This window comes from Rhizobium sp. PK7-22, assembly GCF_056530405.1.
Genome location: NZ_CP096514.1, coordinates 170,467 through 227,032, shown reverse-complemented (window position 1 = coordinate 227,032; position 56,566 = coordinate 170,467). Strand labels below are relative to the sequence as shown.

The 56,566-nt window shown below is 63.7% G+C and carries 52 protein-coding genes (1 of these 52 cut by a window edge); 34 read left to right on the top strand and 18 right to left on the bottom strand.

Annotated features, from left to right (window positions below):
- Positions 1–26 precede the first annotated feature (26 nt).
- From M1E10_RS05920 to M1E10_RS05880, 9 genes are all read left to right on the top strand, one after another.
- Complete coding sequence (locus tag M1E10_RS05920) at positions 27–1,007, top strand: TRAP transporter substrate-binding protein (RefSeq protein WP_499177096.1); 981 nt, start codon at positions 27–29, stop codon at positions 1,005–1,007.
- Positions 1,008–1,060: 53 nt separating this feature from the next.
- Complete coding sequence (locus M1E10_RS05915) at positions 1,061–1,585, top strand: winged helix DNA-binding protein (RefSeq protein ID WP_499175462.1); 525 nt, start codon at positions 1,061–1,063, stop codon at positions 1,583–1,585.
- A gap of 351 nt (positions 1,586–1,936) precedes the next feature.
- The gene (locus M1E10_RS05910) at positions 1,937–3,463 is read left to right on the top strand and encodes an ABC transporter substrate-binding protein (protein ID WP_499175461.1); all 1,527 of its coding nucleotides are present in this window, start codon (positions 1,937–1,939) and stop codon (positions 3,461–3,463) included.
- 59 nt (positions 3,464–3,522) lie between these two features.
- Entirely contained in the window at positions 3,523–4,851 is a 1,329-nt protein-coding gene (locus tag M1E10_RS05905) for a glycoside hydrolase family 1 protein (RefSeq protein ID WP_499175460.1), read from the top strand.
- 99 nt (positions 4,852–4,950) lie between these two features.
- A complete protein-coding gene (locus tag M1E10_RS05900) occupies positions 4,951–6,477 on the top strand; it encodes an ABC transporter substrate-binding protein (protein WP_499175459.1) in 1,527 nt (508 codons plus the stop codon).
- 86 nt (positions 6,478–6,563) lie between these two features.
- Positions 6,564–7,505 carry an ABC transporter permease gene (locus tag M1E10_RS05895; protein ID WP_499175458.1) on the top strand — a complete coding sequence of 314 codons (942 nt, stop codon included), beginning with the start codon at positions 6,564–6,566 and terminating at the stop codon, positions 7,503–7,505.
- Positions 7,505–8,377, top strand: coding sequence for an ABC transporter permease (locus M1E10_RS05890; protein WP_499175457.1), 873 nt, complete (start codon positions 7,505–7,507; stop codon positions 8,375–8,377). Before M1E10_RS05895 ends, M1E10_RS05890 begins: the two co-directional genes overlap by 1 nt.
- 1 nt (position 8,378) lies before the next feature.
- Positions 8,379–9,587: an amidohydrolase/deacetylase family metallohydrolase gene (locus M1E10_RS05885; RefSeq protein WP_499175456.1), complete on the top strand. Its 1,209-nt coding sequence runs from the start codon at positions 8,379–8,381 to the stop codon at positions 9,585–9,587.
- 61 nt (positions 9,588–9,648) lie between these two features.
- Positions 9,649–10,116 carry a RidA family protein gene (locus M1E10_RS05880; RefSeq protein ID WP_499177095.1) on the top strand — a complete coding sequence of 156 codons (468 nt, stop codon included), beginning with the start codon at positions 9,649–9,651 and terminating at the stop codon, positions 10,114–10,116.
- 9 nt (positions 10,117–10,125) lie between these two features.
- Here M1E10_RS05880 and M1E10_RS05875 read toward each other — a convergent pair whose 3' ends face one another.
- The gene (locus tag M1E10_RS05875; RefSeq protein WP_499175455.1) at positions 10,126–10,977 is read right to left on the bottom strand and encodes an IclR family transcriptional regulator; all 852 of its coding nucleotides are present in this window, start codon (positions 10,975–10,977) and stop codon (positions 10,126–10,128) included.
- An 81-nt stretch (positions 10,978–11,058) separates the two neighbouring features.
- Between M1E10_RS05875 and M1E10_RS05870 the strand changes: the two genes are divergently transcribed.
- The 4 genes from M1E10_RS05870 to M1E10_RS05855 all read left to right on the top strand — a co-directional run bounded on the left by M1E10_RS05870 (position 11,059) and on the right by M1E10_RS05855 (position 15,599).
- Positions 11,059–12,255, top strand: coding sequence for an aminotransferase class V-fold PLP-dependent enzyme (locus M1E10_RS05870; RefSeq protein WP_499175454.1), 1,197 nt, complete (start codon positions 11,059–11,061; stop codon positions 12,253–12,255).
- A 42-nt stretch (positions 12,256–12,297) separates the two neighbouring features.
- Positions 12,298–14,130, top strand: a complete 1,833-nt coding sequence (locus M1E10_RS05865) for an ABC transporter ATP-binding protein (RefSeq protein WP_499175453.1) — start codon at positions 12,298–12,300, stop codon at positions 14,128–14,130.
- Positions 14,131–14,205: 75 nt separating this feature from the next.
- A complete protein-coding gene (locus M1E10_RS05860) occupies positions 14,206–15,048 on the top strand; it encodes a GNAT family N-acetyltransferase (RefSeq protein ID WP_499175452.1) in 843 nt (280 codons plus the stop codon).
- A 146-nt stretch (positions 15,049–15,194) separates the two neighbouring features.
- Positions 15,195–15,599 (top strand): host attachment family protein, encoded by a 405-nt coding sequence (locus tag M1E10_RS05855; RefSeq protein ID WP_499175451.1) that lies wholly within the window; start codon positions 15,195–15,197, stop codon positions 15,597–15,599.
- A 343-nt stretch (positions 15,600–15,942) separates the two neighbouring features.
- Here M1E10_RS05855 and M1E10_RS05850 read toward each other — a convergent pair whose 3' ends face one another.
- Positions 15,943–16,152 (bottom strand): cold-shock protein, encoded by a 210-nt coding sequence (locus M1E10_RS05850; protein WP_499177094.1) that lies wholly within the window; start codon positions 16,150–16,152, stop codon positions 15,943–15,945.
- 326 nt (positions 16,153–16,478) lie between these two features.
- On the opposite strand from M1E10_RS05850, the gene M1E10_RS05845 reads away from it, so the two are divergent.
- From M1E10_RS05845 to arsB, 4 genes are read left to right on the top strand one after another with little or no spacing between them, the layout of a single operon-like run.
- Positions 16,479–16,832 carry an ArsR/SmtB family transcription factor gene (locus M1E10_RS05845; protein WP_499175450.1) on the top strand — a complete coding sequence of 118 codons (354 nt, stop codon included), beginning with the start codon at positions 16,479–16,481 and terminating at the stop codon, positions 16,830–16,832.
- The gene (locus M1E10_RS05840) at positions 16,829–17,356 is read left to right on the top strand and encodes an arsenate reductase ArsC (protein WP_499175449.1); all 528 of its coding nucleotides are present in this window, start codon (positions 16,829–16,831) and stop codon (positions 17,354–17,356) included. The genes M1E10_RS05845 and M1E10_RS05840 overlap by 4 nt, the downstream gene beginning before the upstream one ends.
- Positions 17,353–17,787, top strand: a complete 435-nt coding sequence (gene arsC, locus M1E10_RS05835) for a thioredoxin domain-containing protein (RefSeq protein WP_499175448.1) — start codon at positions 17,353–17,355, stop codon at positions 17,785–17,787. Before M1E10_RS05840 ends, arsC begins: the two co-directional genes overlap by 4 nt.
- A 48-nt stretch (positions 17,788–17,835) precedes the next feature.
- Positions 17,836–18,909: an arsenic resistance protein gene (arsB, locus tag M1E10_RS05830; protein ID WP_499175447.1), complete on the top strand. Its 1,074-nt coding sequence runs from the start codon at positions 17,836–17,838 to the stop codon at positions 18,907–18,909.
- 54 nt (positions 18,910–18,963) lie between these two features.
- On the opposite strand, the gene arsH is transcribed toward arsB, so the two are convergent.
- Both arsH and M1E10_RS05820 read right to left on the bottom strand, forming a co-directional pair.
- Positions 18,964–19,680: an arsenical resistance protein ArsH gene (gene arsH / locus M1E10_RS05825; protein ID WP_499175446.1), complete on the bottom strand. Its 717-nt coding sequence runs from the start codon at positions 19,678–19,680 to the stop codon at positions 18,964–18,966.
- A gap of 228 nt (positions 19,681–19,908) precedes the next feature.
- Positions 19,909–20,775: an aminotransferase class IV gene (locus M1E10_RS05820; protein WP_499177093.1), complete on the bottom strand. Its 867-nt coding sequence runs from the start codon at positions 20,773–20,775 to the stop codon at positions 19,909–19,911.
- Between the two features lie 321 nt (positions 20,776–21,096).
- On the opposite strand from M1E10_RS05820, the gene M1E10_RS05815 reads away from it, so the two are divergent.
- From M1E10_RS05815 to M1E10_RS05770, 10 genes are all read left to right on the top strand, one after another.
- Positions 21,097–21,942 carry a type 2 periplasmic-binding domain-containing protein gene (locus M1E10_RS05815; protein WP_499175445.1) on the top strand — a complete coding sequence of 282 codons (846 nt, stop codon included), beginning with the start codon at positions 21,097–21,099 and terminating at the stop codon, positions 21,940–21,942.
- Positions 21,943–22,001: 59 nt separating this feature from the next.
- Complete coding sequence (locus M1E10_RS05810; protein ID WP_499175444.1) at positions 22,002–22,745, top strand: amino acid ABC transporter ATP-binding protein; 744 nt, start codon at positions 22,002–22,004, stop codon at positions 22,743–22,745.
- Between the two features lie 6 nt (positions 22,746–22,751).
- Positions 22,752–23,429, top strand: a complete 678-nt coding sequence (locus M1E10_RS05805) for an amino acid ABC transporter permease (RefSeq protein ID WP_499175443.1) — start codon at positions 22,752–22,754, stop codon at positions 23,427–23,429.
- Between the two features lie 2 nt (positions 23,430–23,431).
- Positions 23,432–24,097, top strand: a complete 666-nt coding sequence (locus M1E10_RS05800) for an amino acid ABC transporter permease (protein WP_499175442.1) — start codon at positions 23,432–23,434, stop codon at positions 24,095–24,097.
- Between the two features lie 25 nt (positions 24,098–24,122).
- Positions 24,123–25,049 carry an N-carbamoyl-D-amino-acid hydrolase gene (locus M1E10_RS05795; protein WP_499175441.1) on the top strand — a complete coding sequence of 309 codons (927 nt, stop codon included), beginning with the start codon at positions 24,123–24,125 and terminating at the stop codon, positions 25,047–25,049.
- 17 nt (positions 25,050–25,066) lie between these two features.
- Positions 25,067–26,524: an amidohydrolase family protein gene (gene hydA, locus M1E10_RS05790; protein WP_499175440.1), complete on the top strand. Its 1,458-nt coding sequence runs from the start codon at positions 25,067–25,069 to the stop codon at positions 26,522–26,524.
- On the top strand, positions 26,521–27,195 hold the full coding sequence (locus tag M1E10_RS05785) for an aspartate/glutamate racemase family protein (RefSeq protein WP_499175439.1): 675 nt from the start codon (positions 26,521–26,523) through the stop codon (positions 27,193–27,195). The genes hydA and M1E10_RS05785 overlap by 4 nt, the downstream gene beginning before the upstream one ends.
- Positions 27,192–28,151: a LysR family transcriptional regulator gene (locus M1E10_RS05780; protein ID WP_499175438.1), complete on the top strand. Its 960-nt coding sequence runs from the start codon at positions 27,192–27,194 to the stop codon at positions 28,149–28,151. The genes M1E10_RS05785 and M1E10_RS05780 overlap by 4 nt, the downstream gene beginning before the upstream one ends.
- The gene (locus tag M1E10_RS05775; RefSeq protein WP_499175437.1) at positions 28,141–28,803 is read left to right on the top strand and encodes a flavin reductase family protein; all 663 of its coding nucleotides are present in this window, start codon (positions 28,141–28,143) and stop codon (positions 28,801–28,803) included. Before M1E10_RS05780 ends, M1E10_RS05775 begins: the two co-directional genes overlap by 11 nt.
- A gap of 84 nt (positions 28,804–28,887) precedes the next feature.
- Positions 28,888–29,814: a dihydrodipicolinate synthase family protein gene (locus tag M1E10_RS05770; RefSeq protein ID WP_499175436.1), complete on the top strand. Its 927-nt coding sequence runs from the start codon at positions 28,888–28,890 to the stop codon at positions 29,812–29,814.
- A gap of 60 nt (positions 29,815–29,874) precedes the next feature.
- Here the strand turns inward: M1E10_RS05770 and M1E10_RS05765 are convergent, their stop codons facing one another.
- The 13 genes from M1E10_RS05765 to M1E10_RS05705 all read right to left on the bottom strand — a co-directional run bounded on the left by M1E10_RS05765 (position 29,875) and on the right by M1E10_RS05705 (position 43,967).
- Complete coding sequence (locus M1E10_RS05765; RefSeq protein WP_499175435.1) at positions 29,875–30,681, bottom strand: transglutaminase-like domain-containing protein; 807 nt, start codon at positions 30,679–30,681, stop codon at positions 29,875–29,877.
- A 59-nt stretch (positions 30,682–30,740) separates the two neighbouring features.
- Positions 30,741–31,652: a transglutaminase family protein gene (locus M1E10_RS05760; protein WP_499175434.1), complete on the bottom strand. Its 912-nt coding sequence runs from the start codon at positions 31,650–31,652 to the stop codon at positions 30,741–30,743.
- A gap of 156 nt (positions 31,653–31,808) precedes the next feature.
- Positions 31,809–32,501, bottom strand: coding sequence for a type I phosphoribosyltransferase (locus M1E10_RS05755; RefSeq protein ID WP_499175433.1), 693 nt, complete (start codon positions 32,499–32,501; stop codon positions 31,809–31,811).
- 20 nt (positions 32,502–32,521) lie between these two features.
- Positions 32,522–34,297 (bottom strand): adenine deaminase, encoded by a 1,776-nt coding sequence (locus M1E10_RS05750; protein WP_499175432.1) that lies wholly within the window; start codon positions 34,295–34,297, stop codon positions 32,522–32,524.
- Positions 34,294–35,217 carry a nucleoside hydrolase gene (locus M1E10_RS05745; protein ID WP_499175431.1) on the bottom strand — a complete coding sequence of 308 codons (924 nt, stop codon included), beginning with the start codon at positions 35,215–35,217 and terminating at the stop codon, positions 34,294–34,296. Before M1E10_RS05745 ends, M1E10_RS05750 begins: the two co-directional genes overlap by 4 nt.
- Positions 35,218–35,222: 5 nt before the next feature.
- A complete protein-coding gene (locus tag M1E10_RS05740) occupies positions 35,223–36,251 on the bottom strand; it encodes an ABC transporter ATP-binding protein (RefSeq protein WP_499175430.1) in 1,029 nt (342 codons plus the stop codon).
- The gene (locus M1E10_RS05735) at positions 36,244–37,023 is read right to left on the bottom strand and encodes an ABC transporter permease (protein ID WP_499175429.1); all 780 of its coding nucleotides are present in this window, start codon (positions 37,021–37,023) and stop codon (positions 36,244–36,246) included. Before M1E10_RS05735 ends, M1E10_RS05740 begins: the two co-directional genes overlap by 8 nt.
- Positions 37,020–37,847: an ABC transporter permease gene (locus tag M1E10_RS05730; protein ID WP_499175428.1), complete on the bottom strand. Its 828-nt coding sequence runs from the start codon at positions 37,845–37,847 to the stop codon at positions 37,020–37,022. The genes M1E10_RS05735 and M1E10_RS05730 overlap by 4 nt, the downstream gene beginning before the upstream one ends.
- A gap of 112 nt (positions 37,848–37,959) precedes the next feature.
- Positions 37,960–38,982: an ABC transporter substrate-binding protein gene (locus M1E10_RS05725; RefSeq protein WP_499175427.1), complete on the bottom strand. Its 1,023-nt coding sequence runs from the start codon at positions 38,980–38,982 to the stop codon at positions 37,960–37,962.
- Positions 38,979–40,004: a LacI family DNA-binding transcriptional regulator gene (locus M1E10_RS05720; RefSeq protein ID WP_499175426.1), complete on the bottom strand. Its 1,026-nt coding sequence runs from the start codon at positions 40,002–40,004 to the stop codon at positions 38,979–38,981. Before M1E10_RS05720 ends, M1E10_RS05725 begins: the two co-directional genes overlap by 4 nt.
- A 174-nt stretch (positions 40,005–40,178) precedes the next feature.
- On the bottom strand, positions 40,179–42,425 hold the full coding sequence (locus M1E10_RS05715) for a xanthine dehydrogenase family protein molybdopterin-binding subunit (protein ID WP_499175425.1): 2,247 nt from the start codon (positions 42,423–42,425) through the stop codon (positions 40,179–40,181).
- Positions 42,415–43,473, bottom strand: coding sequence for an FAD binding domain-containing protein (locus tag M1E10_RS05710; RefSeq protein ID WP_499175424.1), 1,059 nt, complete (start codon positions 43,471–43,473; stop codon positions 42,415–42,417). The genes M1E10_RS05715 and M1E10_RS05710 overlap by 11 nt, the downstream gene beginning before the upstream one ends.
- A complete protein-coding gene (locus M1E10_RS05705; protein ID WP_499175423.1) occupies positions 43,470–43,967 on the bottom strand; it encodes a (2Fe-2S)-binding protein in 498 nt (165 codons plus the stop codon). The genes M1E10_RS05710 and M1E10_RS05705 overlap by 4 nt, the downstream gene beginning before the upstream one ends.
- Positions 43,968–44,149: 182 nt before the next feature.
- Between M1E10_RS05705 and M1E10_RS05700 the strand changes: the two genes are divergently transcribed.
- Positions 44,150–44,728 (top strand): TetR/AcrR family transcriptional regulator, encoded by a 579-nt coding sequence (locus M1E10_RS05700; RefSeq protein WP_499175422.1) that lies wholly within the window; start codon positions 44,150–44,152, stop codon positions 44,726–44,728.
- 21 nt (positions 44,729–44,749) lie between these two features.
- On the opposite strand, the gene M1E10_RS05695 is transcribed toward M1E10_RS05700, so the two are convergent.
- A complete protein-coding gene (locus tag M1E10_RS05695) occupies positions 44,750–50,053 on the bottom strand; it encodes a beta strand repeat-containing protein (protein ID WP_499175421.1) in 5,304 nt (1,767 codons plus the stop codon).
- A gap of 570 nt (positions 50,054–50,623) precedes the next feature.
- Between M1E10_RS05695 and M1E10_RS05690 the strand changes: the two genes are divergently transcribed.
- The 6 genes from M1E10_RS05690 to scpC form a co-directional block, all read left to right on the top strand.
- Positions 50,624–51,796: an ABC transporter substrate-binding protein gene (locus tag M1E10_RS05690; protein WP_499175420.1), complete on the top strand. Its 1,173-nt coding sequence runs from the start codon at positions 50,624–50,626 to the stop codon at positions 51,794–51,796.
- A gap of 52 nt (positions 51,797–51,848) precedes the next feature.
- Positions 51,849–52,706 carry a branched-chain amino acid ABC transporter permease gene (locus M1E10_RS05685; protein ID WP_499175419.1) on the top strand — a complete coding sequence of 286 codons (858 nt, stop codon included), beginning with the start codon at positions 51,849–51,851 and terminating at the stop codon, positions 52,704–52,706.
- A 62-nt stretch (positions 52,707–52,768) separates the two neighbouring features.
- Positions 52,769–53,743 (top strand): branched-chain amino acid ABC transporter permease, encoded by a 975-nt coding sequence (locus M1E10_RS05680; RefSeq protein WP_499177092.1) that lies wholly within the window; start codon positions 52,769–52,771, stop codon positions 53,741–53,743.
- Positions 53,740–54,486: an ABC transporter ATP-binding protein gene (locus M1E10_RS05675; protein ID WP_499175418.1), complete on the top strand. Its 747-nt coding sequence runs from the start codon at positions 53,740–53,742 to the stop codon at positions 54,484–54,486. The genes M1E10_RS05680 and M1E10_RS05675 overlap by 4 nt, the downstream gene beginning before the upstream one ends.
- Positions 54,483–55,205: an ABC transporter ATP-binding protein gene (locus M1E10_RS05670; protein WP_499175417.1), complete on the top strand. Its 723-nt coding sequence runs from the start codon at positions 54,483–54,485 to the stop codon at positions 55,203–55,205. Before M1E10_RS05675 ends, M1E10_RS05670 begins: the two co-directional genes overlap by 4 nt.
- A 175-nt stretch (positions 55,206–55,380) precedes the next feature.
- On the top strand, positions 55,381–56,566 hold the 5' portion of the coding sequence (gene scpC, locus M1E10_RS05665; protein ID WP_499175416.1) for an acetyl-CoA hydrolase/transferase family protein. It continues 311 nt past the right edge of the window; only the first 1,186 of its 1,497 coding nucleotides appear in the window; the start codon lies at positions 55,381–55,383; its stop codon lies off the right edge, out of view.

Sequence of the window (56,566 nt, the reverse complement as noted above, 5' to 3'; positions counted from 1 at the left end):
AGAAAAGGGGAATGCAAATGCAATCGCTGAAGACAAGCCTTATCCAAGCGGGGATCGCCTCCGCGGCCATTCTCGCCGCCGCCGGCTCGGCTCTCGCACAAACCGCCTGGGTCCTTCCGTCGGCCTATCCTCCGGCAAACTACCACGTGGAGAACCTCAACCAGTTCGCATCCGATGTGGATACGGCAACCAATGGCCAGCTGAAGATCACCGTTCATCCGAACGCCTCGCTCTTCAAGGCGCCGGAAATCAAGCGGGCGGTGCAGACGGGCCAGGCGCAGGCCGGCGAAGTGCTGATGTCGCTGCATGAGAATGAGAACCCGATCTTCGGCATCGACGTCATTCCGTTCCTGGCCACCAGCTTCGAGCAGTCGAAGAAGCTGTGGGAGGTTTCCAAGCCCGCAGTCGAGAAGGCGCTCGACGAGCAGGGGCTGAAGCTTCTCTACACCACGCCCTGGCCGCCGCAGGGCATCTACACGAAGAAGGACGTCAACAGCGTCGCCGATCTGGCCGGGCTCAAATGGCGCGCCTACAACGTCGGCACCTCGCGCATCGCCGAACTCGTCGGTGCCCAGCCCGTCACCGTGCAGGCCGCCGAACTGCCGCAGGCACTGGCCACCGGTGTGGTCGACGGCCTGATGACCTCCAGCGCCACGGGCGTGGATTCCAAGATCTGGGAATCGCTCACCCACTACTACGACACCCAGGCCTGGATCCCGAAGAACGTCATCTTCGTCAACAAGGAAGCTTTCGACGCGCTTGATCCGGCCGTGCAGACGGCGGTGACGGAAGCCGCATCCGCCGCCGAAGCCCGCGGCTGGAACCTCGCTGCCGAAAAGACCGCTGCCTACATGGAGACGCTGAAGTCGAACGGAATGCAGGTCGTGACGCCGAGCGAGGAACTGAAGACCGGTCTCAGCGAAGTCGGTGCCAAGCTGACGGAAGACTGGCTGGCCAAGGCCGGTGACGAAGGCAAGGCTATCGTCGACGCCTACAAAAAGATGTAATCCACCAAAGACGCCGCCAGCCCTGCTGGCGGCGTCTTTCGAGGAGGAGCGGCATGCCCATCAAGAAACAGGACCTCCTGGGTCCGATCGTCTCGTCCGGTCATCTGGCCACCGGTGCGCTTCCGGCGTTGTCGGAGATCGAGTTCGGGCTGATCATGCTCAATCACGCCTTCCACCGCTGGATGGTCCGTTGCATGTCGGCTGCAGGCGTCCCGGATTTGTCCGCCGTCGACATCCTCGTGCTGCACAACATCAACAGCCGCGACAAGCCCAAGACGCTCGCCGATATCTGCCTCGTGCTCAACATCGAGGACACGCATGTGGTCACCTATGCACTGAAGAAGCTGGAGCGACTCAAATTGATCAGGTCGGGACGGCGCGGCAAGGAAAAGCTGGTCATGGTCACCGACGCAGGGGCCGATGCCTGCGAACGCTACAAGGCGATGCGGGAAAGCCTGCTGGTGCGCTCGGTCCTTGCCACTGAAGTTTCTGCCGAAGCGCTCTCCGACATGGCGTCCCGCCTGCGGGCGTTGTCGGGGCACTACGATCATGCGGCGCGCGCCGCCGCCTCGCTTTAGTCAAGTCCAGGGATACGGGCGTGCCGCGCATCGAGGCACGCAACGGCCAACACAAGATCCTCTTGCTCTTGCCATTGCTGTCATCAGTGACGTCGGGTGGCGGCGCAACGGCAGCGGTTCCGATTGCCTTTCCCCACCGGCGTGGTCCGGGGCGCGACGTGGCGAACCGGGGTCACAGCTGTTGCCAATCTGCCTGCCACCTGCGCCGCTCCGTCCTACCCTCCTTCATCATTATCAACGCCCGCTGATACGCGCGACCGCTCTTCGTTCTGCTTGACAGTCTCCGGAAACTGTATTCTTCTATATTGGTTGATGTATCATAATAATGGAACAATTAACTGGGAGTATCCTATGCGAAAGAAGCTGGCATTCCTGATGGCCACGGCACTGATCGCTGCGCCCTCGTGGGCGATCGGTCAGGAAAAGGGCGGCGTGATCGATGTTGCGACGATCGGCGAGCCGCCGACGCTCGATCCGATGGCCTCCACGGCCGACCTCGTCGGCATCGTCACGCAGCACATCTTCGAAACGCTGTTCACCTTCGACGCCGAGTGGAAGGTCATTCCGCTTTTGGCCGAAACGATGCCCAGCATCTCCGACGACGGCAAGACCTATGACATCACGCTGCGCAAGGAGATCAAGTTCCACGACGGCAGCACGATGACCTCTGCCGATGCCGTTGCCTCCATCCAGCGCTGGATGTCGGTCGCATCCCGCGGCAAGCAGGCCGCACCCTACATCGCCACGGTCGAGGCGACCGGCGATACATCGCTGCGGATCACGCTGAAGACGCCATATGCGCCGCTGCTGTCGCTCCTTGCCTTCAACAACTCGGCCGCCATCATCCTGCCGAAGGGAAATCTGGCCGATCCCCTCACCGAGATAATCGGCACCGGGCCCTACATGCTGAAGGAGCGCAAGGCAGACCAGTATATCCAGCTTGTCCGCTTCGATGGCTACACGCCGCGCAGCGAAGAGGCGGACGGTTTCGGCGGCGCCCGCGAGGCGATCCTCGACGAGATCCGCTTCGTCCCGGTACCGGATTCCAACACCCGCCTGCAGGGCGCGATCTCCGGGCAGTTCGACTACACCGACTCCATCGCCCCGGAGAATTTCGACCAGCTGAAGGCTTCGACCGAATCGCAGCCCGTGGTGCTGAAGCCCTTCGGTGCGCCGGTCTTTGTCATGAACATGAAGGAGGGCATGATGACCAGCAAGGCGCTGCGTCATGCGGTGCAGGTGGCGCTCAATCCGGAAGACATGCTTCTTGCCGCCTTCGGCAATCCGGAATTCTTCGCGGTCGATGGCGCCCTCTATCCCGAGGGCTACGTCTGGCACACGAAAGAGGGTATCGAGCGCTATGGGTCCGGCGATCCGGAAGCCGCGGGCGAACTGATGCAGGAGGCCGGCTATGACGGCAAGCCCGTCCGTATCCTCACCAGCCGGCAGTATGAATTCCACTACAAGATGGCGCAGGTTGCCGCCGAATACCTGAAGGCCGCGGGCTTCCAGGTCGATCTCCAGGTGTTTGACTGGGCGACGCTGACGCAGCGCCGTGCCGATCCCGCGCAATGGGACATCTTCATCACCCACGGACCTTTCCCGGCCGATCCGGCGCTGAACGGCTGGATGTCCGACAGCTATCCCGGCTGGTGGGACAATGATGCCAAGCATGCGGCCGTCGAGCCCTTCCTGGCCGAGCCGGACCTGCAGAAGCGCATCGAACTGTTCAGCACGGTGCAGAAGACCTTCTACGAGGAGGCGCCGGTCTTCAAGGTCGGCGATTTCAACGCCCTCAGCGCGGAGGCGAAGACCTTGCACAACCTCAAGCCATCGCCGTGGCCGTACTTCTGGAATGTCTCGACCGACAAGAAGTAAACGCTCCCGTCGGCGCGCCATCGCGCGCCGACCCTTCCTTCAATTGTTGAGCCATTGCCATGACAAGAGCCTTCCCAAGCGACTTCCTCTGGGGCGTTGCCGCCTCCGCCTATCAGACCGAAGGCGCCGTCCATGCGGATGGTCGCGGTCAAAGTGTCTGGGATGTCTATGCCCATACGCCCGGCCGCACGACGAACGGCGACACCGCCGACGTCGCCTGCGATCATTACCACCGCTATCCGGAGGACATTGCGCTGATGAGCGGGCTGGGTGTGAAAGCCTATCGCCTCTCCACCGCCTGGCCGCGCATCTTTCCGGAGGGCGACGGGCAGGTGAACACCCGTGGACTGGATTTCTACGATCGGGTGATCGACCTTCTCCTGCACGAGGGCATCGAGCCGTGGATCTGCCTGCATCACTGGGACATGCCGGTGTCGGTGGAAGAGCGGGGCGGCTGGCGCAACCGCGACACGGCCCAGATGTTCGCCGATTACAGCGCCACCGTGATCCGGCATTTCGGCGACCGCGTGAAGCGCTTCGCGCCGATCAACGAGCCCAACGTGATTCCGTGGGTCGCCTACAATGTCGGCCGCCATGCACCGGGCAAGCAGGATTACCAGTCCAGCCTGAAAGCGATCCACAACCTCAACCGCGCCCATGGGCTGACGGTGAAGGCGGTGCGCGCCGAAGCCGGAGACGCCGAGGTCGGCAACATCGTCTCGCTCGGTCCCGTGCGTCCGCATTACGACGATGCCGCCCACGAGGAGGCGCGTGTTCTCGGTGACTGCCTCTGGCGCCGGGTGATGGTTGATCCGCTCTGGCTCGGGACCTATCCGGAGCCGTTGGCGGAGGCGATGGAGCCGCTGATCCAGCAGAACGACATGAAGGACATCAGCCAGAAGATGGATTTCTTCGGTCTCAATCACTACAATCCGGTATTCGTCGGCCCCAATCCAAATACCACGTTCGGGGTCGCCGAGACTGCACCTCCGACCGGGATGGGGCCGCTGACAGACGTCAACTGGGTTGTCGATCCGGATGCCTTTCTGGAGCAGATCCGGGACACCAGCGCCCGCTACGGCAATCCGACGATCTACATCACCGAAAACGGGGCTTCCTATCCCGATGCGCTGAACGGCGAGCGCCAGGTCATCGACAAGGACCGGATATCCTACTTCCACCTGTATCTCGACAAGCTGCTCGACGCGATCGACGAGGGCCATGACGTGCGCGGCTATTTCGCCTGGTCGCTGATGGACAATTTCGAGTGGGGGCGCGGCTTTTCCAAGCGGTTCGGGCTTGTCTATGTCGATTACCCGACACTGCAGCGGATCCCCAAGAGCTCCTACTACTGGTTGCGTGACGTCATTGCAGCGAATGCAGTGTGACATCGCAGAGGGTGGCGGATTGACACCGCCTTCATGTCAGTTATTCTACAGTTAAAAATCATAATACATAATTGTGGAACTCAAACGGGAGACTGAAATATGCGCATGAAACTGGCATTCCTCGTGACCACAGCCCTGATCGCGGCGCCCTCTTTCGTGACGGCGCAGGAAAAGGGCGGGGTCATCGACGTCGCAACGATCGGCGAGCCGCCGACGCTGGATCCGATGGCATCGACCGCCGACCTCGTCGGCATCGTCACACAGCACATGTTCGAGACGCTCTACACGTTCGACAAGAACTGGAACGTCACGCCGCTTCTGGCCGACAGCCTGCCCGAGATCACCGACGACGGAAAAACCTACACCATCAAGCTGCGGACCGGCATCACCTTTCATGACGGCAGCGAGATGACGTCCGAGGACGTGCTCGCTTCGCTGGGGCGGTGGACGAAGCTTGCCTCACGCGGGAAGCAGGCAGCAGGCTTCATCGCGTCAATGGAGGCTCCCGATGCCGACACCGTCGTCATCAAGCTGACGCAGCCCTACGCGCCTCTGACCTCGCTGCTGGCCTTCAACAACTCCGCAGCGATCGTCATTCCGTCGGAAAAGCAGGCGGAGCCGATGACGGAGTTCGTCGGCACCGGGCCCTACATGCTGAAGGAGCGCAAGGCCGACCAGTACATCCAGCTTGCCCGCTTCGACGGCTACATGTCGCGCGACGGTGAAAGCGACGGTTATGGCGGTGCGCGCCACCAGTATCTCGACGAGATCCGCTTCGTGCCGGTTCCCGATCCCAACACGCGGGTCGAGGCGGCTGTCTCCGGACAATATGCCTATGTGGACTCCATCCCGGTGGAATCCTTCGACAAGCTGAAGAGTTCATCGGCATCCGAGCCCGTGCTTCTCGAGCCCTTCGGCTATCCTGTCTTCGTCTTCAACACGAAGGAGGGTGTCTCGTCCAAGCTTGAGATCCGCAAGGCGATCACGCAGGCGCTCAACATGGAAGACATGCTGGCGGCGGCCTTCGGCAGCACGGACTTCTATTCGCTTGATGGCTCGTACTATCCCGAAAGCTATAGCTGGCACTCCGACGCTGGCGTCGAAAGCAACTACAATCTCGGCGATCCGGAAGGTGCTGCCGAGGCGGCCAAGGCTGCCGGCTACGACGGCGCTCCCATCCGCCTTCTCACCAGCCGCCAGTACGAGTTCCACTACAAGATGGCGCAGGTGGCCGCGGAATACCTGAAGCTCGCCGGCTTCACCGTCGACATGCAGGTGGTGGACTGGGCGACGCTGACACAGCGCCGCGCCGACCCGGCGCTGTGGGACGTCTACATCACCCACAGCCCGTTCCTGCCCGAGCCGGCGCTGATCGGCGCGCTTTCGGCGAGCTCGCCGGGCTGGTGGGATACGCCGGCGCGCAAGGCCGCCGTGGACCCCTTCACGTCCGAGGCGGATCCTGCCAAGCGCGTCGAGCTGTGGGGCAATGTCCAGAAGGTCATCTATGACGAGCTGCCGCTGATCAAGATCGGCGACTTCAATGCCGTGGCTGCGAAGTCGACCAAGCTTGAAGGCGTCGAACCGGCCCCATGGCCGTATTTCTGGAATGCTTCCATCGCGAAGTAAGACGAAGAACAACGAATGCCGGCGTCCCTGGCGCCGGCATTCGTTTTTCGAACCTGCTTTTCGTGGGGGACAAGGAAATTGGCTCAATGATCCGCTACATTCTTCAGCGTCTCGCCGGAATGATCGTCGTGATGTTCCTGGTGGTGACGATCGTCTTCGTCATCGTTCGTGTCACACCCGGCGATCCAGCAGCCGTCATGCTCGGCCCGGACGCAACGGCCCAGGACATCGCCGACCTGCGCAGCCGCCTCGGGCTCGATCGGACGCTGATCGTCCAGTACCTGTTCTATATCGGGCAGCTGCTGAAGGGCGACCTCGGCCAGTCGATCTTTCTCAACATTCCCGTCGGAACGGCGCTTCTGCAGCGCGCCGAGCCGACCTTCTTCCTCACGGTCTTCTCCCTGCTGATTGCCAGCGCCATCGCGCTTCCGATCGGCATCTATGCCGCCTATCGCAGAGGCTCCCTGATCGACCAGGCGGCCACGACGCTTGCCATGCTGGCGGCCAGCATTCCGAGCTTCTGGCTGGGGCTGATCCTGATGCAGTTCTTCGCGGTGCGGCTCAACCTCTTTCCGGTTTCCGGCTACGGCGGGCCCGGCTCCAGCTTCGGGGAGCGGATGTACCACCTGATGCTGCCGGCCGTCGCCCTGGGGCTCGTCTCCTCCGCGCTCATCCTGCGCTTCACGCGGGCGTCGATGCTGGACGTGCTGGGGGATGACTACATCCGCACGGCGCGCGCCAAGGGCATGGTGGAACGGAAGGTCGTGCTGAAGCATGCGCTCAAGAATGCACTGATCCCGATCCTCACCGTGCTGGGCCTCACGGCTGCCGTGCTGGTTTCGGGGGCGGTGGTGACCGAGACGGTCTTCGGCCTTCCGGGGATTGGAAACCTTGTCGTCTCCGCCGTCCTGCGGCGCGATTATCCGGTCATCCAGGGTGCGCTTCTCGTTATCGCGGCGCTCTACGTGCTGATCAATTTCGCGATCGACATGCTCTACCTGCTGGTCGATCCAAGGGTGCGCTACTGATGACTGACATCACCACATCCAAGCCGGCCTCAAGCGAAGGCATGAAGTTCTTCCGCCGTTTCCTGAAGCGCAAGACGGTTGCTGCCGGCGTGATCGTGCTGGCAATTTTTGTGCTGCTCGCCGTCCTGGCGCCGTGGATCGCGCCCTATTCCCCGTCGAAGCTATCGATCGTCAACCGGCTGAAGCCACCGAGCGAGGTCTACTGGTTCGGCACCGACGAGTTCGGCCGCGACGTGTTCTCGCGCACGATCTTCGCAGCTCGTCTTTCGCTGATGGTGGGGGCCGCCGTCGTCACCCTCTCTGCGCTGATCGGCGTGACCCTTGGACTGCTGGCCGGATTCTTCAAGCGTCTCGACACGCCGATCGCCCGGCTGATCGACGCGATGATGGCCTTCCCGGACATTCTGCTGGCGATCGCGCTCGTGGCCGCGCTCGGCCCGTCGCTGACGACGGTGATCATCGCGCTTGCCATCGTCTATGCGCCGCGGCTCGCCCGGATCGTGCGGGCCTCGACGCTGGTCATCCGCGAGTTGCCCTATGTCGAGGCGGCCCAGGCGCTCGGCATCTCGACCTTCCACATCATGACGCGGCACGTGCTGCGCAATCTCATATCCCCGATCCTGGTGCAGGGCACCTTCCTGTTTGCCAGCGCCATGCTGGCAGAGGCGGGCCTATCCTTCCTCGGTCTCGGGGTCAGTCCCGAGGTGCCGACCTGGGGCACGATGATTGCAGCCGGTCGCCAGTACATCGGCCAGGCGGACTGGATGACCCTCTTCCCCGGCATCGCCATCATTCTCGCAGTGCTTTCCCTGCAGATGGTCGGCGATGGCCTGCGGGACATGCTTGATCCTAAACTTCGAAGGGAACTGTGAAATGACATCCGGAGAACAGCACAAACCGCTTCTCCTCTCGAATGTGAAGCCGATGTCGTTCGGCGGCGCGACTTCGGGTACCGCGATCGACATCCTGGTCGGCTCCGACGGCAAGATCATCAGCACCGGCTCCGCTCTTCCCGCGCCGGACGACGCGATCCGGATCGACGGCAAGGGCGCCTTCATCTCGCCCGGCTGGGTCGACCTGCATGTCCACATCTGGCATGGCGGCACCGACATCTCGCTGCGTCCTTCCGAATGCGGCGCCGAGCGCGGCGTGACGACGCTCGTCGATGCGGGCTCTGCCGGTGAGGCCAATTTCCACGGTTTTCGCGAGTACATCATCGAGCCCTCCAAGGAGCGCATCAAGGCCTTCCTAAACTTAGGCTCGATCGGCCTGGTTGCCTGCAACCGGGTGGCGGAGCTGCGCGACATCCGCGACATCGACCTTGACCGCATCCTGGAATGCTACGCGGAGAACAGCGAGCACATCGTCGGCATCAAGGTGCGCGCCAGCCATGTGATCACCGGTTCCTGGGGTGTCACCCCGGTCAAGCTCGGCAAGAAGATCGCCAAGATCCTGAAGGTGCCGATGATGGTGCATGTCGGCGAGCCGCCGGCCCTCTATGACGAGGTTCTCGAGATCCTCGGGCCTGGTGACGTCGTCACCCACTGCTTCAACGGCAAGGCCGGATCGAGCATCATGGAGGACGAAGATCTCTTCAACCTCGCCGAACGATGCGCCGGCGAGGGCATCCGCCTCGACATCGGTCATGGCGGCGCGTCCTTCTCGTTCAAGGTTGCGGAAGCGGCGATCGCGCGCGGCCTGCTGCCTTTCTCGATCTCGACGGACCTGCACGGGCATTCGATGAACTTCCCGGTCTGGGATCTCGCGACCACCATGTCGAAGCTTCTCTCCGTCGGGATGCCGTTCGACAAGGTTGTCGATGCGGTGACGCATGCGCCTGCCTCCGTCATCAAGCTGTCGATGGAGAACCGGCTTGCGGCCGGCGAGCGGGCGGATTTCACCATCTTCGAGCTGGTCGATGCGGATCTGGAAGCCACCGATTCCAACGGCGACGTCTCGCGACTGACGAAGCTGTTCGAGCCCCGCTACGCCGTCATCGGAGCGGAGGCCATTCAGGCCAGCCGCTATATCCCGCGGGCCCGCAAGCTCGTCCGCCACAGCCACGGCTACGCCTGGCGCTAGCCGCCTGCCGTTCAATTCACGAGGAAATTTAGTGAAACAATCTTTTCTGGCCGCAGACCTCATGCAAGGCACGCCCTACGAGCGGCTTGCAGCGCTCGGCATCCAGCTTCCGCCGCCGCCGCCGCCGATCGCCAACTTCGTCACACATGTGCAGGAGGGCAATCTTCTCTACCTGTCCGGACAAGGGCCGCGCGAGGTCAATGGTCATCTGCATGCCGGCAAGGTGGGTGCCGAGGTCAGCGTCGTCGAGGCCTATGCGCATGCCCGCCTGACGGGCATCAACCTTCTGGCCGTCATGCACGAGGCGCTGGGAGATCTCGGTCGCGTGAAGCGGGTGGTGAAGTTGCTCGGCATGGTCAATGCCGTGCCGGACTTCGAAGACCATCCGAGCGTCATCAACGGCTGCTCCGATCTCCTCATCGAGGTGTTCGGCGAGGCCGGCCAGCATGCCCGCTCCGCCGTCGGCTTCGGCTCCCTGCCAGGCAATATCACCGTCGAGATCGAAGCCATCATCTCGCTGCAGGATTGAGAGGCAGGCTCAGTGGTTGCGCCATCCCATCAGCGTCTCGATCCGGTTTGCCGAAGCACGCACGTGCTCGGTGTAGCGGCTTTCGTCGGAAAGGACCTTCTGCTCGGGCAGCACGATGGAAATCGTCGCCGCGCAGTGGCCGTCCCGGTCGACGATGGGCGAGGCGATGCAGGCAACGGCATAGTCGGATTCGGCGACCTGGATGGACAGGCGATCCTGGAAGGCGCGGCCTGCCGCTTCAGACAGCGTGGCCGCATCGATCTCCGCACGGCCGGTCGGAGAGCTTCGGGCACAGCGTTTGAAAAGCTCCATCCTCTCCCGCTCCGGCAGATGGCCGGCGAGCAGGCGGCCGGAGGCGGTCCAGTTGAGCGGCACGCGCGTGCCCACACGGGAGGCGACCTGGAAATGGTTCGGACCATCGGCCATCGCGAGCACCAGCATGTGGTCGCCGTCGCGCCCGCACAGCTGCACGGTCTCGCCGGAGACGCGGCAGAGGTCGTGCATCTCGTGTGTCGCGACGCTGATGAAGTCCAGCGACCGGGCATAAGCAAGGCCGTAGTGGTAGAGCCTCGACCCAAGCCAGATGGAACCGTCGGCGCTGCGGGCCAGCATGTTCTTTTCGACCAGGTCGTCGATGATCACATAGACGGTCGAGAGCGGCGCCTTGACGGCCTTGGCGATGGCATAGGCGCCAGCCGGCGCTCCGGTCTCGTACAGGTGGTCGATGATCTGCAGCGCCCGGTCGATGCCGCTGACGCGCGAGCGGCGCTCTGCCGGCGCCACAGCGGTGTCGGGCTTTGCAGCAGCCTCCGCGGAGACGGTGCGGGATGAAGTCTTGGCGTCCAACTCGGGGCTCCCCATACGAACATGGGCACTTATTACATTACTGTGGCATAGTTGTCGATCACATTCGGCGAAGGCCCTTAGCATTGGAGATCAAGAATGTCTGACGATATCCGCACGTCCCTCGGCCTGCGCCCGGTGATCAATGTTTCCGGCACGATGACGAGCCTCGGCGCCTCGATCGTGGTGCCGGAGGCAATCGACGCCATGGCGAAGATCCTGCCGCAGTTCGTCGAGATCAACGACCTGCAGCGCAAGGCAAGCGCCGTCATTGCTCGGTTAACCGGTGGCGAGGCCGGTTTCGTGACCGCCTCCTGCTCGGCCGGCATCACTCTGGCCGTGGCCGGCGCAATCACCGGCAACAACCTGCTGGCGATCGAAAAACTGCCGGACGTGGCGCCGGAGAAGAACGAAGTCCTGGTGCAGATGGGCCATGTGGTGAGCTACGGCGCGCCTGTCGACCAGTCGATCCGGATGGGCGGCGGCAAGGTGGTGCTCGTCGGCCAGGCGACCTCCACCCACCGCTTCCACATGGAGCAGGCGATCACCGACAAGACGGCCGCTGCCGTCTATGTCGTGTCGCACCACGTGGTGGATTACGGCCTGCTCAATCTGAAGGAGTTCGTCGAGATCGCCCATGCGAAGGGCGTCCCGGTCATCGTCGATGCAGCGTCCGAATACGATCTGCGGATCTTCCTGGAACAGGGCGCCGACATCGTCCTCTATTCGGGTCACAAGTTCCTCGGCGGGCCAACGAGCGGCATCGTCGCCGGCGCCAAGGAACTGGTCCGTCATGCCTTCCTGCAGAACATGGGCGTCGGCCGCGGCATGAAGGTCGGCAAGGAAAGCATCTTCGGCGTCATGGCGGCGCTGGAGGCCTGGGAGACGCGCGATCATGAAGCGGTGCGGGAGCGGGAGACCGGATACCTTGATCTCTGGAAGCGTACCCTCGAGGGTCGCCCGGGCGTCACGGCGCTGATCGAACCCGACCCGACCAGCAATCCTCTCGACCGGATGCGGGTGATCGTCTCCCCGCAGGAGGCGCATATCACCGCCTGGGACATGGCGGCTGCTTTGCGCCAAGGTTCGCCGCCGATCATCGTGCGCGACCATGAGGTGGAGCACCACTACTTCTATCTCGACCCCTGCAACCTGCATCCGGGCCAGGAAACCGTCGTTGCCAGCCGCCTGGCCGAGGAATTCGACAAGGCGCGGGCCTCCAACGACATCATCGCCACGCCGATCGAGGATCTGAGCCGCCACCGCTTCGACGGCCTCCTGCGCTGGCCGGACTAGAAACGGAAGACGCACGGACAGAACGGAAAGAAGGATCGACCCATGGCTCTTGTCCAGACCCTGCCTCTCGCGGCCGACCAACCGGTGCTCTCGGTTGAGAACCTGACGACGTCATTTCTCGTCGACGGAGAATGGAAGGAGGTCGTCCGCGACGTCTCGTTTATGGTGGCACCCGGCGAGACGGTTGCCATTGTCGGCGAAAGCGGTTCGGGCAAGAGCGTCACCTCGCTCTCGGTCATGCGCTTGCTGCAGCCCGACACCAGCCGCATCACGGGACGGATCGCGCTTTCGGGGCGGGAGCTCCTAGCGCTGCCGGAGCACGAGATGCGCAAGGTGCGCGGCAACGAGATCGCAATGATCTTCCAGGAGCCGATGACGAGCCTCAATCCGCTGTTCACGATCGGCGACCAGATCTCCGAGGCGCTGTTGGCGCATTCGTCGATCTCGGCCGCGGACGCAAGGCTGGAGACGATTCGGCTCCTGGAAAAGGTCCGGATCCCGTCGGCCGCATCCCGCTTCGACGAGTATCCGCACCGGTTCTCCGGCGGTATGCGCCAGCGTGTGATGATCGCCATGGCGCTTGCCACGAAGCCGAAGCTCTTGATCGCCGATGAACCCACGACGGCGCTCGACGTAACGATCCAGGGGCAGATCCTCGACCTCATCAAGGTGTTACAGGAAGAGGAGGGAACGTCCGTCCTCTTCATCACCCATGACATGGGCGTCGTGGCGGAAGTCGCCGACCGGACCGTCGTGATGTATCGCGGGCAGCAGGTGGAGACGGGGTCGACGGCCGACATCTTCCATCGCGGCCAGCATCCCTACACCCGCGCGCTTCTGTCGGCGGTGCCGGTGCTCGGCTCGATGAGGGATCATCAGCGCCCCTTGCGCTTTCCGCTGGTCGATACGGAGACCGGGCTTTCGGATGTCCCGGTCGAGGTGCCGGACACGGTTTCGAAGAATCGGCCGGTGCTGGAGGTGAAGAACCTCACCAAGCGGTTCGACATCCACTCGGGCCTCTTCGGGCGGGTGAGCGGCCGGGTACATGCGGTGGAGGACGTTTCCTTCGACCTGCATGCGGGAGAGACACTGTCGCTGGTCGGCGAGTCCGGCTGCGGCAAGTCGACGACCGGGCGCGCCATCATGCGGCTTATCGAGCCCGATGGAGGCTCGGTGATCGCCGACGGCAAGGATGTTCTGGCGCTCGGCAAGAAAGACATGCGCGAGATGCGCAAGTCCGTGCAGATGATCTTCCAGGACCCGTTCGCCAGCCTCAACCCCCGGATGACCGTCGGTGCGGCGATCGCAGAGCCCTATATCGAGCACGGCATGGGCACGCGCAAACAGGCGCGAGAGGTTGTCGTCGACATGCTGCAGCGGGTGGGGCTTTCTGCCGACATGGTCTCCCGCTATCCGCATGAATTCTCCGGCGGGCAGCGGCAGCGGATCTGCATCGCCCGCGCGCTGGTGCTGGAGCCGAAGGTGATCATTGCAGACGAAAGCGTCTCGGCACTGGATGTTTCCGTGAAGGCGCAGGTCATCAACCTGATGCTCGACCTGCAGGTCAGCCTCAACCTGGCCTTTCTCTTCATCAGCCATGACATGGCGGTCGTCGAGCGGGTCAGCCACCGCGTCGCCGTCATGTATCTGGGCGAGATCGTCGAGATCGGTCCGCGTGCTTCCGTGTTCGGCAATCCACAGCATGCCTATACGAAGAAGCTGATTTCCGCCGTCCCGGTCCCCGACCCCAGCCGGCGTGCCACCAAGCGGGCGATGGCCGTCGAAGAGCTGATGAGCCCCATTCGGCCGGTGGATTACGAGGTCAGTCCCATCCGCTATCGCGAGGTTGGACCGAAACATTTCGTTGCGACCTAGCCGAATATCTCTGCAATGGTAGCCTAGGAGCCGAACATAAGCTGATGAACGCTTCGTCGGAGTGAGTTGACGCGCATGACCGCCTTGCCCAGCATTCGCACACTCACTCTCTCCGAGGTCCAGACCCTGATCGACTGGGCGCGCAGCGAGGGCTGGAACCCGGGTCGCGATGACGCAGCTCCCATGCAGGCTGCCGATCCCGACGGGTTCATCGGATGTTTTCTCAACGGTGCGATGGTGGCCGGGATCTCGGCGGTCCGCTACGGCGAAGACTTCGGCTTCATCGGCCTCTACCTCTGTCACCCCGATCACCGCGGCAACGGCTACGGTCGTCTTGTCTGGAACGCGGCGATGGCGCATCTCAGCGGCCGGGTCATCGGTCTGGACGGAGTTCCAGAGCAGCAGGGAAATTATACTCGCATGGGGTTCGCGCCGGTCTATAGGACCGTTCGCTGGTCAGGCCGGGCGTCAGCCGGGCTCTCGAGAGCGACAGAGATCCGTGACGTAGCAGCTAGCGACCTGGCGGGTCTCGAGGCCTTCGACCGACTGCATTTCCCGGCGCACAGAGCATCGTTTCTCGACCTCTGGCTGCAGCCGCCTCGGGTTTCGCTGATGGCGGAGCGGGAGGGGCGTATCGAGGGCTATGCAGTGCTTCGCGATTGTGCGGATGGGGCGAAGATCGGACCACTGTTTGCGACAAGCGAGCCGATTGCGGAAGAGCTCCTTGCCGCCTGTCTATGCCAGCACGCGAGCGCTACCATCCATCTCGATGTGCCAAATCACCAGATCGGCTTTGCAGACGTTCTGAAGAGGCTCGGTTTCCAGCCGGGCTTCACCACGGCGCGCATGTATCGCGGCAAGCCTCCCTCGTCTTCGCTTGCCGGTGTATTCGCCGTCACGACGCTGGAGCTCGGCTAAATCCTGCGACAGCGCCTCGCGCGGCGGACATGGTGGGTCATCACCGGACGGAACCGATCGGCGACCGTGGGATTACTGTACGCGCCGAAACACACATTGGTTCATCCAGAAGGTTGAGCGGACGGTGCCGATAATGGAGATCACACATGCAGCTTCCCCCGAACACGATCATCGCTGTTGCGGATGGCGAAAAGCTTAGTCTGTTTCAGAATGAAGGCGATGCAGCCAACGTCAGGCTCAAGGCGATGCCATCCGGCGATGTCGACAGCTCGAAGATTGCCTCCGGTGGCCGCCATTCCAGCAGTTCCGCAAATCCGGACGACAGCCAGCAGGACGAGGACGGGTTCAGCAATGGTGTCGCCGAAATGCTCAACAAGCACGTGCTCGACGGAAAGATCAAAAATCTTGTCGTCGTCGCCGCTCCGCGCACGCTGGGCGAAATGCGCAAGAGCTACCACAAGTCGTTGTCGGACGTTCTCATTGGCGAAATCGACAAGGACCTGACGGGCCATTCGATACAGGATATCGAGAAGGCGCTGGCCGCTGCCTGAGGCATTTCCGGACAGCTGGCCTCATGACTGGGGGAGCTGACCTGTAGGCCCTATTCTTCAGCAAATGCCCCTGCAGTGCAGGGGCATTTGACATTTAAAGCCCCCTTCAAGATCAGATCCGCGACCTGCAGAAACGTGTGTCCGTCACAGCCGACCGTAGTGCGCTGGCGAACGGTATCTGCTGCAACTGATCACAAACGCGAAGGGCAGCAAAGCCGCTCCATCGGCCACGCGCCCGGAGGTGCGGCCATAAAAAAAAGGCCAGGCAATATGCCTGACCTCGTTTGGTCTCATGCTTTCGACGTTGCCAGTACATCCGTGGTCAGCGGAAAGCAGATCCCAATTAAGCAGCCTGGAGATTGCAGGCCGACATCTTGCCCGACTTGTTGTCGCGCTCCATGTCGTAGCCGATCTTCTGGCCTTCGACGATTTCGCGCATGCCAGCGCGTTCGACAGCCGAGATGTGGACGAAAGCGTCCGGGCCGCCGTTGTCAGGCTGAATGAAGCCGAAGCCCTTGGTGGCGTTGAACCATTTTACTGTGCCAGTGGTCATGATGAACCCTTTCTTAGCAAGATAGACGACCGCGACGCCAAGACGCGCTGCGGATGATGATAACGATGCTTTAAATGGAGGGTTCGTCAGGAACGCGGTGCTAATCGCGTGGTAAACAAAGCTCAGCAAGAAAATATCGATAAACCAGTGATAGAGCACTTCGGCGGCCCTGTCAACCATTGGTTTTGCGGAGACTGGTTTCGCTGTCCCGCCATAGGTTGCGCGCCGATGAACTGGCGATTCTGCCGACACCTCGTTTGACCGCCGGTTGGGAGACCATCGAACATGAAGCTTGACCAATCCTATATATCGATTATCCTGGATATATGGATCAGGAAAAAGCAATACTCGCGTTGGCAGCGCTGGCGCAGCCCACCCGGCTGCAGGCCTTCAACCTCCTCGTGCGGCACGAGCCGGAGGGCGTTCCGGCCGGAGACGTGGCAAAGATGCTGGCCGTGCCCCAGAACACGATGTCCTCGCATCTGAGCGTGCTGGCGCGGGCGGGACTGATCCGTGCGGAACGGCACAGCCGCCTGATGATCTATCGCGCGGAGCTCTCCGTCCTGCGGGACCTTACCCTCTACCTGGTCAACGACTGCTGCGGCGGCAAGGCAGAACTCTGCGAGCCGCTGATTGCCCAACTCAGTCCCTGTTGCCCTCCACAGAAGGTGTCGTCATGACCAAGACCACATTCAATGTCCTTTTCCTCTGCACCGGTAACTCCGCTCGCTCGATCATTGCCGAGAGCGTCCTGAACAAGGATGGCGCCGGAAAATTTAAGGCTTATTCCGCTGGCAGCCACCCGAAGGGCGAGGTTCACCCGATGGCGATCGATGTGTTGCGAGGCCGTGGCTATCCGGTCGAGGGACTGCGGTCCAAGAGCTGGGACGAGTTCGCCGCTGAAGGTGCTCCCGAATTCGATTTCGTCTTCACCGTCTGTGACAATGCAGCCGGTGAGGCGTGCCCTGCCTGGCCCGGTCAGCCGATGACGGCGCACTGGGGGCTGGAGGATCCTGCAGCGGTGGAGGGGACGGATACCGAGAAGCATTTCGCCTTCGGGGAGACGCTCCGTTACATGAAGCTTCGTCTCGCGGCCTTCGGGGCGCTTCCCGTCGAAAGCCTGGGGCGCCTCAGCCTGAGCGCGAAGCTCAAGGAGATCGGCGAGATGGAAGGATCCACCATGAAGAGGCCCGACGTAGCATGACGGCACCCGTTGACATCATCATCTACCACAATCCGGACTGCGGCACCTCGCGCAACACGCTCGCGATGATCCGCAACGCCGGCCTGGAGCCGCATGTCGTCGAGTATCTGAAGACGCCGCCAAGCCGTGACATGCTGATCCAGCTGATCGGCCGCATGGGCATCTCGGCACGAGAGCTTCTGCGCAAGAAAGGCACGCCCTACGCCGATCTTGGGCTGCAGGACCAGGCGCTCAGCGACGATGCGCTTCTGGATGCGATGATGGAGCATCCGATCCTCATCAACCGGCCGATCGTGGTATCGCCGAAGGGGGTGAAGCTTTGCAGGCCTTCGGAGGCCGTGCTCGATCTCCTGCCGGCGCCGCAACTGGGTGCTTTTGTCAAGGAAGACGGTGAAGCCGTTGTCGATGCGCAGGGCCGACGGCTCGCCTGACCTCGTCCCAGTCCCGGGATCCTGCTGAACTTGCGATTGGAGCCTGCCATGCAGCCTGCCCAGCCTACACTTCGCCTATCGTTTCTGGATCGGTACCTGACCCTCTGGATCTTTGCCGCCATGGCGCTCGGGCTCACCCTGGGCACGGTGTTCGAGGGTTTTCCGGGCTGGCTCAACAGCCTGTCGATCGGCAGCACGAACATTCCGATCGGCATCGGCCTGATCCTGATGATGTATCCGCCGCTGGCGAAGGTGCGCTACGAGGAACTGCATCTGGTCTTTTCCGACAAGAAGATCCTGGTGATTTCGCTCCTGCAGAACTGGATCATCGGGCCGGTTCTGATGTTCGGGCTGGCGGTGCTCTTCCTCCGGGACTATCCGGAGTACATGACGGGGCTGATCCTGATCGGTCTGGCGCGCTGCATCGCCATGGTGCTGGTCTGGAACCAGCTGGCGCGCGGTGACAACCAGTATGTGGCGGGGCTTGTCGCCTTCAATTCGATCTTCCAGATCCTCTTCTTCAGCGTCTATGCCTGGTTCTTCCTGACCTTCCTGCCGCCGCTGTTCGGTCTCGAAGGGAGCGTCATCGACGTGTCCTTCTGGACGATCGCGGAGGCCGTCCTGATCTATCTCGGCATTCCCTTCCTGGCGGGCTATCTGTCGCGCCGCATCCTGACGAGAACCAAGGGCACGCACTGGTACGAAACAAAGTTCCTGCCGGCGATCAGCCCCATAACACTTGGCGCGCTGCTGTTCACGATCGCTGCGATGTTCAGCCTGAAGGGCGGCGAGGTCGTTCGCCTGCCGTTCGACGTCGTGATGATCGCCATCCCTCTGACGATCTACTTCCTGATCATGTTCTTCGTCAGCTTCCTGATGGCGCGCGCCATCGGTACCGATTACCCGAGGACGACGGCTGTCGCCTTTACCGCGGCCGGCAACAACTTCGAGCTCGCCATTGCAGTCGCCATCGCCGCCTTCGGTCTGGCGTCGCCCGTCGCCTTTGCGGCGGTCATCGGACCGCTGGTGGAGGTGCCTGTGCTGATCATCCTCGTCCAGTTCGCCCTGTGGATGGGGCGACGGCTCTATGGCGGCAGGCTCGAACGCGCGCCGGCGGAGTGAGCTCAAGGGGTGGTCGCCGCTCGATGCGGACCGCCTGCATCCGCCGGGTCCGGATCAGGAGCCGGTGGCCTCGCGCAGATTGACACGCTTCGACAGCTCCTCCGCGGTCTCCTTGCGTTCGCTGTAGCGGTCGGTGAGATAGGGAGAGGCGTCTCTCGTCAGAAGCGTGAACTTGACCAGCTCCTCACAGACATCGACGACGCGGTCATAGTAAGCCGAGGGCTTCATCCGGCCATCCTGATCGAACTCGAGGAAGGCCTTGGCCACGGACGACTGATTGGGAATGGTGATCATCCGCATCCATCGGCCAAGCACCCTGAGCTGGTTGAGAGCGTTGAAGGATTGCGAGCCGCCGGAGACCTGCATGACCGCCAGCGTCTTTCCCTGCGTCGGGCGAACGGACCCGATGGCCAGCGGGATCCAATCGATCTGGCACTTCATGATGCCCGTCATGGCGCCATGGCGCTCCGGGCTCACCCAGACCTGTCCCTCGGACCATTCCGAGAGCGAGCGAAGCTCCTGAACCTTGGGATGCGTTACCGGCTCCTCGTCGGGCAACGGCAGGCCCCGCGGGTCGAAGACGCGAACCTCGCAGCCGAAGTGCTCCAGCAGTCTCCTTGCCTCGTGCGCGAGAAGGCGGCTGTAGGACGTCTCCCGCAGGGACCCGTAGAGGATGAGAATGCGCGGGCGGTGGGTCGAGGCTTTGGGGCGCAAGGCTTCGAGGTCGGGCATCCGAAGGTGCTCGGCAACCGCTGCGGGCAATTCGTCCATGTCGATCTCCATGCTGTCCTGCTGGCCATCCGGGACCGATGGCGGGATCGGCGCCAGAGGCAAGATGATCCATCCCTGATATCCTCAGCATATCTGTATTCTCAGATATCCGCAAATAAAGATGGAACTGCTTGCGGTTTGGAGCCGAGCAATCCTTGCAGAATGGTGCTCGGGGCGGCTGACGAGCCGCCCCGGACAGGATCACAATGGGCGGTTTGGGGGCGCCTTTCAAGGAGCGATTGGGTCGCCCTGCTGCAGCTGATCCTCGATGTAGATCTCCAGCAGACGGCGGCTGGCGGGACCGACTGTGCCGTCGCCGATCGTCTGGCCGTCGAGGCGCACCACCGGCATGACGAAACTCGATGCGGAGGTAATGAAGGCTTCCGCGGCCGAGAGGGTATCGTCCACGGTGAAGGACCGTTCCTCTGCCTTCAGCCCGGCCCGCTGTGCGAGGTCGAGAATGGAGCCGCGGGTGATGCCGTGCAGCAGCGCGTTCGACAGGTCGCGGGTGACGAGAATGCCGTCCGTGGTGACGATATGGAAGTTGGCGGAGCTTGCCTCCGTGATGTATCCGTCCTCGACGAAGAGAACGTCGTCGTAGCCCTTTCGGGACGCTTCCGTCTTCATCAGCGAGGAGTAGAGGAGCTGCACCGTCTTGATCTGTCGCTGCGCCCAGCGGCCTTCCGGCACGGTCTGGAGCGAGAGGCCGGTCTTCCACTTCGGATTGTCCAGAACCCGCTTGGCCTGGGTGAATATGACCAGTGTCGGCGCCAGATCCTGCGGGAAGACGAAGTCACGGTCCTGTGCGCCGCGGGAGATCTGCAGGTAGATGAGGCCTTCCCGGATAGTGTTGCGGCGCGCGATTTCCTTGTGAAGCGCCAGCAGTTCGTCCTCTTCGACCGGCATGGGAATGCCGAGCGCCTCGAGCGACCGGCGCAGCCGGGCGGCATGACCGGGATAGGCGATGAGCTTGCCGTCGATCACGGCGGTCACTTCGTAGATCGCATCTGCAAAGAGGAAGCCTCGATCGAAGACCGAAACCTTCGCATCCGCTTCTGCAAGCCATTCTCCGTTCAGATAAACGGTCCTATCCATCATGTGTGCATGTCCTTGTCTTCGCTGCGCGTCGGCCTGTTTTTGCACTGCGCATAAGCCGAGGCAATAGGAGGAGGATAAGCCAGCGCCGAGGCCGGCACGTGCCGACATCACGCCTGCCTCTATGGACTCTCCGCTAACGTACTGATTCCATATGTGCAGGCCCTCCTGTTGGTCGCAGAGGGGCCGTTTGTCGAATTCACAAAATGAATAATTCAATACGTTTTATAATACGAGATTATATTGCGGTGCAGCGTCGGGCGTGAAATCATTCTCCGAATAACAAGCCGGAAAACCGGCACTTCCAGTGGAGAACGGAAAATGAAGACCCTGTTGAAATCCGGCATCGCCGGGCTATCGCTATTTATCGTCGTTTCATCTGCACATGCCGAAGGCACCATCAAGACTGCCCTGGACGGCACCTTTGCTCCCCATGCCATGCCCACCCTCGACGGCAAGGTCGAGGGGTTCAATGTCGACCTCGTCAACCTGATCGGCGAGCGACTCGGAAAAGAGGTCGAGTTGACCTCGGCGCAGTTCTCAGGCCTTATCCCCGCACTTCAGGCCAAGACCTACGACTTTCTGGCGGCGCCCGTGACCGTGAATGCCGAACGGGCAGCCAATCTGCTCTTCACCGAAGGCTTCATGGACACCAATTTCGCCTTCGTGGTCCCGGCCGATGCCCCGGAATATGCCTCGCTGGAGGACCTCAAGGGCAAGACGATCGCGGTCAACAAGGGCTCTGCCTATGACAGCTATCTGCGCGAGCGCGAGGCGGAATTCGGCTGGACCATCGAAAGCTACGGCACCAACACGGATGCCGTCGCCGCCGTCCTCGCTGGTCGGGCTGACGCCAATCTCGCTGGTGCGACCGTTGCCGCCTGGGCTGCCAAGCAGAACCCCCAGGTCAAGCTGTCCTACGAAATCCAGACCGGACTCGTCTGGGGCCTCGCCTTCCGCAAGGATGACGTGGAAGGCCGCAACCTGATCGACAAGGCTCTCGAATGCCTGAAGATCGACGGCTCCATGGCCATGCTCTCGGAGAAGTGGTTCGGCGTCGTGCCGACGGTCGGCACGACAATCGTGACGCCGTCCAAGGGCTACGGCGTCCCCGGAATGGAAGGTTACGCCGAAGACGATCACAAGCCATCCTGCGAACTGAACTGAGCAGGGGCGCCGGGGGCAGGGGCTCAGTCCTCTGCCGCCGGCGTCTGCAGGAGTATCCCATGAACAACCGGCCCATGCTGGAGATCGTTTCGCTGCAGAAGCGCTTCGGCGACAACCTCATCCTGCGCGACATCAACCTCAAGGTCGCCCGCGGCGAACTCGTCTTCATCATCGGGCCTTCAGGGTCCGGCAAGAGCACCCTGCTGCGGTGCTGCAACCGACTGGAAGAGCCTACCGAGGGTGACATCATCCTCGACGGCCGCAACATCATGAGCGGCACCAGCCGCGACCTCGACCAGATGCGGCTCAAGGTCGGCATGGTGTTCCAGGGTTTTCACCTCTATCCGCACATGAGCGTTCTGAAGAACGTGACACTGGCGCAGCGCAAGGCGCTCGGTCGGTCGACCGAGGAGGCGAATGCCCGGGCGAGGGACATGCTGGACAGGGTCGGGCTCGCGGAAAAGACGGATGCCATGCCGTCCGAACTTTCCGGCGGGCAGCAGCAGCGGGTGGCGATCGCCCGCTCGCTGGCACTCGATCCGCTCGTGATGCTCTTCGATGAGCCGACCTCGGCGCTCGATCCCGAGTTGGTCGGATCGGTGCTGGCGGTGATGAAGGACCTGAAGTCCAAGGACATGACCATGCTGGTCGTCAGCCACGAGATGGAGTTTGCGCGCGAAACCGCCGATCGCGTCGTCTTTATGGACGGCGGCCTCATCGTTGAGGAGGGCGCGCCCGAGGAAATTTTCGGTGCTCCCAAGGCGGACCGCACCCGCGCCTTCCTGTCACGCGTGAGACGGTGACGGGCAGTGCAGAATTTCCTTCAGACCTTCTTCAACCCCATTGTCATGGCGCAGTACCTGCCGGACATTCTGGCCGGCATGCTGGTCGCCATCTGGATCGGGCTGGCGGTCGTCGTCGCGGGGATTGCCGGAGGTCTGGCGCTCGCCTGCCTGCGCACCTATCGGGTCCGAGGCCTCAACTTCTTCATCATCTGCTTTGCCGATATTTTTCGCGCACTGCCGCCGCTGGTGCTGATCCTGCTGCTCTATTTCGGCCTGCCGGGTGCCGGTATCCGGCTGTCGGGGCCCATGGTCCTGTTCATCGTGCTGGCGCTGACGCTGGCGGCCTTCGCCGAAGAGATCTTCTGGGCGGGCTTTGCCTCCATCGAGAAGGGACAATGGGAAGCGGGGATCTCCACCGGGCTCGGCTTCAGCCGGACGCTGATCTACGTAGCGCTGCCGCAGGCGGTGCGTCTTGCCATGCCGCCGCTCGTCAACCGGGTTCTGGCGATCACCAAGATGACGGCGCTCGGCTCGGTCATCGGCGTGTCTGAAATCCTGTCGGCAGCGACGACTGCCCAGAGCTTTTCAGGCAGCGCAACGCCGCTGTCGATGGCCGCGATCGCCTATCTCATTCTCTTCCTGCCCCTGGTGTTCGTGGCCCGAATGGTCGAACGCCGGCAGGAAATGCGGCGGGGGCGGTAGTCATGCAGAGCATTGCCGACCAGTTCTTCAACCTGACGATCATGGCGAAAACCCTGCCGCTGATGCTGTCGGGACTATGGATGACCGCCCAACTCTGCGCCGCCGTTATCCTGCTGGGATTGATCGGCGGGCTGCTGGTGGCACTCGCCAACATCAGCCCACGGGCCTGGCTCAGGATCCCGTCCATCGTCTTCACCGACATCTTCCGGGCGCTTCCGCCGCTCGTGCTCTTGATCTTCATCTACTCCGGCCTGCCGTTCGCGGGCGTCGAGATCTCGCCGTTCGCGGCCGTGGCGCTCGCCTTCCTCCTCAACAATTCCTCCTATTACGCGGAGGTCTACCGGGCAGGCATCCTCTCCGTCGGCAAGGGCCAGTGGGAGGCCGCACGATCCACGGGGCTGACGAAGGCGCAGACGCTGAGCTCGGTGGTGCTGCCCCAGGCGATCCGAAACGTGCTGCCGGACCTCCTGTCGAACACGGTCGAGGTGGTGAAGCTGACCTCGCTCGCCTCGGTCGTCTCGCTCTCCGAGCTCCTCTACAACGCCAACATGGCGCGCTCGATCACCTACAACGCCTCGCCGCTGGTTCTGGCGGCACTCATCTATCTCGTCATCCTCTGGCCCGTGGTGCGGCTCGTCAGCCGCTTCCAGCGCAAGCTTGCTGCATGACGGGGGACAACAGAAGGACAGTTTCATGACGCGAATGATCATTGCCGGGGCACAGCTCGGCGCCATCCAGAGAGCGGAGAGCCGCGAGGCCGTGGTGGCGCGGATGATCGACCTGATGAACATGGCAGCCGACAAGGGCGCGGACCTCATCGTCTATCCCGAACTGGCGCTCACCACCTTCTTCCCGCGCTGGTACATGCCTGACTGGGACGAGGTCGACACCTGGTTCGAGCGCGAAATGCCCAATGGCGCGACCATGCCGCTCTTCGAGCGAGCCCGCGAACTCGGCATGGCGATGACCTTCGGCTACGCCGAACTGACGCCGGAGGGCCGCCGCTTCAACACCTCGATCCTCACCAACCGCAAGGCCGAGATCGTCGGCAAGTACCGCAAGGTGCATCTGCCGGGGCACGACGAATATGACACGGAGCGGGCGTTCCAGCACCTGGAGAAGCGCTACTTCGAGCCGGGCGACCTCGGCTTCAACGTCTGGCGCAACGAAGGCGCGATCATGGGCATGGCGATCTGCAACGACCGCCGCTGGCCGGAGACCTACCGCTGCCTGGGCCTACAGGGCGTCGAGCTCGTCACCATCGGCTACAACACGCCGGCGGTGAACAGCCAGATGAACGCAGAGGGCCTGGAGAAGCGGCTGTTCCACTCCGACCTCTCGCTGCAGTCGGGCGCCTACCAGAACGCAACCTATGTGATCGGCGTCGCCAAGGCGGGGCTTGAGGATGGGCATCCGCTGATCGGCGGCTCGATTATCGTCGATCCGGATGGCTTCGTGCTGGCGCGCGCGCAGACGGAGGAGGACGAGCTGATCTGGGCCGACTGCGACTTCGAGAAATGCGCCTTCGGCAAGACGACGATCTTCGACTTTGCGCGGCACCGTCGCGTCGAGCACTATGGTCGCATAACATCGCAGACCGGAGCCGTGGTCGAGGTCTGAGAGACAGGAAAAGCAAGATGCAGTTCGAGACAGTCATCCACGACGGCACCGTCGTCACGCCGTCGGAAACCTTCAAGGCGGACATCGGCATCAATGGCGGCGTGATCGCCGCCGTGGCCGAGCGCATCGCCGGTGGCGAGCGGCGGATCGATGCGGGCGGAAAGCTCGTCATGCCGGGCGGTATCGAGGGACATTGCCATATCGCGCAGGAAAGCTCGTCGGGCGTCATGACGGCGGACGATTATTATTCCGGCTCGGTGTCGGCAGCCTTCGGCGGCAATTCGACCTTCATCCCGTTCGCGGCCCAGCATCGCGGGCAGTCTATCGCCGATGTCATCGCCACCTATGACGGGCGCGCGGCGCCGAATTCGGTGCTGGACTACTCCTACCACCTGATCATCTCCGACCCGTCGCCGGCCGTGCTGGACGAACTGCCGGGCGTCTTTGCCCGCGGCATCACCTCCTTCAAGGTGTTTATGACCTACGACCTGATGAACATCGGCGATGCCGGCATGCTGGACATTCTGACGATCGCCAAGACGCATGGCGCGCTGACCATGGTGCATGCGGAAAACAACGAGATGGTCAAATGGATGAACCGGCGCTTTGCCGCCGCCGGCCTGACCGAGCCGAAGTATCACGCGCTCAGCCGTCCGGAGCTCGCCGAGGAGGAGGCGATCCATCGGGCAGTCTCGCTTGCCAAGCTCGTGGATGCGGCGCTCTTCATCGTGCATGTCTCGACGCGCGGCGGCGCCGAGATCGTGCGCCGGGAAAAGCTTGCCGGAACCAAGCTCTTTGCCGAGACCTGCCCGCAATACCTCGCCCTGACCCGCGACGATCTCGACCGGCCCGGAATGGAAGGCGCCAAATACATCTGCTCGCCGCCGCTTCGCGATCACGCGACGCAGGAGGGGCTGTGGCAGCATATCCGCGCCGGCACCTTCGAAAGCGTCTCGTCTGATCACGCACCCTACCGCGCCGATGCCACGGGCAAGTTCATGAACGGGGCGGATGCGCCCTATCCGAAGATCGCCAACGGCATGCCCGGGATCGCCATGCGGCTTCCCTATCTGTTTTCCGACGGCGTGGCGAAGGGCAAGATCACGCTCGGCGACTTCGTGCGCCTCTCCAGCACGAACGCCGCCCGCGTCTTCGGTCTCGACCGCAAGGGTGCCATCGTCCCCGGCTTCGATGCCGACATCGCGATCTGGAACCCGGATGAGAAGCGCACTGTCACGCTCGAGGCGCAGCATGACAACATGGACTACAGCCCGTTTGAGGGCATGGAGATCACCGGCTGGCCGGAGCTCGTCATGAATCACGGCCGCACCGTCGTGGAGAAGGGCGTGCTGAAGGCTGGCCGGGGCGAGGGTCGGTTCATCGCCCGCAAGCCCGTCGATACCGGCGCCATGCCCGGCCACCGGGCCGTCGAGTTCGAGGTTGCCGCGAGATACGGCAAGGAGATCGCACCGTGACCAGTGCCGCATCGGGTCCCATCCTCGTCATCAACCCCAACAGCTCGGAAAGCGTCACCGAGGGGCTGCGCCAGGCGCTGTCCGGCTTCTCCTTCGCCGGCGGGCCGGTGATCGAATGCGTGACGATCGAGCAGGGACCTCCCGGCGTCGTCACGCAGCGGCATGTGGACGAGGCCGCACTTAACACTGCCGCGGTGATCGAGGCACGGCCGGAGGCGGCGGCCTATGTGCTCGCCTGCTATTCCCAGCCCGGCCTTGATCTTGCCCGCTCCATCACCCGGCGGCCGGTCTACGGTATCCAGGACGCCGGCGTCCTCTCGGCACTCGCCCTGGCTGACCTCTTCGGCGTGATTGCGGTTGCGGAAGGCTCCATTCCACGGCATCTGCGCAATCTGCGGCGTCTGGGCGTCGATCAGCGGCTCGCCGGCGAGGTGGCGCTCGAAGGCTCCGTCAGCGTAGCGGAAAGCGGCCATGGCGAGGAAAGCTACGGGCTGCTGCTGCGGGCGGCCGAAAAGCTGAAGACTCTCGGGGCAGGCGCGATCGTGCTCGGATGTGCCGGCATGTCCGGGCACCGCCGGCGGCTCGAGGACGAGACGGGCGTCGCCATCATCGATCCGACGCAGGCGGCGGTCGCCATGGCCTTCGGCAATCTGGTGACCGGTTCGGCATGAGCGGTTTACCTCCCAAGCCGGAGATTTCCCTGCGCCTGCTGGAGATCTTTGACGCCATGATGCGCTCCGGCACGACCGTGGAAGCGGCCGAACAGCTGGGCATCTCTCAGCCCGCCGTATCCAACGGCATCCGGCAACTTGAGGCCCAGACCGGCGTGACGCTCTTCGAGCGGCTGCACCGACGCCTGCAGCCGACGGAAGAGGCGGTTGCGCTGCACGAGGACATCAAGCCGGTGTTCGGACTGCTGCGGGGCTTTGCCTCGCGGGCGCAGGACATGCGCCAGGGCATTTCCGGGCGGCTGCGGGTGATCTCGACCCCGCCGCTCGGCCACACGGTCGCGCCGTTGGCCATGCGGCGGTTTCTCAAGGACCGCAAGGGCGTGTCGGTCGCCTACGACGTGCGCCGCCTCGAGCATGTCGTGGAGGCGGTGCAGAGCGGCAACGCCGACATCGGCCTGGCGCTCGGGCTGGAGCGACATCTCGCCGTCAACATAGAAGTCATCGCCCGGACCCATATGGTCGCCGTCCTGCCGAAGACGGAGAAGTCCGTGGAGAGCACGGTGAGCGCCCAGACGCTTTCGCAGGGCGATTTCATCGGGCTGGAGATCGAATCGCGGCTGGGACAGATGGTCCGTGCCGCCTTCGAGCGCGATGGCGCGCCTTATAATCCGCGGGTGGAAGTACGCTACTGCGCCACGGCTGCGGTGTTAGTGACCGCCGGTATCGGCACTGCCGTCATCGACCCCTATACGGCTGCCTTCAACCGGTCGATCGGGATTGTCGAGCGCTCCTTCCTGCCGCCGATCGAGGTGCCGGCGGTGCTGATTACCCGCAAGGGGGTGCCGCGCTCGCGACTGCAGCATGCCTTCATTTCCGAGATGCGAAGGGCGCTGTCGGATTTCCAGGCTTCGGGCCTGCAGACCGGCTCTGAGGGGAGCTTGCGCGATGAAGGATGACATCGGTCACACCCATTTCGATTTTGCCGAACTGAACGAGCGGGAGCGCTACAAGCTGCTGATCGGCACGGTGGTGCCGCGACCCATCGCTCTGGTTACCACGGTGAGCCGGGTCGGGCAGGCGAACGCCGGTCCGTTCAGCTTCTTCAACGTCTTGACGCATGATCCGGCGCTCGTGGCGATCGGTGTGGAGAACCACGCGGACAGGAGCTTCAAGGATACCGCCCGCAACATCCGCGAGACCGGCGATTTCACCGTCCATATCATCGACACGGGGCTGGTGAACCAGATGGAGATCTGCGCCATCAAATTCGGTCCCGAGGTCGACGAATTGCAGGAGGCGGGGCTGGCGACGGTGCCGGGCCAGATGGTGCAGAGCCCCCGTATTCTCGCGGCGCCTGCCGCACTCGAATGCCGCCTTCACACGACGCTCGAGGTCGGGCCGGCGCGGGAGATTATCATCGGCGAGGTTCTGGGCGTCTTCATCCGTCGCGATGCGGTCAATACGGACAACCTGCATGTCGACCAGACCCTGATGGATGCCGTTGGAAGGCTCGGCGGCTTCCGCTATACGCGGACGCAGGATCAGTTCGAGGTCAGGACTCCGACGGTCGAGGAATACCGGAAGGGGCAAGAGGTGGCCAAGGACTGATTTCAACACCCCTGCCGGCACGCTTCGGCGTTTATGTGGAGGCGGCAGGGTCTTCATGCAAAACATCTGAGAGGAACAAAAAGAATGACATTCAGCGTCACATCCAAGGGCGTCTACGCCATCGCCACGACGCCCTTCCTGGCGGACGGGTCGATCGACATGGTGTCGCTCGACCGGCTGACGGATTTCTACCAGGAGAGCGGCTGCACCGGCATCACCATCCTCGGCATCATGGGCGAGGCGCCGAAGCTGGAGCCGGAGGAGAGCCGCGCGATCATCCAGCAGGTGGTCCGACGCTCGAAGATCCCGGTGATCGTCGGCGTCTCGGCGCCAGGGCTTGCCGCCATGCGCTCGTTGTCCCGCAGCGCCATGGACATGGGCGCCGCCGGCGTGATGATCGCGCCGACGCCTGCGCTTCGGACCGACGAGCAGATCGTCAACTACTTCGGCCAGGCTATCGAGGCCGTCGGCGACGACGTGCCCTGGGTGCTGCAGGACTATCCGCTGACGCTTTCGGTGGTGATGTCGGTCGGCGTCGTCGCCAGGATCATCGCCAACCACCCCTCCTGCCTGATGCTGAAGCACGAGGACTGGCCGGGGCTGGAGAAGATCTCGAAGCTTCGCGCCCTGCAGAAGGCCGGCGAGTTGCGGCCCTTCTCGATCCTCTGCGGCAATGGCGGCATGTTCCTCGATTTCGAGCCGGAGCGCGGCGCCGACGGGGCCATGACCGGCTACGGCTTCCCGGACATGCTGGCGGAGCTGGTCGATCTGTCTGCTCAAGGGAAACGCGAGGAGGCCCATGATCTTTTCGACGCGCATCTGCCGCTGATCCGCTACGAGCAGCAGCTCGGCATCGGGCTTGCCGTGCGCAAGCATGTGCTGATGCGCCGCGGTGTCATTGCCTCCGACGCGCAGCGCAAGCCGGCGCTGACTTTATCTGCGACGGCGCGCGCCGAGGTGGATTATCTGCTGGAGCGGCTCGGCCGGCGCGACAAGCGCGCGGCGATCTGAATAGGTGAAGTGGGTGGCGTTACTGCCGCCCACTGCACCTCGTCCTCTGACAAGTTGTCTTCAAGCGATCTCGTCCGTCGTCACGACGAACTCGCGCAGCAGGGCCGGGCCGAAGGCGGTGGAGAGGGCGACGTCTGTCGCGTCGCGTCCGGTCGCCATCAGGATGCGGCCGATGCGGGGCTTGTTGTGCCGGGCGTCGACGGTGTGCCACGCGCCGCCAAGGTAGACCTGGAACCAGGCGCTGAAATCCATCGGGTTGGTGTCTTTCGAAACACCGATGTCGCCGAGGTAGCCGGTGCAATAGCGGGCCGGAATGTTCATGCAGCGGCAGAGGGTGATCGCCAGATGAGCGTAGTCGCGGCATACGCCGGTGCGATCGTTGAACCCGCCGAACGCGGTCCGCGTCGCATCTGCCTTCATGTAGTCGAAGGCGATCTGGTTGTGGGCAAAGTCCAGAATGGCTTTCACCCGCGGCCAGCCCAGCGGGGTGGATGAAAAAGTCTGCCAGGCGAAATCGGCGAGCTTGTCCGTGTCGCAATAGCGGCTGCCCAGCAGATAGACCAGAATTTCGTCCGGCAGATCGTTGATCGGATGCTGGACGGCATCGGCCGGGATCGGATCCGGCAGCCCGTCGTCCTCGATCTCGAACTCCGTGGATATCGTGATCAGCCCCGCAGGTGCGACGATCCGGCAGCAGTCGTTGCCGAACCCGTCAACATAATCGCGTGCCTCGACCGGAGGGTCGAATTTCAGCACCTGTTGCGTGAGAAGGTCGCCTTGGCGGGACGGATGGATGCCGAGGACCAGGAGCATCGGCGTGTCGAACTGGCATTCATAGCCTATGCGAAAGCCCGCACGGATCTTCATCAACTGTTACCTCATTAAAAGAGTAGGATAAAGATACCCGTTCCGCTGCAACGTGCAAGCTAGCCCGCGGTTCCGTCAGCATGGAGAAGTTCGGCACCCTCCTTGGTTGTCACATTGACCTGGACGTGCATGCTGTCGAAATCGGATGCTTCGCCGTTATAGCTCCCGGAGAGCGGTACTGCCTGGCTCGGGTCGCGCGCCACACCGACGCGGATCAGGTCACGGTTGCCGACAATACCATTGGTCGGGTCGAACTCTACCCAGCCCGCGCCGGGCAGATAGACCTGGCACCAGGCGTGGGTCGAGCCGCCGCCGAGAGTGACCGAGCCGTCGCGATCCGGAACGTAGATATAGCCCGTGACAAAACGGGCCGCGAGGCCAAGCGAACGGACAGCCTCCATCATCAGCAGTGCAAAATCCCGACAGGTCCCTCGGCGGAGTTCTAGCGTTTCCAGGGGCGTCTGCGTGCCGTGCTCCGAACGGCGCGCGTAGGTGAAGCTTTCGTGGATGGCGTTGCAGAGGGTCATGAGAAGATGGCCGGTTTCTGTCGGCTGGCCGATGCGGGTAAATCGCCTTGCCCATCGTCCAACCTCGTCGGCAGGATCGGGATGGTGGCGGTGCATGGTCCTCTGCAGGTCGAAGGCCTCTTCGGGATCATAGGCGAAGGGATAGGTGAGCGCCTCATCGTCGATCTGAAAATCTACCGCGGCCTGCGGCGTATGATCCAGGGAGATATTGGTCTCGAAGCGCAGTTCGCGGGCAGATCCGGATAGTGTCACCAGGGCAATGCAGTTGCCGAAGACGTCATGGATCCACCGCACATGATCAGCCCTCGGCCGGACATCCAGGTGCGCGCTGAGAAGTCGCTGGTCGAAACTGTCGCGCGGCCGGAAAATCAGCCGGTGCACACCAAATTCCACCGGCCTCCTGTAGCGATAGGAGGTGACGTGCCGGACGGAGAATATCGTCATCCAATGATCCGAGTGACTTGGAGAAAGCTGATCCGCATAGCGGATCTCTCGAAGAGACGGTGCGGAGAGAGCCATCGTATATCAGGCGCAAACCAAAGGTGACAGGACAAAGATGACGTCGCATAGGCTGGCCGGCAGCGCCTGCCGCATGCAGGCTTACTCAATTTCATTCTCCGCAATCCAATCGTCGTCCGGGCTTTTCACCAGAAGCGGAGTGGACAAGACCCCTGTCATCCGTTGTGACGCCGAAGGAAATTCCTCTTCCAGACGGGGAATCCAGCGCGCCGTCTGGATCATGGCGACGCCCTGCACGACAGGCTCGAGGCCGCAGGAGGACAGGAGGCGCAGACCGGCCAGCATGGAGCTTCCGCTGGAGATCACGTCATCGATCAGCGCAATGCGGCGACCCTCCAGGAGCGGCAGCATGCGCGGGTCGACGTAGAGCCGCTTGATCTGGTCCGGGGTGGTGATCGAGGACATCGGGACGGACAGATCATCGAGGTACCAGAACTTGCGCGAGGTGCCGAGAGCAACGAACCGGCTGTGGCCGAGTTCGCGCGCCACCGCACTGGCGAGCGTCAACCCGAGGGTGGGAAGGCCGACGATAATCTCCGGCTCGAACGGACGGAGCCTCTCCGCCAGTGTTTTCGCCAGGGCATCCTGTACCGCAAAGCTCGCCTGGTTGATGATCAGCGAGGCCAGCGCATGGCGACCGTCGGAGAGCGGCCGGATCGGCAGCCTGATCTGACGCCCGTCCGGCAGGGTGGCGGGGAAGAAACCGGAATGGCTGTCGTCCCCCGGGAAGCTCGCCGGCGGATGGAGATCCTGCCAGAAATCATGCGGCTGCATCGTTCGTTCCTTCCGCCGGGTTAGGTGAGAACCGGGCTTTCCATCAGGATCCCCGCCGTGACATCGGCAATGCCACGATCGGTCTGGTGCGGCCCGGCATTGCAGGCAAGCGTCGCGCCGAAGCAGGCCTTGAAGATAAGATAGGGCGGCTGCCAGTCGACGATGCCATCCATCGCCAGGCGCAATGTCGAGAAGCCCTCGGCGACCTCGGCGAGCGGCGCTTCGGACACGAGGCCGGAGAGCGGCAGGGGCAGGAGGACGTCGACCTTGCCGTTCGATGCGACTGCCATGCCGCCACCGGCGGCGATGACGGCATTTGCCGCAACGGTCATGTCCTCGACGTTGCCGCCGAAGACCGTGAGGTTATGGCTGTCGTGCGAGACGGTGGTGGCAAAAGCTCCGCGCCATGCGCCCCATCCCCTGAGGAAGCCGACGCGCGGATGGCTGTCGGCGCGACCGTGGCGGTGAACCACGGCGATCATGGTCGTGTCTCTGGGCGGAACGACGAAGCCGTTCTCGACAGCCGCCTCCGTCTCGCCCCAGCGGGTGAAGCGCGGCTGGTCGATCGTGGCGATGCGCACCTTCGTCCCTGTCGCGCTGACCTTGAAGTCGTCCGGTTGCAGCGTCGCGAGCTTCATCGAACCCGTCAGAGCAGCACTGTCGGTGGGATGTAGGCTGCTCGACATCGTGCCGCCTGCGGCCATCGTCTCGCCGTTGGCGATCACCTGCAGGGCCTCCAGGTCCACCAGATCCCTGAACAGCACGAGGTCGGCGCGGCGACCGGGTGCAACGAGGCCAAGGTCGTTGCGGCCAAGGCGCCGTGCCGCGTTCAGCGTTGCCGCCTGTAGCGCCCATTCCGCCTTCATTCCATAGCGCACCAGCCTGCGGACCACGTCGTCCAGGCCGCCGGATGAAAACAGGTCGTCCGGGAAGACGTCGTCGGTGCACAACGTCACCGTCTGCGGCAGATGGCCGAGGGTGTTGAGGGCCTCGACGAACTCGGGCAGCAGGTGGTCGTGCGATCCCCGCAGCTCGATCGTCAGGCCCGCCCTCAGTTTCTTGAGAAGGTCGTCGGCGGAAACGAGCTCATGGTCGGAGGTGATGCCGGCGGCCAGAAACGCGGCAAGGTCGGCGCCGGCGAGGCTGCGGGCATGACCGCAGATCAGCTTGCCCGAGGCGAGACCCGCCTGGACGATGGCGCTCATGCGCGGGTCGCGATCGATGACGCCGCGCATGTTCATGACTTCGGCGATGCCGCCGACTTCCGGCCAGCGCAGCATCTCGGCCACGGCCTCGGCATCGAAGTCCGCACCGTTCAACTCCAGCCCGGGGGCAGACGGCACGCAGGAGGGGGCCAGGAGGATGATCCGGAGCGGCAGCGATCTTGCCGCCTCCGCGGCGTAGCGCACGCCGTCGAGGCCGTGGACGTTGCCGAACTCATGCGGATCCCAGACGATGGTGGTGACGCCGCGGGGCAAGACCGCTCCGGCATAGGTCGCCGGCGTCACCATCGAGCTCTCGATGTGCATGTGGGTGTCGATCAGGCCGGGGCTGACGAAGGCGCCGGCCGCATCGACGATATCGGCCGCGTCGGAGCGGGTGCCGCGTTCATGGACGCTGGCGATCAGCGGACCGACGAGGCCGATGTCGGCAGGACGACGCTCGCTGGTGACCATGTCGACAACGGTGCCATTGACGATGAGCCGGTCGAAGGCTGCTGTACCGCGTGCCGCAGCCACCGCGCGGCTGCGCAGGTCCGGATCGTTGATATCGGTACTGTTCAGGCTCAAGCTCATCTGGCTGCCTCTAAACGCAGGGTCTCAAGGATGAGCGCACGCAGTGCCGCCACATCGCCACGGACGGCGAAGCTGCCGTTGAAGGCGGCATGGGTGTCCCGCGTCTCGACCACCGTCCGACCGCGGGTCAGGCGGCCAGCGCATTCCATCTCGATATTGGCCGGCTGGAATTCGACGAGATCTTCGCGGACGAAGGCTGCGGCGGCGACCGCATCATAGAGCGCCATGGCCGGTCGGCCACGGCTCGTGGCGATGGCAACGAAGCCGTCCAGCATGTCGGCGATCAGTCCGGCATTGCGGCCGCCGGCGGCACGAACCGGCGGGACGTCTTGCGGCGTGGCTAGGACCTGGCGGCAGAAGTCGAGATCGACCATGCGCAGGGGAAGCCCGTGCGCCAGGACGATCGCGACGGCCTCCGGATCGGCATAGGCGTTGAACTCGGCCGATGCGGTATGGTTGCCGCGCGTCAGGCCGCCGCCCATCCAGACCAGATCATCGATGCGGCGCGCCAGTTCCGGCCGTGCCAGCACGAGTGCGGCAAGATTGGTGAGCGGGCCGAGCGCCAGGATGCGGCGTGGCGACGGCGCGGTCCACAGCCAGCGGCAGAGGGCGCTGAAGGCGTCATCCTGAACGCGATCTTCCGCCTTCGGCAGCGTTTCGCCGGTCGTCGGAATGCCCGTATTGCCGAGGATGACCTGGGCGGTTTCGAGATGTCCCATCACCGGACGGTCGCGGCCCGCATGGATGGGCATGCTCCAGCCGAAAGCATGGGCTGCACCGGCGGCATTGGCGCGCACCTGATCGAGCGGCGCATTGCCGAACACCAGCGAAACGCCGTCGATCTCCAGGCCCGCGTGCTGCACGACCAGCAGTGCGGCAATGTCGTCGAAGCCCATGTCGGTGTCGATCCAGACGGACATGGACGTCATCCGAACCGGTGGAGAGGGGCTGCCGCGGAGATCGGCATGTCGAAGGCGACCTCGGCGTTCAAGGGATAGGCCGGCAGGCTGACGTCGGCTTCTGCCTTGACGGTGCCGAAGCCGCTTTCCAACAGATATTCCCGCGTGCCGCCGGCAAAGGAGACTCCGCGAACGGTGCCGGTGAAGGGGCCGGTTCCGAGAGCGATGGCGCGGGGGCGCCAGCCGAGGCCCGAGGCGTCCGGAAGCGGACCGGCAGGGTCGATCTCGATACCGCCTGCGGCGACAAGCTTGCCATTGCGGATCGCGAAGAGGTTTTCGAAGCCGACGAAATCGGCGACGAAGCTCGAGACCGGATTATTATAGATCTCCTCCGGTGTGCCGATCTGTTCGATGGCGCCGTCGCGCATCACGACGATCCGGTCGGCGAGCGCCAGCGCTTCCACCTGGTCATGGGTGACGAAGATCATCGTCACGCCGGTTTCCTTCTGCATGCGCTGCAGCTCCGTGCGCATCTCCAGCCGCAGCCGGGCGTCGAGGTTGGAGAGCGGCTCGTCGAGCATCAGCACCTTCGGCTGCATGACCATGGAGCGCGCCAGCGCGACACGCTGCTGCTGGCCGCCCGAAAGGTCCGGCGTCTTCCGGCCGGAAAAGGCGGTGAGGCCGACCGACTTCAGGCCCGCGTCGACCCGCCGTGTCAGCTCGTCACCGCCAATTCCCTGGAGCTTCAGGCCGAAGGCGACGTTTTCGAACACCGTCAGGTGCGGGAAGAGCGCATAGGACTGGAAGACGAGGCCGATGTTGCGCCGATTGGCGGGCACGCGGGTGATGTCGGTGCCATCGAGCGTGATGCGGCCGGAGACCGGCGTCATCAGACCGGCGATGGCGCGCATGGTCGTCGTCTTGCCGCAGCCGGAGGGGCCGAGCAGGGCAAGCAGTTCGCCCTTGCGGATGTCGAGGTCGAGATCCTTGACGGCGACCGTCTTGCCGTAGGCCAGCGACAGCTTGTCGAGGAAGAGGAAGGAGGCGTCAGACATAGCGGGAAAAGCCTAAAAAGCGTTCGGCGGCAAAGACGATGCCGATTGAAAGGAAGGCGAGGAGCGCAGACAGAGCCGCGACCGAGGGATCGAAGACGATCTCCATGTAGCCGAGCATGTCGATGGGCAGGGTGCGCACGCCGGGGCCCGAGAGGAAGAGCGAGACCGGCACCTGGTTGAAGCTCGTCACGAAACCCAGGATGAAGGCGGCCAGGATGCCGCCGCGGATATTGGGCAGCACCACGCGAAAGAAGGCGCCGAGGCGCGAGGAGCCGAGCAACACGGCTGCCTCCTCCATGTCGGAGCGGAGGTTGGCAAGGCTGGCGGAAACGACGCGCACGGCATAAGGCAGGACCAGCGCCGTATGGGCGAGGAAGAGCGCCAGCGTGATCGACAGGCCGACCGGGATCACGAAGTAGCGCAAGAGCGCCAGGCCGACGATGATCCCCGGCACGATGATCGGCGTCGAGACCAGGAAACGCACGGTTTCCGAGAACGGCAGCTTGTAGCGCGACATCGCGTAAGATGCCGGGATGCCGAGCAGCAGGGCCGTCAGTGTGCCGCCGATGGCCAGAAACATCGAGACGGCGAAACTCTGCCGGAAGCTCTCGACGGTGAAGACCTTGGCGATCCACTTCAGCGAGAAACCCTGCGGCGGGAAGGCCAGTGTATCTCCGGCGGAGAAGGATGCCGCGACAATGATGAAGAACGGGCCGATCAGGAAGATCATCACCAGCAGGAGGATGATGGGGGCATACAGCTTCTGGGTCATGTCCTGTTCCTCGCCGTTGCGATCCGTTTGAGAAGGATATTGGCAGCAAAGCTCATGACGATCAGGATGAAGGCGATGACGCTGGCCGAGACGAAGTTGTTGGCGACCGTCACCTGCTGGTAGAGCAGCGTCTCGAGCATCAGGACCTTGGAGCCGCCGAGGATGGCGGGCGTGATGTAGGCGGTCATCGAGCCGGTGAAGACGAGCGTGCCGCCGACGACGAGACCTTCGCGCGTCAGGGGCAGGATGACCTTCCAGAACACCTGAAACCAGTTGGCGCCGAGAACGCGGGCCGCAGGCACCGCGTCGCGAGGCAGGTTTTCCAGGGCGCTGATCAGCGAAATGACCATTAGCGGCAGGAAGAGCTGGAGCAGTCCGATGAAGACCGCCGTCTCCGTGAAGAGGATCCGGAACGGCTCGTCCGTCAGGCCGACCGCCATCAGCGCCTGGTTGACGATGCCGGTGCGGCCGAGAATGACAATCCAGGCATAGGTGCGGGCGACCGGGGAGATCATCAGCGGCAGCACGACAAGGCCGATCATCTTGCCCTTGGCGCCGGGCGGGAGCGAGACGATGGCATAGGCCGTCGCATAGCCGATGACGGCGGCCGCCAGCGTCACCAGGAGCCCAAGCTTCAGCGTGCGCAGGAAGACCGTGCGGTTCAGCGACTGCGAGAAGAAGTCGACATAGGCCGAAAGCGTCCACTGATCGGCAGACTTGAAGCCTTCCGACAACAAGAGGACGACGGGCACCACGAAGATGAGGGCTGCGAATACGGCGGCTGGCAGCGCAAGGGCCAGAGCCTCCGTCCGATTTTGAAACATTTCTCTTCAACCCGCAAATGAGTCCAAGTCGGACGCAGCCGGGACCGAAGTCCACCGGCTGCGCCCTTCGCCTTGGGAGGCATGGGATCGGACGTCTGAGACGTCCTTGTGGTTACTGGCCGACCTTGGCATTCCATTCCGAGAGCCAGGCATCGCGGTTGTCGAGCGCCACGTCGGACGGGATGAGCTTCAGGCTCTTGGCCGTCTCTTCGCCGTAGGTGATGTTGCCGGCAACTTCATCCGAGACCACAACTTCAGCGTTGGCCGGGCTGTCCACGAGCGCTTCGGCCAGCTTGGTCTGGACTTCGGTGGACAGCCAAAAATCCATGAACTGGTGCGCCACGTCCTGGTTCTGCGAGCCCTTGGCGAGGATCATGACGTTCATGCCGCCTGTCTGGCCTTCCTTGGGCGTCGCCCAGCCGATCGGCAGGTCGAGCTTAGTGAAGGGCGCCCAGGAGAAGCGACCGATCGGGGCTGCCCAGATTTCCTCCTGCTGCATCAGCTGCACCAGCTGCGACGACTTGACGTAGAAGGTGACGATCTCGTCCTTCTTCTCGCCGACGGCCTCGATGGCGGCCTTCAGGTCTGGCGTGTCGGCGCCGAGCGCCTGGCCGAGCATGTAGAGCGCCGGCGGCCCCTGGTTGGTGGTGACATTCGGGAAGGCGACGTGGGACACGACGTCGTCCTTGAGGAGGTCGGCCCAGGACTCGATCTTCACCTTGTCGGTGCGGTAGGCGATCGAGGTGGCGTAGAAGGTGTAGCCGACGCTCATGCCGTCGCCGTTCGGATCCTTGGCGATGTCGTAGAGCTTGTCGTAGTTCGAGAGCTTCGACGTGTCGATCTTGTCCGTCAGCTCCGAGCGGGCAGCAGACAGAGCGTCAGCCATGGAGACGACGGCCATGTCGACGACGGGATTGGCCTTGTTGGCTTCCATTTTCGCCAGACGCTCGACGCTGTTGCCCGTCTCGACGACGAGCTTGCAGCCGCACTGCGCCTCGAAGGGATCGTAGACGATCTCCTTGAACTCGTCCTGGGCGAAGGCATAGACCGAGATCGTCAGTGTCTTGTCCTGCGCATGCGCAGAGCCGGCGGCCAAGGCGAGCGCGGCAGCGGATAGGTAGAAGAGCTTGTTCATGCGGGTTCTCCTGCTGGGGTTTTTTCTGGATGCGTCGGTGCTGTGAGCACGCCGGTCGTCTGGCGTACCACCAGCGTCATCGGCACACTGGTCGTTTCGGCCGACACAACGCCTCTGGTGACGTCGGCAGCCGTATCGGTCTCGATGGCGCTGAGCAGCGCGTCGATGGCGATGCGGGCGATGGTGGCAACGTCCATCCGGACGCTGGTGAGTGCCGGCGTGATCATCGCCGACCAGGCGAGATCGTCGAAGCCGGCAACGCTCGCGCGGCCTGGGACTGATATGCCGGCATTCTGCAATTCGGTCAGGGCACGCAGGGCATGGAGGTCGGAAACGGCCGCAAAAGCGGTGGCACCCTTCTCGGCCCGCTCGGCGAGGCGCAGAGGGCTCGCTTTTCCGTGCACCTGTTCGTGCTGCTCGATCCAGAGAATTTCGGCCATGCCACCGGCAGGCAGCCGGGATTTCATGCCGCCGATGCGGTCGTTCTGGACGTTCGAGGCCGGATTGTTGCCGATCAGGACGAAGTTGCGATGCCCCAGGGCCGCCAGATGATCCATCACCAGCTGTCCGCCCTGCCAGTGATCGGCGGATACGGTGCTGTTGGGGGTGGACGGGCTGTCGATGACGGCGAGCGGCCGGCCGATGTCGACGATGCGGGTGCCCAGCCGCGGAACGATGACGATCCCGTCCACGTCGCGCTCGATGAGCCGGTTGATCGCTTCCGTCTGCATGGCGACGCTGCCGCGGGAGTCGGCGATCAGCACGCCGTAGCCGGAGGCACTTGCGGCATACTCGATCGCCTGGGCGATCTGCGGGAAAAGCGGATTGGAGATGTCGGGCAGGACGAGGCCAAGCACGCGGCTGTGGCCCGTGCGAAGAGCTCGGGCGGCGGAGCTCGGCACATAGCCCAGCTCGTCCGCCTTCGCCCGGATCCGGTCGATCAGTTCAGCCGAAATCCGGCCCTTGCCCGAAAGCGCATTCGACACCGTCGCCGCCGAGACGTCGAGCGCGGCGGCGATCATGGTGAGAGTCGGGCCTGGGCGCGGGTTGGCCAAGAGACAGTCGCTCGGTGATGATTAATCGTTTAATCACGCTAGCGAACAATGTTGCGGGAGTCTAGCGGAAAGCTTGGCGGATTTCTGGAGGTGTTTGAGAGGGGACATGGCCGGCACATGCCGGCCATGTCGAAAGCTGGATCAGGCGACGATGTCTTCGAGACGGACCGGGAACTTGCGCACCCGAACGCCCGTCGCGTGCCAGATGGCGTTGGCGATCGCTCCGACGGTGCCGGTGATGCCGATCTCGCCGACGCCCTTGACGCCGATGGCATTCACGAAGGGATCTTTCTCGGGGATGAGGATCGCCTCGAGCGAGGGGATGTCCGCGTTGATCGGCACATGGTACTCGGCCAGGTCCGCATTCATGATCCGGCCGGTTCGGCGGTCGATGATTGCCTCCTCGTGCAGGGCGAAGGAGACGCCCCAGATCATGCCGCCAAAGTACTGGCTTTCCACGAGCCGGGGATTGATGATCCGGCCGGCGGCAAAGGCTCCGACCAGACGCGTCACGCGGATCTGCCCGAGATCGGGATCGACCTTGACCTCGGCGAAGACGGCGCCATGTGAGAACATAGCGTGCGCTTCGGCGGCCTCCGGATCGCGGGAGGCCTTGGCCGTCCCCACGATCTCCTGCTGTCCTGCCCTGGAGAGGATCTCCGCGTAGCTGTCGCTGCGGGTCTCGTCGTCGCGGCGATAGAGCCTTCCATCTCGTGCCTCGACCCCGATGTTGCCGGCCCCGAAAAGCGGCGAGGCTGGATCCTTGGTGGCAAGTTCCGCCAGTTTGGCGATGGCATCCTTGCCTGCGTTGTTGAGCGCCAGGCCGGCGCTTGCCGTATGGGCCGAGCCGCCGGCGACGCCGCCGTCGGGAAGGGTCGAGAGCCCTGAGTAGAGCTCGACCTGATCCGGATCGAGACCCAGCGCCTCTGCCGCGATCTGCGCCAGCGCCGTCCAGGCGCCCTGGCCCATGTCGGCGCCGGCCGTCTCCACCAGAGCCGTGCCGTCGGCGCGCAGGGTGGCGCGCGCCTCCGCCGGGAAATGCGGGCAGGGGAAGAGCGCGGTACCCATGCCCCAGCCGACGAGGAAACCGTTCTCGTCGCGCATCTGGCGGGAGGCGAGCGGCCGGCCGGCCCAGCCGAAACGCCTGGCACCCTCGGCATAGCATTCGCGCAGGGCCTTGGAGGAGAAGGGCTTACCGCTGCCCGGCTCGGTCTCTGCGTAATTGTGCAGGCGGAAATCCAGCGGGTCCATTCCGCAGGCGTCCGCCGCCTCGTCGATCGCAACTTCCAGCGCCGCCGATCCGGATGCCTCGCCCGGCGCCCGCATCGGACCCGGCGTACCAGTATCCAGCCGAATGCCCTCGTGTTCCGACAGCAGTGCCGGGCTTGCGTAAAGATGCGTCGAGGCGTTCGCGGCCGGCTCCAGAAAGTCATCAAACGAGGACGTCGCGGAGATCGACTTGTGGTGAAGCGCCGTCAGGTGTCCGTCCTTGTCGAGGCCAATGCGCAGCTTCTGCCAGGTCGCTCCGCGGTGGCCGACGGGTCCGTACATCTGGGCTCGGCTGAGGACCAGCTTGACGGGCCGCTGCAATGTCCGCGCCGCGAGGATCGCCAGAATCTGCGGTCCGTTGATGATGGCCTTCGACCCGAAGCCGCCACCCAGGAAGGGCGACCGGATCGTGACGTTCTCCGGCGGGATGCCGAAATAGGTGGCGTAGGACGCGCAACTCATCACCAGCGCCTGGTTGGGCATATCGAGCATGACGCGATCGCCGTCCCATTCGGCAACGACGGCATGGGGTTCCATGGCGTTGTGGTACTGCGCCGGCGTGACGTAATCCCGCTCCAGCACCTGGGTCGCATTCGCAAGCCCCGCCTCGACATCGCCGAATGCAGCCTTCGGTGGGCCGCCGACACCGACGGCGGGCGGATCGAAGCGAAGGCCGTCATCGATGCCGGTCCGTGGGTCATCGGCCTCGTACTGCGGGTTGAGCAGGGCAGCGCCTTCGGTTGCCGCTTCCAGAGTTTCGGCGATGACCAGCGCGATCGGCTGGTTGGCGTAGCGGACGGTGCTGTCCTGTAGCACCTCGATCCGGAAGCCGAAGGGCGGGATCTTCTCTTCCGGGTCGTGGGCGAGCGGCGGGCGGTTGGCGGGCGTCATGACTTCGACCACGCCGGGATGGGCCTTGGCAGCCTCGACGTCAAGCGAGGTCACGCGACCTCTGGCGATCCTGCTGACGGCAGTCACGGCATAGAGCATGCCGTCCGGATGATTGTCGGCGGCGTAGGTGGCGCGGCCGGTGACCTTCAGCACGCCGTCGCGGCGCGTCAGCGGCTGGCCGGCGTTGGAGCCGTAGCGGGCGTTCGTGGACGGTGCATCAAGCGACATGGCTGGCTCCCGGCGTCGTTGAGAAGGGCGAGGCGGGGAGGGCAGGCATGACCTCCGGCGTCCCTTCGGCTGCGAGGATCAGCGCCCGCACGGCAATGCGGCGCGCCAGTTCGATCTTGAAGGCATTGTCGCCCGAGGGCTTTGCCTCGGCGAGGGCAATCCCGGCAGCCCTGGTAAAGGCTTCGAGCGTCGGTGCGGCCCCCGCCAGCGAAGCTTCCGCCTCTCGTACGCGCCATGGTTTGGCGGCAATGACGCCCAGAGCGAGTCGGGCATTGCTGATGACGCCATCGTTGATTTCCAGGGCTGCCGCTGCCGAGACCACCGCAAAGGCGTAGGAGGTGCGTTCCCGCAGTTTCAGATAGCGGGCGTTGGCGGCAAAGCGTGCTGCCTCTGCCGGGAGCCGGAGCGCGACGATCAGATCTCCGGGCGCGAGTGCGGTTTCCTGCTCCGGTGTATCGCCCGGCAGTCTGTGGAAGTCTTCGAGCGGGATCTCGCGGTTCCCCTGAGGTCCCTCCACTTCGACCACGGCATCGAGCGCGGCCAGGGGCACGCAGAAATCCGACGGGTGCGTGGCGATACAGTGCTCGCTCCAGCCGACAACGGCGTGGAGACGGTTCTCGCCGTGGAGCGCGTCGCAGCCGGAGCCGGGGACACGGCGGTTGCAGGCGCTGGCGGTGTCCTGGAAATAGGCACAGCGGGTGCGCTGCATCAGGTTGCCCCCGACGCTGGCCGCATTGCGCAACTGCGCCGACGCGCCGGAGAGCAGAGCCTCGGCAACAGCCGGGAAGGCCTTGGCAAAACGCGGGTCGTAGGCGAGGTCCGAATTGCGCACCATGGCGCCGATCCGGACGCCGCCATCCGCCTGCCACTCGATCTGGTCAAGGCCGGGCAGCCTTGTGATGTCGATCAGACGCAGGGGTTGCGATACCCCGATCTTCATCAGGTCGAGCAGATTGGTGCCGGCGGCGAGATAGGCGGAGCCCGGCTCGGCAGCGGCGGCCACGGCTTCGGAAATGCTGTTGGGGGACACGAAATCGAACCGGTTCATGCGGCATCCCTCCCCTTGTCTTCCGCCATGACCTTCTGCGCCTCGAGGACCGCTTCGGTGATGCCCTGGTAGGCGCCGCATCGACAGATGTTGCCGCTCATGAGTTCGCGGACACGCTCGGCGTCGCCGCTTGCGTGGCCCTCCTTGATCAGCCCGACCGCGCTCATGATCTGGCCTGGCGTGCAGAAGCCGCACTGGAAGCCGTCGGCCTCGATGAAGGCCGCCTGGACGGGGTGAAGGACGTCGCCGTCCGCGAGACCTTCGATCGTCTGGATGTCGGCGCCGTCGAGACTGGCGGCAAGCGAGAGACAGGAATTGATACGCCGTCCATCGACAAGCACGGTGCAGGCACCACACTGGCCCCGGTCGCAGCCTTTCTTCGTGCCCGTCAGGTCAAGCCGCTCGCGCAGGAGATCGAGCAGCGTCACGCGCGGGTCATCGAGCGCGATCGTGCGCGGCTGACCGTTGATGGTGAGGCTGATGGAGAGTGACATGCGGTACTCCATTCAGTGATTGTGTTGTAAGGATCAAATGCCGGTGGCTCCGGCGGGGGAATGCACGGGCTGAAAGCGGGCCTGGCCACCGCTTTCAGCAATGCGTGTTCGCTGCGGGCCGGCTGTGTTATTTATACGGAGGACGCCTCCGGTTAGCAAGAGGCAATGTTAAGCAGACTCAGATGGAACAAGAACACGGGAAGACAAGACGACGCTTACGCTCCGATTCCATCCGGAACCGGGAGCGGCTGCTCGAGGCGGCGACGGAGATCTTCAGCACCGGCGGCCCGCAAGCCAGCCTGGAAGCCGTGGCCCGCAGGGCCGGGCTCGGCATCGGCACGCTCTACCGTCATTTTCCGACGCGCGAGGATCTGTTCGACTCGGTCTACCGCCATGAGGTCGATCTTCTCGGGGAGCTGGCGGAACAGCTTGCGCTGAACAATGAGCCCGTCGAGGCGCTCAGGAAATGGCTACAGGCGAATGTTCGGCTCGTGGCGACCAAGAAGGGAATGATGGAGGCGCTGCAACTGGCAACCGTCGGCTCATCGGAGCTGAAGGTCTATTCCTACGACCGCATGATCAACGCGATCGGGCTGCTGCTCGACCGCGCCGTGAAGGCCGGCGAGGTCCGCGACGATGTTCCGCCCGAAGACCTGCTTCGGACGCTGGTGGGCATCTATTATTCGCAGGGCCCGGGCGACTGGCAGCCGGTGGCTCTGCGGATGGTCGACGTGTTCGTCGACGGACTGCGCCGGCGCTGAGGGTCGCCGCTTAGCCGATGATCAATACCCCTCGTAGGCCGACACCACGGCCGCGATCTGCGCAGAGTTCATCGCCTCCATCTGTGGCACCGTAATTGCCTGGAGCTGGCTTCTCGACAGGCCGGTGATGTCGTCCGTCGACAGGCCGGCGATGCCCGTTGCGCTGATCGAGGCGATATCCTCCAAGGAGAAGACCGCCAGATCGTCGGCGTTGAGTGCCGCGATCTGGGCAGAACTCATGCCGGCAACCTGGGAGGGCGTGAACGCCTCGATCTGGGCCGTCGACATGCTGCTGATCTGGGCCGTCGTCAGGCCGATGATGGCCTTGCCGCTGATGGCGGTGATCTGTTCGGTGGTGAAGGCAGCGATGCTGCCGGTGCCGAGCGCGGCGAGCTGGATGGCGTTCAGGGCGCCGATCTGACCGGTGGTCAGCGCGCCGATCTGCGCGGGGTTCATAGCGCGAACCTGGCCGAAACCGAGTGCCGCGATCTGGGTCGTCGTCAGGGCGGCGGTGTCTTCGGAGCTCAGGCTGCCGATGGTGCTGGTGGAAAGGCCCGCCAGCGCCGCGGTGCCGATCGCAGCGATCTCATTGCTGGAGAAGGCAGCCAGATCCTCGGCGGACAGTGCACTCACCTGGGTCGAGCTCAGCGCAGCGATCTGCGCGGCGGAGAGAGCTTCAACCTGGGTGGTGGACAGCGCATCGATCTGCGCCGTCGTCAGTCCTGCGATCGCACCATTGCTCAAGGAAGCGATCTGGTCCGTGGTGAATGCTGCAATTGCAGACGTGGGCAGAGCCGAGATGGCGGAAGAACCCAAAGCGCCGATCTGGCTCGTCGTCAGGGCTGCAAGCTGCTGCGTTCCCAGACCCTGGAGCTGTTCCGATGTCAGCGCGGCGACCTGACTTGTGGTCAGAGCTCCAAGCTGTACCGTTGTCAGGCCGCCGACGTTGGCGGGCGAAAGGCCGGGAATTGCTGCCGCACTGATCGCTGCGATGTCGGCCGTCGAAAAGGTCGAGAATGCCGATGTGCTCAGGGCCGAGAGCTGCGTTGAGGTCAGATTGGCAACCTGAGAGGGGCTCAGGGCCTCGATCTGCGCCGAGGAGAGGGCGCGGATCTGTGCGGTTGTCAGCCCCGATACTGTCTTCCCTGCCAATGCGGCAATCTGCTCGGTCGACAGGGCGGCGAGATTTCCAGCCGGAAGACCGGATATCGCGGACGAACTCAACGCAGCGATGTCGTCGGTCGAGAGGCTGGCGAGGACTGCCGGCGTCAGCGCCGCGACCTGGGTGGAGCTGAGGCCCGCGACCTGAGCCGTCGTGAAGGCGTCGACCTGCGCGGTCGACAACGCCTCCACCTGGGCGGTGGTCAGTCCTGCCACGGCCTTGGGGTTGAGGCTGGCGATCTGGTCCGTCGTCAGAGCGGCCAGCGCGGAGGTCGACAGGCCGGAGATCGCCGTCGAGCTCAGGGCGCCGATCTGTGCGGTCGTGAAGCTGACGATCTGCGTCAGGGTGAGAGCCTGGATCTGGCTCGATGTAAGCGCCGCCACTTGGCTGGATGTCAGGGCTGCAAGTTGCTGGGAACTCAGCGTTCCGATGCTCGCACTGGAGAGGCCCGCGAGCGCGGCTGTTCCGATCGCGGCGATATCGGCGGTCGAGAAGGTCGCGATGTCTGCAGACGACAGTGCGCCTACCTGCGCGGAGCTCATGGAAGCCACAAGGCCCGGCGTCAGTGCCTCCGCCTGTTCCGGATTCAGGGCATCGATCTGCGCCGAGCTCAGGCCCGGAATGGCCTTGGTGGTCAGTGCCGCGATCTGATCGGTCGAAAGGCTGGCGACTGCGTCGGTCGAGAGTGCGGCCACTTGCGCCGAGCCAAGGGCGGCCACCTGCGTGGTGCTGAGGGCTGCCAGCTGATCGGTCGTCAGCGCGGCCATCTGGGCGGTGGTCAGGGCGGCAATCTGGCCGGCCTTCAGAGCCTCGACCTGTTCGTTGCTGAAGGCGGCCACGCTTTCTGTGGGCAGCCCGCTGATGGCCGAGGCGGACAGGGCGGCGATGTCGTCGATCGAGAAGGTGGCGAGATCGGCCGTCGTCAAGGCGGCCACCTGGGTCGAACTGAGAGCGGCGACCTGCGTAGAGGTCAGTGCCTCGACCTGATCGGTGGAGAGAGCCTCCATCTGGTCAACAGTCAGCCCTGCAATGGCCTTCCCGCTCAGTGCAGCGATCTGATCGGTCGAAAGAGCCGCGATGGTTTCGGAGGCAAGTGCCGCCACCTGTGCGGCTGTGAACGCGCCGATCTGTGCGGAGCCAAGGGCCGAAAGTTGGGATGTCGTCATTGCCGCGACCTGGCCTGTCTTCAGCGCGGCGATCTGGGCAGCGGTCAGTGCTGCCACCTGGTCTTCGCTCAATGCCGCAATGCTGTCGCTCGACAATCCGGCGACGGCCGCTGCGTTGATCGCGGCCAGACGCTCGGGTGACAGGCTTGTCAGTGCGGTGGTGCTGAAGGCGGAGATCTGGGCGGAACTCAGGCTGCCGATCTGGGTCGACGTCAGGCCGTCGATCTGCGCGGTCGAAAGTCCCTGGATCTGGGTCGATGACAAGGCGCCAATCGCCTTGGCATTCAATCCGGCAATCTGCTCGGGAGACAGGGCGGCAATCTGTGCGGTGGAGAGTCCGGAGATCGCCGCCCAATTAAAGGTACCGATCTGAGTGGGGGTCAGGGTGGCCAGCTGCTCGCTTGTCAGGGCTGCTATCTGCCCGGTCTTCAGCGCCGAGATCTGCGTCGCCTTCAGTGCCGCCACCTGTTCGGCACTCAGTGCTGCGACGCTCTCGCTGGAGAGGCCGGAGAGTGCGGCCGCGCTGATTGCAGCAATGTCGGCCGTGGAGAAGGTGGCTATATCCTCTGACGACAAGGCGGCGATTTGCGCAGACGTCATGGCGGCAACCAAAACGGACGTCAGGGCTTCCGCCTGGTCCGTCGTCAGTGCCGCCACCTGGGCCGTCGTCAGGCCGGAAATGGCCTTGGTGCTGAGGGCTGCGATCTGTTCGGTCGACAGCAACGGAATGCTTTCGGTGGAGAGAGCCTTGAGCTGGAGGGCTGACAGTGCCGCAACCTGGGAGGTCGTCAGCGCTGCAAGCTGTTCGCTCGTCAGTGCAGCGATCTGCGCTGTCTTCATGGCTGCGATCTGGCTGACCTTCAGTGCCGAAATCTGGTCGGCGGTGAGGGCGGCGATCCCGGTGCTGGATAGACCGGTGAGCGCCGAGGCGCTGAGGGCAGCCACATCCTCCGCCGAGAAGGTCGCCAGCCCCGCCGTTCCGAGTGCCGCCAGTTGCGATGAGGTGAGGTAGGCAACCTGCGATGACGTCAGGGCCTCGGCCTGCTCACTGCTGAGCCCGGCGATCTGGGCTGTCGTCAATCCGGCAATGGCCTTGGCGTTCAGAGCCGCCGTCTGGTCGAGGTTCAGGGCGCTGACGGCCGCGACGGACAGAGCCTTGACCTGGGTGGCGCTGAGGGCGCCGATCTGGGCACTATCGAACGCAGCTATCTGACCGGTGGTGAGTGCGGCAACCTGTGCCGTCTTCATCGCCGCAATCTGGTTTGTCCGCAGCGAAGCGATCTGCTCGGCGCTTAGGATACCGATATTGGCGGCGCTGAGCGCCGACAGTGCGGACGGGCTGAGTGCCGGGATATCGGCAATCGAGAAGGTGGCCAATGCTTCGGCACTCAAGGCGGCGATCTGGCGAGAGGTGAGGCTTCCCACCTGGGAAGAGCTCAACGCCTCCACCTGCGTGGTGGACAAGGCGGCGATCTGCGCGGGGGAGAGGAGAGCGATGGCCTTGCCGCTGAGGCTCGACACCTGGTCGAGCGAGAGGGCTGCCATGCTGGACGTAGAGAGGCCCGCGACGGCGGCGGGGCTGATGGCGCCGATCTGCGAGGTTGTCAGGGCAGCCAGTTGATCGGTCGTGAGGGCCGCAAGCTGCTTGGATTTCAGCGCTGCGACCTGGGCGACCTTCAGTGCGGCGACCTGGTCGGAGCCCAAGGCGGCGATGCTGCCGCTGGAAAGGCCGGCAATAGCACCGGCGCTGATCGCGGCGATGTCCGCAGTGGAGAAGGTGGCGATGTCTTCGGACGAGAGCGCCGCTAATTGCGTGGAACTCATTGCACCGACGAGTGCCGAGGTCAGCGCCTCCGCCTGATCCGTGGTGAACGTCGCGATCTGCGTCGCGGTCAGGCCGGAGATCGCCTTGGCGTTGATGGCGGCGATCTGGCTCGTCGACAGCGATTGAATGCTGGCCGATGACAATCCCTTGAGCTGGAGCGCTGTCAGCGCGCCGATCTGCGCGGTGCTCAGGCTTGAGATCTGATCCGTTGTCAGTGCGGCGATCTGCGTGCTCTTCATGCCGGCGACCTGGCTGGTCTTCAGCGCCGCCAGTTGCTCCGTCGTCAAGGCTGCGATGGAGGCCGTGGACAGGCCGGAAATGGCCGGCGAGGTGATGGCCGCAATGTCGGCCGTCGAGAAGGTGGCAATGTCAGCGGACGACAGGGCGCCGATCTGCTGGGCGCTCATGGCGCCAACCTGCCCAGGAGCCAGGGCTTCTGCCTGACTGCTCGAAAGGGCTGTGATCTGTGCCGTCGTCAGACCCGGGATAGCCTTGGCATTCAAGGCCGCAACCTGGTTTGTCGACAATGCCGCGATGCTGGCGGTGGTCAGTGCCCTCAATTGCGTGGAGCTCAAGGCGCCGATCTGGGAGGTCGTGAGTCCCGATATCTGGTCGCTCGTCAATGCCGCGATCTGCGTCGTCTTCAGGGCGGCAACCTGTGTCGGCGTCAGTGCCGCCAGTTGCTCCGAGCTCAGCGCCATGACGCTTCCACGTGAAAGGCCAGCAATGGCGGAGGAGCTGATGGCGGCAATGTCGGCTGTGGAGAAGGTGGCAATTTCGTCAGTCGTCAGGGTCGACAGCTGGGAGGCGTTCAGCGCCGCGACCTGTGTGGGCGTCAGAGCTTCGATCTGGAAGGAGTCAAGTCCGCCGATCTGTCTTGCGCTCAAGGCGCCGACCTGATTGGCCGCCAGGGCTTCGATCTTCTGGGTGGTGAAAGCCGCCAGTTGATCCAGCGTCAGCCCGACCATGGCGGGTGCCGATATGGCCCGCAATTGCGAGGTGGAGAAGGCGTCGAGGTCTTCCAATTCCAGTGCCGCAATCTGGATCGCGGACAGGGCACTGATTTGCGCCGTGGACAGCGCGTTGATGTCTTCCGTCGTCCAGGCCTTGATCTCCCAAGATTTCAGAGCCTTGATCTGGCTGACGCCGAGGGAGGGAATGGTGGAAGTCATGAATAAGCCCCTTGATGTAATGCATCATTCAAATCAGCCTGCGGCAACGCGGAGGGCGGCAGAGCGAATTTTCGTCTCGCTTCCGTCGACCCCTTCGCATGCCACGGGAAGCAGCAAAACTGCTGCCTGCCATACGCGCACCCGTAAGCGTTTATCGGCAGGCAGGCTTGCTCCAACCTGTCGCGAGAGGCGCGATACATGCCGCGTGAAGAGGCTGACGAAACGGGAGGTTCGGGTGGCTGCGATATTGACAGGCACTGTATACAACCCATAGGCTGCTGGAGAGGAGAAGCATTTGTCTGGCGGAGTGGGAGGCCGTGGCTAAAAGATCAGCTTGCCGCTTAAATCAAGGCTGCCCGTTGCAGCAGGAGCACGCAGATGTGTTCGCTAGTGTTGGCGCAGGTGGCTGTAGATATTGCCAGATGATGTATACATTAAAGTCAAACGCATTCGAGATGTGCTTGACGGGCCGATGAGGTTCGGAGCCATTTCGATGGTCATAGGGGTGGAGACCTATGACCGCCGCAGCTATCCCGGCTGAGGTTTTGGGTTTTAAGAGGAGGAGAAGGCATGCTCAAGAGAAGAAGTTTCATGGCCGCCGCGGGCGTGGCGCTGGGATGCCTGTTGGCGCTTCCAGCCCAGGCGCAGGAAGCGGTGAAGATCGGGCTCGTCTTGCCGATGACCGGGCCTTTCGCGTCCACGGGCCGGCAGGTCGAGGCAGGGGTGCGCGCCTACATGGCGCTGAACGGCGACGAGGCGGCCGGCAAGAAGATCGAGATCGTGCTGCGCGACGATGCCGGCACCGCCGACCAGACACGCCGGATCGCGCAGGAACTGGTCGTCAACGAGGGCGTCAGCATGCTGATGGGCTTCGGCCTGACGCCGCTTGCGATGTCCGTGGCGCCGGTTCTCAATCAGGCGAAGATCCCGGCGATCATTACCTCGGCAACGACCTCGGCCATCATGCCGCAATCGGAATATTTCGTGCGCACCAGCATGGGCGGGCCGCAGTCGGCCGTTCCCGTGGCGACCTGGGCGGTGGAGAACGACCTGAAGCGGGTGGTGACCCTGGTGACCGACTACGGCCCGGGCCACGACATCGAAAAGGGCTTCGTCGACCAGTTCAAGAAGGAAGGCGGGGAAATCGTCGAATCTGTGCGGGTGCCGCTGCAGAACCCGGATTTCGCGCCCTTCCTGCAGCGCGTTCGCGATGCCAAGCCGGATGCCGTGTTCGTCTTCGTGCCTTCCGGCGTCGGCTCGCTGTTCATGAAGCAGTTCGTCGAACGCGGCCTGGCGGATGCCGGCATCAAGCTGATCGCCACCGGCGACGTGACCGACGATGACCTCCTGAACGGAATCGGCGACGCTGCCATGGGCGTCATCACCGGCCACTTTTATTCGGCCAACCACGACAGCCCTGAGAACAAGGCTTTCGTCGAGCAGGTGCGCAAGGACAACAACAACATGCGGCCGAACTTCATGTCTGTCGGCGGCTATGATGCCATGCATCTTGCCTATGCGGCCCTGGAAAAGACCGGCGGCGACACCGATGGCACAAAGTTGATCGAAGCGATGAAGGGGATGGAGTGGACGAGCCCGCGCGGGCCGATCATGATCGATCCGGAAACGCGCGATATCGTTCAGGACATCTACATCCGCGAGGTCAAGGAGGTTGACGGCGAGCTCTACAACGTCGAGTTCACCAAGTACGAGAAGATCCGCGACCCGAACACGGCCAAGTAACAGACAAGACGGCCGGCCGGTCAACGGCCGGCCGCCCCACCGGTGAGGGCCAATGCTGACCATCCTGTTCGACGGCATCGCCTATGGCATGCTTCTGTTCATCCTGGCGTGCGGACTGACGATCACGCTCGGGCTGATGAATTTCATCAATCTTGCGCACGGCGCCTTCGCCATGACGGGCGGTTACGTCACGGTCGTGATGATGAACCGCTACGGCATTGCCTTCTACTGGTGCCTGCCGGCCGCCTTCCTGGTCAGCGCTGCGCTCGGCGCGATCCTCGAACGTACTCTTTACCGGCAGCTGTACCAGGCGAGCCACCTGGACCAGGTGCTGTTTTCCGTCGGTCTCGTGTTCATGTCGGTGGCTGCCGCCGACTACATCATGGGCGGCCAGCAGCAGTTGATCCAGTTGCCGCCGGAGCTCTCCGGCCGCGCCGAGTTCTTCGGTGTCGGCATCGGCCGATATCGCTTGTTCACCATCGTCATCTGCGCCGCGCTGGCGCTGGCGCTCCAGCTCATCCTGGCGAAGACGAGGTTCGGCAGTCGCCTTCGCGCAGCCGTGGACGATCGCCGGGCGGCGATCGGGCTCGGCATCAACGTCTCGGCCGTCTTCGCGCTCACCTTCGCCTTCGGTTCCGGCCTTGCCGGCCTCGGCGGCGCTATGGGAGCGGAAATTCTGGGCCTCGACCCGAATTTCCCGCTGAAGTTCATGATCTACTTCCTGATCGTCGTGGCGGTTGGCGGCACCTCCACGGTCAGCGGGCCCTTTCTTGCAGCGCTGCTGCTGGGCATCGCCGATGTGGCAGGCAAATATTACGTCCCGGCCATCGGTCCGTTCGTGATCTACGGACTGATGATCATCATGCTGATCCTGCGCCCGGCGGGCCTGTTTGCACGGGGCGGGCGATGAGTGTGATGACACGGGACGGTATCGCTCCGGTCGAGGACGGGCAGGACGACCAGGCACGCGCCATGCGGCTGATGCGCAGGCGAAGCCGGATTCGCTTCTTCGAGTTCATCATCTGGCCGGCCGCAGTTGCGGCAATCTTTCTCCTGCCGTCGAAGATGCTGATCCTGACCGAGATCGCCATCCTGGCGCTGTTTGCGGTGTCGCTGGATCTCGTGCTCGGGTTCGCCGGCATCGTTTCACTCGGTCACACGGCCTTTTTCGGAGTAGGCGCCTATACGGCCGGGCTCTTTGCGCGGCACTATTTTGCCGAGCCCGTCACCGGGCTTCTCGTCGCCGGCGTGGTCAGCGGCATCCTCGGCTTTGCGACGAGCTTCCTGATCCTGCGCGGCTCGGACCTGACGCGGCTGATGACGACGCTCGGCATTGCCCTGATGCTCGGGGAGGCCGCCAACCAGATGGGCTGGCTTACCGGCGGCGCGGATGGGTTGAGCGGTTTCAGCCTCGGCCCGATCCTTGGACTGTTCGAGTTCGATCTCTGGGGCCGCAACGGCTATATCTATTGCCTGACCGTGCTGTTCATCACCACCATGGTCGCACGACGGATCGCCTTCTCCCCGTTTGGCCTGGCGCTGAAGGCGATCAAGAGCAATCCCACTCGAGCAGCGCTGGTGGGCGTTCCGGCGCGCCGACGTCTGGTGATCGTTTACACGATCGCCGCGGTCATGGCGGGCTTTGCGGGTGCGCTCCTGACCCAGACGACCTCCTTCGTGTCGCCGGACGTCCTGGCCTTCCATCGATCCGCGGACGTGCTGCTGATCCTGGTGATCGGCGGCACGGGCTATCTCTACGGCGGTATCTTCGGCGCGATCGGGTTTACCTTGCTGAAGGACTGGCTGTCCGTCGTGACACCGCAATACTGGATGTTCTGGATCGGCCTTCTGCTGGTGATCCTGGTGCTCGTCGGACGCGGGCGGATCGCGGGCTGGATCGAATACATCCCGCAGCGGCTGACGGCAGCGATGGGAGGCAAGCCATGACGGTCGTTTTGGAAACGCGCGGACTGCATCGGCGCTTCGGAGCTTTCCTTGCCACCAATGATGTCTCGCTGACGGTGGAGCAGGGAGCCCGTCACGCGCTGATCGGGCCGAATGGCGCCGGCAAGACGACGCTGATCAATCTCCTGACCGGCGTGCTGCAGCCGAGCGCAGGGCAGGTGATCCTGCAGGGGGAGGACATTACCCGCGTGCCCTCCCACCAGCGTGTCAAGAAGGGGCTGACGCGGACGTTCCAGATCAACCAGTTGTTCGCCGACTACACGCCGCTCGAGACGGTCACCCTGGCGATGCTCGAACGGGATGGGCTGGGCAGCAACCTGTGGTCTCCGGTTGCGGGCCATGCAGACCTGATCGACGAGGCCGCGGCGCTGCTGTCGCGGTTCGGCCTGTCGCCGGTGATGCAGGAGCGGACCGACCGGCTGCCCTATGGAAAACAGCGTTTGCTGGAAATTGCGCTGGCCTTTGCCTCCAAGCCTCGGGTGCTTCTGCTCGACGAGCCGGCAGCCGGCGTGCCGGAAGACGAGCGCCACGAAGTGCTGTCGATCGTTTCGGATCTGCCGACAGACGTTACGGTCGTGCTCATCGAGCACGACATGGATCTCGTGTTTTCCTTCGCCAACCGTATCTCGGTTCTGGTCGCCGGCGCGATCTACGCCGAAGGGACGGTGGCCGAGATCGCTGCCGACCGGGGCGTCAAGGCCGTCTACCTCGGAGAGAGCGCATGACCGCGCCGCTGCTCGTCACGCGCAAGCTGGTGGCCGGATACGGCGAAGCCGCCGTGCTGGCCGGGATCGACCTGACGCTGGAGGAAGGGCGGACGCTGGCGCTGCTCGGGCGCAATGGAACGGGCAAGACGACGCTTGTCGAAACAATTGCGGGGCTCACGACTCATCACGCCGGCACGATCCACCTGATGGGGCAGGACATCACCCGGATGCGGGCAGACCGGCGGGTCGCGGCCGGGATCGGATGGGTGCCGCAAGAGCGCAACATCTTCAAATCCCTGACGGTCGAGGAGAACCTGACGGCAATCGCCCGTCCCGGCGTCTGGACCGTCGATCGGGCCTATTCCATGTTTCCGCGCCTCAAGGAGCGCCGGCGCAACCTGGGCAGCCAGCTTTCCGGTGGCGAACAGCAGATGCTGGCCGTTGCCCGCGCGCTGATGGTCAACCCCCGTCTGCTGCTTCTCGACGAACCTCTGGAAGGTCTCGCACCGATCATCGTGGACGAGCTTCTGGCGGCGTTGCGGCAGATCGTCGACGGCGAGGGCATGTCGGCGATCATCATCGAGCAGAAGGCGCGAAAGGTTCTGCCGTTGGCGCACGAAGCGATCATTCTCGATCGGGGCGCCGTCGTCTACCAGGGATCGAGCAGCGAGTTGCTCGCGGACGAGACAGCTCTTGGGCAGCATCTCGGCGTCGAGAAGGTACCGGCGCAGGCGTAGTCGTTGGACGACAGCTTGACTTTGATCAAAGCTCCACGGGTGCCCCTCGCCTAGGTTCGCCGCGCTGAAGGCAGCTCCGCTTTCTGACCGGACCTTCCTTCGTCACCGGCAGGTCCGGCATCGGCACGGCGCAGTCGCGCCGATGCTGCCAGCCCATAACCGGAAGAGACCATCCATGATTGCCGACCGTATCCGTCGCCCCGCGCTCCTCGACAAGATCACCACGGCGGAGGCCGCCGCCGCCCTGATCAAGGACGGAATGATCATCGGCATGAGCGGCTTTACCCGAGCCGGCGACGCCAAGGCCGTGCCAATCGCCATGGCGGAGCGCGCCAGGACGGATCCGTTCAAGATTACCCTGATCACCGGCGCGTCGCTGGGGCATGATGTCGATCGCATTCTGACGGAGGCGCATATCCTGGCCCGGCGGATGCCGTTCCAGGCCGACCGGACGTTGCGGGCGGCCATCAACCGCGGGGAGGTGATGTTCATCGACCAGCATCTGTCGGAGACGGTGGAGCACCTGCGCTCGAACCAGCTCGGGCCGATCGATTACGCTATCATCGAAGCGGCGGCGATCACCGAGGATGGCGGCATCGTTCCCTCGACCTCCGTGGGAAATTCCGCGAGCTTTGCGGTGCTGGCCAAGAAGATCATCATCGAGATCAACCTCAGCCAGCCGGCCGAGCTGGAGGGGCTGCACGACATCTACTTTCCCGGACGACGTCCGTCGCGCGTGCCGATCCCGGTTGTTGCCTGCGACAGTCGCGTCGGCTTTTCCTATGTGCCGATCGATCCCGACAAGATCGTCGCGATCGTCGTCACCGACGAGAAGGACAGTGCGTCTTCGATCGAGGTGCCAGATGCCGACACGGATGCGATCGCCGGGCATCTGATCCGGTTCTTCGAGGACGAGGTGGCCAAGGGGCGGCTAGACCTGACGCTGCATCCTTTGCAGGCCGGGATAGGCTCCATCGCCAACTCCGTGCTCAGCGGGCTTGCCAAAGGCCCGTTCCACCACCTGCGCATGTACAGCGAGGTGTTGCAGGACAGTACCTTCGATCTCTTCGACGCCGGGAAGCTCGTCTTCGCCTCCGGGTCGTCGATCACCCTGTCGACGGCCTGCGCGGAGCGGGTCTTTGCCGACTTCCACAGGTACAAGGAGCACATCGTCCTCAGGCCGCAGGAAATCAGCAATCATCCGGAGGTCATCCGCCGCCTGGGCGTCATCGGCATCAATACGGCGCTGGAATTCGACATCTACGGGAACGTCAATTCGACCCATGTCGGCGGCACGCATATGATGAACGGCATCGGCGGTTCAGGCGATTTTGCACGCAACGCCTATCTGTCGATCTTCG

What these genes read in the sequence shown, in the direction of transcription:
- M1E10_RS05915 (WP_499175462.1), top strand. Translation starts at nt 1,061, where the DNA reads ATGCCCATCAAGAAACAGGACCTCCTGGGTCCGATCGTCTCGTCCGGT.
- M1E10_RS05910 (WP_499175461.1), top strand. Translation starts at nt 1,937, where the DNA reads ATGCGAAAGAAGCTGGCATTCCTGATGGCCACGGCACTGATCGCTGCG.
- M1E10_RS05905 (WP_499175460.1), top strand. Translation starts at nt 3,523, where the DNA reads ATGACAAGAGCCTTCCCAAGCGACTTCCTCTGGGGCGTTGCCGCCTCC.
- M1E10_RS05900 (WP_499175459.1), top strand. Translation starts at nt 4,951, where the DNA reads ATGCGCATGAAACTGGCATTCCTCGTGACCACAGCCCTGATCGCGGCG.
- M1E10_RS05895 (WP_499175458.1), top strand. Translation starts at nt 6,564, where the DNA reads ATGATCCGCTACATTCTTCAGCGTCTCGCCGGAATGATCGTCGTGATG.
- M1E10_RS05890 (WP_499175457.1), top strand. Translation starts at nt 7,505, where the DNA reads ATGACTGACATCACCACATCCAAGCCGGCCTCAAGCGAAGGCATGAAG.
- M1E10_RS05885 (WP_499175456.1), top strand. Translation starts at nt 8,379, where the DNA reads ATGACATCCGGAGAACAGCACAAACCGCTTCTCCTCTCGAATGTGAAG.
- M1E10_RS05880 (WP_499177095.1), top strand. Translation starts at nt 9,649, where the DNA reads ATGCAAGGCACGCCCTACGAGCGGCTTGCAGCGCTCGGCATCCAGCTT.
- M1E10_RS05875 (WP_499175455.1), bottom strand. Translation starts at nt 10,977, where the DNA reads ATGGGGAGCCCCGAGTTGGACGCCAAGACTTCATCCCGCACCGTCTCC.
- M1E10_RS05870 (WP_499175454.1), top strand. Translation starts at nt 11,059, where the DNA reads ATGTCTGACGATATCCGCACGTCCCTCGGCCTGCGCCCGGTGATCAAT.
- M1E10_RS05865 (WP_499175453.1), top strand. Translation starts at nt 12,298, where the DNA reads ATGGCTCTTGTCCAGACCCTGCCTCTCGCGGCCGACCAACCGGTGCTC.
- M1E10_RS05860 (WP_499175452.1), top strand. Translation starts at nt 14,206, where the DNA reads ATGACCGCCTTGCCCAGCATTCGCACACTCACTCTCTCCGAGGTCCAG.
- M1E10_RS05855 (WP_499175451.1), top strand. Translation starts at nt 15,195, where the DNA reads ATGCAGCTTCCCCCGAACACGATCATCGCTGTTGCGGATGGCGAAAAG.
- M1E10_RS05850 (WP_499177094.1), bottom strand. Translation starts at nt 16,152, where the DNA reads ATGACCACTGGCACAGTAAAATGGTTCAACGCCACCAAGGGCTTCGGC.
- M1E10_RS05845 (WP_499175450.1), top strand. Translation starts at nt 16,479, where the DNA reads ATGGATCAGGAAAAAGCAATACTCGCGTTGGCAGCGCTGGCGCAGCCC.
- M1E10_RS05840 (WP_499175449.1), top strand. Translation starts at nt 16,829, where the DNA reads ATGACCAAGACCACATTCAATGTCCTTTTCCTCTGCACCGGTAACTCC.
- arsC (WP_499175448.1), top strand. Translation starts at nt 17,353, where the DNA reads ATGACGGCACCCGTTGACATCATCATCTACCACAATCCGGACTGCGGC.
- arsB (WP_499175447.1), top strand. Translation starts at nt 17,836, where the DNA reads ATGCAGCCTGCCCAGCCTACACTTCGCCTATCGTTTCTGGATCGGTAC.
- arsH (WP_499175446.1), bottom strand. Translation starts at nt 19,680, where the DNA reads ATGGACGAATTGCCCGCAGCGGTTGCCGAGCACCTTCGGATGCCCGAC.
- M1E10_RS05820 (WP_499177093.1), bottom strand. Translation starts at nt 20,775, where the DNA reads ATGGATAGGACCGTTTATCTGAACGGAGAATGGCTTGCAGAAGCGGAT.
- M1E10_RS05815 (WP_499175445.1), top strand. Translation starts at nt 21,097, where the DNA reads ATGAAGACCCTGTTGAAATCCGGCATCGCCGGGCTATCGCTATTTATC.
- M1E10_RS05810 (WP_499175444.1), top strand. Translation starts at nt 22,002, where the DNA reads ATGAACAACCGGCCCATGCTGGAGATCGTTTCGCTGCAGAAGCGCTTC.
- M1E10_RS05800 (WP_499175442.1), top strand. Translation starts at nt 23,432, where the DNA reads ATGCAGAGCATTGCCGACCAGTTCTTCAACCTGACGATCATGGCGAAA.
- M1E10_RS05795 (WP_499175441.1), top strand. Translation starts at nt 24,123, where the DNA reads ATGACGCGAATGATCATTGCCGGGGCACAGCTCGGCGCCATCCAGAGA.
- hydA (WP_499175440.1), top strand. Translation starts at nt 25,067, where the DNA reads ATGCAGTTCGAGACAGTCATCCACGACGGCACCGTCGTCACGCCGTCG.
- M1E10_RS05780 (WP_499175438.1), top strand. Translation starts at nt 27,192, where the DNA reads ATGAGCGGTTTACCTCCCAAGCCGGAGATTTCCCTGCGCCTGCTGGAG.
- M1E10_RS05775 (WP_499175437.1), top strand. Translation starts at nt 28,141, where the DNA reads ATGAAGGATGACATCGGTCACACCCATTTCGATTTTGCCGAACTGAAC.
- M1E10_RS05770 (WP_499175436.1), top strand. Translation starts at nt 28,888, where the DNA reads ATGACATTCAGCGTCACATCCAAGGGCGTCTACGCCATCGCCACGACG.
- M1E10_RS05765 (WP_499175435.1), bottom strand. Translation starts at nt 30,681, where the DNA reads ATGAAGATCCGTGCGGGCTTTCGCATAGGCTATGAATGCCAGTTCGAC.
- M1E10_RS05760 (WP_499175434.1), bottom strand. Translation starts at nt 31,652, where the DNA reads ATGACGATATTCTCCGTCCGGCACGTCACCTCCTATCGCTACAGGAGG.
- M1E10_RS05755 (WP_499175433.1), bottom strand. Translation starts at nt 32,501, where the DNA reads ATGCAGCCGCATGATTTCTGGCAGGATCTCCATCCGCCGGCGAGCTTC.
- M1E10_RS05750 (WP_499175432.1), bottom strand. Translation starts at nt 34,297, where the DNA reads ATGAGCTTGAGCCTGAACAGTACCGATATCAACGATCCGGACCTGCGC.
- M1E10_RS05745 (WP_499175431.1), bottom strand. Translation starts at nt 35,217, where the DNA reads ATGTCCGTCTGGATCGACACCGACATGGGCTTCGACGACATTGCCGCA.
- M1E10_RS05740 (WP_499175430.1), bottom strand. Translation starts at nt 36,251, where the DNA reads ATGTCTGACGCCTCCTTCCTCTTCCTCGACAAGCTGTCGCTGGCCTAC.
- M1E10_RS05735 (WP_499175429.1), bottom strand. Translation starts at nt 37,023, where the DNA reads ATGACCCAGAAGCTGTATGCCCCCATCATCCTCCTGCTGGTGATGATC.
- M1E10_RS05730 (WP_499175428.1), bottom strand. Translation starts at nt 37,847, where the DNA reads ATGTTTCAAAATCGGACGGAGGCTCTGGCCCTTGCGCTGCCAGCCGCC.
- M1E10_RS05725 (WP_499175427.1), bottom strand. Translation starts at nt 38,982, where the DNA reads ATGAACAAGCTCTTCTACCTATCCGCTGCCGCGCTCGCCTTGGCCGCC.
- M1E10_RS05720 (WP_499175426.1), bottom strand. Translation starts at nt 40,004, where the DNA reads ATGATCGCCGCCGCGCTCGACGTCTCGGCGGCGACGGTGTCGAATGCG.
- M1E10_RS05715 (WP_499175425.1), bottom strand. Translation starts at nt 42,425, where the DNA reads ATGTCGCTTGATGCACCGTCCACGAACGCCCGCTACGGCTCCAACGCC.
- M1E10_RS05710 (WP_499175424.1), bottom strand. Translation starts at nt 43,473, where the DNA reads ATGAACCGGTTCGATTTCGTGTCCCCCAACAGCATTTCCGAAGCCGTG.
- M1E10_RS05705 (WP_499175423.1), bottom strand. Translation starts at nt 43,967, where the DNA reads ATGTCACTCTCCATCAGCCTCACCATCAACGGTCAGCCGCGCACGATC.
- M1E10_RS05700 (WP_499175422.1), top strand. Translation starts at nt 44,150, where the DNA reads ATGGAACAAGAACACGGGAAGACAAGACGACGCTTACGCTCCGATTCC.
- M1E10_RS05695 (WP_499175421.1), bottom strand. Translation starts at nt 50,053, where the DNA reads ATGACTTCCACCATTCCCTCCCTCGGCGTCAGCCAGATCAAGGCTCTG.
- M1E10_RS05690 (WP_499175420.1), top strand. Translation starts at nt 50,624, where the DNA reads ATGCTCAAGAGAAGAAGTTTCATGGCCGCCGCGGGCGTGGCGCTGGGA.
- M1E10_RS05685 (WP_499175419.1), top strand. Translation starts at nt 51,849, where the DNA reads ATGCTGACCATCCTGTTCGACGGCATCGCCTATGGCATGCTTCTGTTC.
- M1E10_RS05680 (WP_499177092.1), top strand. Translation starts at nt 52,769, where the DNA reads ATGCGGCTGATGCGCAGGCGAAGCCGGATTCGCTTCTTCGAGTTCATC.
- M1E10_RS05675 (WP_499175418.1), top strand. Translation starts at nt 53,740, where the DNA reads ATGACGGTCGTTTTGGAAACGCGCGGACTGCATCGGCGCTTCGGAGCT.
- M1E10_RS05670 (WP_499175417.1), top strand. Translation starts at nt 54,483, where the DNA reads ATGACCGCGCCGCTGCTCGTCACGCGCAAGCTGGTGGCCGGATACGGC.